Source organism: Propionibacterium acidifaciens DSM 21887 (assembly GCF_000426605.1).
GTDB lineage: Bacteria > Actinomycetota > Actinomycetes > Propionibacteriales > Propionibacteriaceae > Propionibacterium > Propionibacterium acidifaciens.
The window spans coordinates 1-40,568 of sequence record NZ_AUFR01000028.1 but is presented as its reverse complement, the minus strand read 5'-3'; the positions used below and the strand labels follow the sequence as shown (position 1 = coordinate 40,568).

The following is a 40,568-nucleotide window of genomic DNA, read 5'->3' as shown; positions in this document are numbered from 1 at the left end:
GAATTTCAGGGTCGGAGAGGATGACTGGGGAGCTTGACTGCGCCCTGACAGTCGGTGGTGGCCGTGTCGCGAACGTGGGTCCGGGAACAAGGGAAGGGAGTGGTGGTCCTGTGCTTTTCGGTGGTCGGCTCGCGCCGTTGACGTTTTCGATTGGTTTCCTCGGTGCGCCGCCGGAGGAGGTGGCGGCTGTTCTGGTCGAGTTCTTCACGAGGGTTCATGACGGCGGGCGGGCCACGGAGCTCGGGGGCTCGTTGGAGGAGAATCTCCTCGAGCTGCAGCCGCTCACCATCGCTTCGCGTCCTCGCATTCTTCTGACCTCGACGGCCCTGGACGGGTGGACGGCGATGTTCGAGGGCGATGCCCTCGGTCAGGGCGTCGCTCAACTGACAGGACTCCTGGCCAGTCAACTGTTGAAGGTGCGCGGGTATTTCGTTTCGTCTGTCCCGCCTGCCGGCAACAGTGGGGGGCCGTTGGGGGCGCGGCAGTTCCGGGTGTTGGGTCCGGAGACGAAACTCGGTACGGTTCGGACGGTTGATCTGATCGAGAACAATCCTGGACGCTGGTATTTCGAGGCGGGCGGCGAGGTCCAGTCGTTCGAGGATGTGGAGGCGTACGGGAGCCGGCGTCGTCGGGACCGGTTCACGGAGGAGATGCTGGCGGGGTACGCGGCCGCGGTGGGTCTGCGGCCGTGGGACGAGTCGTTCTACCGGAACCCGTCGTACCTGGTCACCAATGCCGCCACGATCCGTTACCCGTTCACCCTTGGGCAGGCCCGTGCCAGGCTGGGGCTGGACGGCTGATCCGTGGCCATCGACGTGGCAGTGCCTCGTCGGTCGCGACGCGGGCCGATGGCTCACCCGGCTTCGAGCCCCTCGCGCCAGCCGCCGGGGAAGGCGCCCGGCGTGATGTCGAGCGTGACGAGCACCCGCGTGGGGCGGGTCAGCGCCACGTAGAGCACGCGCGGGCCGCCCGGGGCCTCGTCGACGATCTCGTCGGGCGCGACGACCAGCGCCGCGTCGTACTCGAGGCCCTTCGCCTCCAGGGCCGTCACGACGAAGATCCGCTCGGCGTCCCCGAGGCCGAGCGCGACGACCTCGTCGTAGCGGGACGGCGGGACGATGACGCCGACGGTGCCCTCGACCCGGTCGGCCAGCGCCGACACCTGGGCGCGGATCTCCTCGTCGGCGTGCTCCGGGGTGCAGCTGAGCAGCCGGGGTCGCTCACCGGTGCTGCGCACCGCGTTCGGCAGGTCGGCGTCGTCGACGAGCCGGCGGATGTAGGCGCCCGCCAGGGCCATGACCTCGGCGGGGGAGCGGTAGTTCGTCGCCAGCCGGAAGGTGCGGTGCGGGGCCCGTCCGACGAGCTCGCGCATGGCGCGCTCGGTCTGGCCCGCGTCGGGGTAGGAGCTCTGCGCCGGGTCGCCGACGATCGTCCAGCTCGCCTGGGGGCCGCGGCGGCGGATCATGCGCCACTGCATCGGCGTGATGTCCTGGGCCTCGTCGACGAGCACGTGCGAGTAGTTCTCGAGCGGGTCCTCGTCCTCGCGGCGGTCGGTGAGCAGATCCGCGACCGTCACGAGCTCGGCGACGTCCGAGTCCTCCTCGACGAGCAGTCCGGGCTCCTCGTCGACGGCCGCCGGGGCGGGACCGAGGACGGTGTACAGCTCGTCGAGCAGCGGGACGTCCGAGACGGTCCAGGCCGGCCGCGGCTGGCCGGCCTCGGGCAGGTAGCCGCGCGCGTGGGCCAGCGACTGCGACAGGACGGCCTGCTCGTCGGGGTCGAGCAGCCCGTTGGCCACCTTGGCGAGCACCGACGGCTCGGCCAGACGGGCGAGCGTCTGCTCGGGCCCGACCAGCGGCCACCATGCGTTCAGGAACATCCGCCAGGACGCCTGCCCGGTGACGCGCTCGTCGAACTCCTCGCGCCCCATGTCGGCGAGCTCGGCCGGGCGGCGCTCGTGGAGGGCGTCCAGCAGCATCTCCTCGGCGGCCGGACGGGCCTGGTTCATCGTGCGCTGGCCGAGCACCCGGGTGCGGATGCCCGCGAGGGTGCGCGCGTCCAGCCGCAGGAACTCGCCCTTGACGGCGACCTTGAGACCGCGCGCGGGCTCGGCCGTCAACGGTTCGTGGGCGATGCGGCGCATCAGCCGGGTCATGACCGGCGAGCCCTTGAGGACGGCCGTCTCGGCGTCGTCCTGCCGGTCGGTGCCCACTCCGAGCACGTCCTGGGCCACGCGCCCGACGCTGCGCAGCGCCACGGCGTCCTCGCCGAGGCCGGGCAGGACGCGCTCGATGTAGCGCATGAAGACGTCCGAGGGGCCGACGACGAGCACCCCGCCGCGCTCGAGACGCCTGCGGTGCGTGTAGAGCAGGTAGGCGGCCCGGTGGAGGGCGACGACCGTCTTGCCGGTGCCGGGCCCGCCCGCGATCATCGTGACCCCCTGGTAGGGGGCGCGGATCGCCTCGTCCTGCTCGGCCTGGATCGTCGCCACGATGCTGCGCATGTGCGCGCCGCGGGCCCGCGACAGGGCCGCCATGAGCGCGCCCTCGCCGATGATCACCAGATCCGTCGGCGCCTGCGTGTCGAGCAGGTCGTCCTCGATGCCGATGACCCTGTCGTCGCGGCAGCGCAGGACGCGGCGCCGTACGACGCCCATCGGGTTCGTGGGGGTCGCGCGGTAGAACGCGGACGCCGCCGGCGCGCGCCAGTCGATGACGAGGGGCTCGTACTCGGCGTCGCGCACGCCGATGCGGCCGATGTAGCGGCACTCCTCGTCCTCGCGCAGGTCGAGGCGGCCGAAGACCAGGCCCTCGTGCTCCTCGTCGAGGATCGCCAACCGCTTGGCCGCCTGGTAGGCGAAGGCGTCGCGCTCGAACAGGGCGGTGCTGTTCTCCTCGCGCAGCCAGTCGGCCCGGTCCGAGGTGAAGCGGGCGCGGGACTCGGCCTCGACGCCGCGGGCCTCGGCCTCGGCCTGTCGGAGGGCCTCGTAGACGCGGTCGACGTGCCGCTGCTCGGCGGCCAGTTCGGAGGCGAGGGGCTCTGCTGGATCCAGGTGCTCGGATTCGCTCAACTGCATTCTTCCTCATGGCGGGACCGACCAGGTCCGGTGGCGGGATCGATCAATTCTACTCCGTGCCCCGGGGCGTTTCCCCCAGGGCGGGGCGAGTCATAGACTGGGATCACCGTCGACCCGGTGGTGGATCGACGGACCGAACGCCTGACCAAGGAGGCGTGTGATGCCCCTCTCGAACGAAGAGCAAAGGATGCTCGACGAACTCGAAGCATCGCTCATGGCCGAGGATCCCCGGCTCGCCCGCACGATGGGCACGCCGTCGGAGCGCCGTCCCGTCACCCGTTCGCGGCGCCGGGCCGGTCTCGCCGGGCTCGGCTTCGTCGCCGGCCTGGCCCTCCTGCTCGTCGGCATGCAGACCGTCTGGGTCATCAGCGTCATCGGATTCATCCTCATGCTCTGCTCCGCGATCCTCGCGCTCAACGCCTGGGGCGGCACCGGGGGCTCCAGGAACGTCCCCCGCGCGAAGCCGCCGTCCTCGGGCAGGCAGACCCCCTCCGACCCCTTCATGACGAAGATGGAGGACCGCTGGCGTCGTCGCCAGGACGAGGGCCGCTTCTGAATCACCGCCGGCGGTGCCGTTCAACGAGGAGCGGAGCGGCCGCCTGACACGAACCCCCGCACGGGCGCAGCAGGACCCCCGGGTCTTCCGGACCCGGGGGTCCTGCTGCGCCCGCACTCGGCCGGCCGGGCCGCCGGGAAGGGGTCCCGCGTGTCGAGCGCTCGCTGCGCTCCCCGACCTCGTCATCGCCCCCGGGCCGTCGGCTTCCCGGTCCTGCTGCGCCCGCGCCCGTCGGCGGCCGCCGTTCCCGCTCCTCGTCCGCACCGCCTCCCGACCGTGGTGGGGGCGCTCCCCGCCGCCCCTCGGCCACCGCCGTCCCCGCCCGAGGCCGGCGAGCGACTGCGCATCCGGCATGTACTGCCGGGAACTCCGTCCCTCCGCCCGGGAAGACCGGCATCTGCGGCGGTCACGGGCTCCGACGACGGGACCGTCCCGGCCGGGAGAGGGCAGGAGGGACCCGAATGGCCGAGGGGAGCGTTGAATGCGTTAAATGGAGTGAAATGGAGTATCGTGGAGCATAGTGGAGCAAACGTCCTCGGTCGGCGAGTGAAGGGGGAGGCCCATGTTCCTGGGTACCCACACCCCGAAGCTCGACGACAAGGGCCGGTTCTTCCTCCCGGCGAAGTTCCGCGACGAACTGGCCGGCGGCCTCGTCATCACGCGGTCCCAGGACCGCTGCCTGGCGATCTACCCGATGGCCACCTTCGTCGCCATGACCCGGTCGGTGGGCACCGCCCCGGCGACGCTCAAGCAGGTCCGCGACTTCCAGCGCATGCTGGCGGCCGGGGCGAGCGACGAGGTGCCGGACAAGCAGGGGCGAGTGACGATCCCGGCGACCCTGCGCTCCTACGCGGGGCTCGACAAGGAGATCGTCGTCGTCGGCGCCATCAACAGGGTCGAGGTCTGGGACTGCACCGCCTGGGAGAACTACTCCGCCGCCCAGGAGGACGTCTTCGCCGACATGAACGGAGAGATCCTCGCGGGTGATGCTGATCGCTGACTGCGGCATGCGGCTTCGACCCGGGCTGATCCCCTGGCGCACCTTCCCCGGCGCCAGGTGACCCCGGCTCGGGTTGGAACCGGATGCCGCAGTTCCACTTCGGGGGAGGACGTCATGACCGAGCCGGGCACCGGCGTCGACCCCGCCGCGGTCCACGTCCCGGTGATGGCCGAGGCCGTCGCCGCCCACCTCGCCCCCGCCCTCGGGCGTCCCGGCGCCGTCTACGTCGACGGCACCCTCGGCATGGCGGGGCACGCGAGCCTCGTCCTCGACCGGAACCCGGGCGCCGTCCTGGTCGGCATCGACCGCGACGCCGATGCGCTGGAGCTCGCCGGACGACGCCTGGCCCGGTTCGGCGGCCGCGTCCACCTGGTACGGGCCCGCTTCGACGAGCTCGACCGGGTCCTGGCGGGGGTCGGCGTCGAGCGCATCGACGCCATGCTCCTCGACCTGGGCCTGTCGAGCCTGCAGGCCGACCGCGTCGACCGAGGCTTCGCCTACCGCGTCGACGCCCCGCTCGACATGCGCATGGACACCCGGGGCTCCGTGACGGCGGCCGACGTCCTCAACGGCTACGCCCCCGACGAGCTCGTCCGCGTCCTGCGCGACTACGGCGAGGAGCGCCAGGCCCGGCGCATCGTGCGGGCGGTCGTCGCCGAGCGCGAGCGCGAGCCCTTCACCACCTCCGCCCGCCTCGTCCGGACCATCACCGGCGCCCTGCCGGCGGCGGTGCGGGCACGCCAGGGCGGGCATCCGGCCCGCCGCGTCTTCCAGGCGCTGCGCATCGAGGTCAACGGCGAGCTGGACGCGCTGTCGGGCGTCCTGCCTGTCATGCTGGACCGCATGGATGTGCATGCGCGCGCGGCCGTCCTGGCCTACCACTCGCTGGAGGACCGCATCGTCAAACGGGCCTTCGCCGCGGCCGCCGAGGACGCGGCGCCGCCCGGCCTGCCCGTCGTCCCCGAGCACCTGCGCGCGCGCTTCGCGCTCGTCACCCGCGGCGCCGCCCGGCCCGCCGCCGAGGAGATCGCGCGGAACCCCCGCGCCGCATCGGCCCGGCTGCGCGTCCTCGAGCGCATCCGGCCGGTCGACGGGGGGCGGTGCTGATGTCCGCGCGCAGACCCCGCCGCGCCCGTCCGCGCGTCCTCGTCCCCGACGGCCACGGCGGACGGCGTCTGTCCAACGGCGCCTTCGTCCTGGTGCTCATCGGCATGCTCGGCATCGGCCTGGGCGGCGTGGTCGTCCTGAGCACCCAGATCCAGGACCAGCAGACCCAGCTCGAGCAGCTGCAGAACCAGGCCGAGCAGGCCTCCCACCACGAGGCGGCGCTGCAGGGCGAGGTGGAGAGGCTCAGCACCACGAACTCCCTCGCCTCGATGGCCGCGGCCCTCGGCATGGTGCCGAACACGAACCCCCTCATCGTCCAGATGCCCGACGGTGCGAGTCACGGCACGCCCGTCCCGATGGAGGGCACCGAGATGCCCGGGGTCGCCGTCCCGACGGCCGGCGCCCCGTCCGGCGGACCGTCGGCCGGCTCCTCCGCGTCGGCGTCGTCCAGCGCCCCGGCGTCGTCCCCGACGGGCTCCGGGCCCGCTCCGAGCCCCCAGGCGAGTGGCTGATGGGCTCCTCCCGTCCCCGCTCCCACTCGTCCCGCCCGTCGGCCGCGCGCGGGGGCGGCCGACGTCCCCCGTCGGGGCGTCCGGCCGGCTCGTCGGCCCACGGTCCGCGCCGGGGCTCGACCACCCTCCGGGTGCGCATCGCCATGGGCCTCATCGTCGTGCTCACCCTCGCCCTGGCGGCCCGGGCCTTCCAGCTGCAGGGGCTCGACTCGGCGGCCAACGCCCAGGCCGCGGCCGAGAAGATGACCCACACCCGCACGATCAAGGCCACCCGCGGTGCGATCCTCGACCGCAACGGCGAGGTGCTGGCCAGCACCCAGCCGGCGGTGAAGGTCATCGCCGACCCCACCGCGATCAGCGCCAACGGGTACAACACCGGCGGCCTGACCGACGAGCAGGCGGCCGACCTGGCCGAGCGCACCCCCCACCAGATCGCCGAGGTCCTCGTCAACTTCCTCGGCGGCGCGACCACCGACTACCTCCCGGCCCTGACCCGCACGACCAACGACGACGGCTCGGCCGACCAGTACGAGGTGCTCGAGGAGAGGGTGAGCGCCGACACCTACGAGCAGCTCCACCAGGCCCTCGACGAGGCCACCGACGTGCTGGGCAACAAGGGCCTCTACGGCATCACGAGCGAGGACGACCCGATCCGGGTGTACCCCTCGGGCACGCTCGCCTCGAATGTCGTCGGCTTCGTCAACTCCGAGGGGGCCGGCGCGGGGGGCTTCGAGTACTACGCCGACGCGCAGCTCGCCGGCGCCGACGGCTTCGAGCAGTACGAGTCGGGCCAGTACGGCCGCATCCCGCTCGCCGACAACACCCTCAAGGACGCGACCGACGGCACCACCTACACGCTGACGATCGACTCCGGGCTCCAGTACACGGCCCAGCAGCTGCTCGCCTCCCAGGCCGCCGAGTACAACGCGCTGAGCGCCTCGACGGTCGTCATGAACGCCAAGACGGGCGAGATCCTCGCCCTGGCCACCACGCCCGGCTACGACTCGAACGCCCCGGGCGCGGCCGACGCCGACGACCTGGGCAACCGGGCCATCACCGAGGCCTACGAGCCCGGCTCGGTCGCCAAGGTCTTCACCAACGCGGCGCTCTTCGACCAGGGCCTGGCCGACCCCGACACGAAGGTCGAGGTCCCCGCCTCGCTCGCCTCGGGGGACGGCGAGATCAAGGACGCCGACAGGCACGCCGACACGAAGCACTACACGGCCCGCGGGGTCTTCTACCACTCCTCGAACATCGGCTCGGCGCTCCTGCTGCGCCAGATGGACGCCGCCGCCTACCGGCAGTACATGGCCGGCTTCGGCTTCGGCGCCGCCAGCGGCATCGAACTGCCCGGCGAGACCGACGGCTACCTGCCGGACGCGTCGATGCCCGACTACACGCGCGACAACATGGCGTTCGGCCAGGGCTTCTCGGCCAACGCCGTCCAGATGGCCGCCGCGCTCGCCGCCGCGACCAACGGCGGCGTCTACCACCGCCCGACGATCATCGCCGGGGCCACCGGCGCCGACGGAGCCGCGGTGCCCCTGCCGGAGCGGAGCTCCCGGAGGGTCATCTCGGAGCGGGCCAGCGGCCAGGTGCGGGACCTCATGGAGGCGGTCACCGCCGGAGGAACGGGCCAGCAGGGACGGATGATCTCCGGCTACCGGATGGGCGGCAAGTCGGGCACGGCCCAGGTGATCGACCAGACGACCGGCCAGTACGACGCGCACCGCTACATGTCGTCCTATGTGACCGTCGCCCCGATCGAGGACCCGCAGATCCTCGTCTACACCGTCGTCGAGGTGCGGGACCAGTACGGCGGCACGGTTGCCATGCCGACCTCCCGCATGCTCATGTCGGCGGCGCTGCCGCGCTACGGTGTTCTCCCGAGTGCTGAGGTCCCGATCGACACCGAACCCCTGGAGTACGAGCCGTGATGAGTGCACCTGCGCCCGAGAGCAGCGAACGCGCCCTGCGTCCGTCCGCCGTCCGACCCCGACGGCTGGACGAGCTCGCGACCGGGCTCGGCCTGCGCGTGCCGGCCGACGCCGGCGGCACGGTCCTCGTCGACCTCACCCTCGACTCCCGGCAGGTCGGGCCCGGCTGCCTGTACGTCGCCCTGCCCGGCACTCGCACCCACGGTGCGCGCTTCACCGCCCAGGCCGCCGGGGCCGGGGCGGCGGCCGTCCTCACCGACGACGAGGGCGCCGCGCTCGCGGCCGGCTCCGGCGTCCCCGTCGTCGTCGCCGACTCCCCGCGGGTGGCGATGGCCCATCTCGCCGCCCGCCTGTTCGGCGATCCCTCGCGCGGGCTGCTCATGGTCGGGGTCACCGGCACCAACGGCAAGACGACGACCGCCTTCCTGCTCGAGGCCGCCCTGCGCGCGGCCGGGCACCGGGTCGGCACGATCGGCACCATCGGCTTCCGCCTGGACGGGCGCGCCCTGTCCAGCCCCCGCGGCACCGTGACGACGCCCGAGTCCTGCGACCTGCAGGGGCTGCTGGCCGCCATGGCCGAGCGGGGCGCCGACGCGGTGGCGATGGAGGTCAGCTCGCACGCCCTCGCGTTCGACCGGGTCACCGGGGTGCGCTTCGACGCCGCCGCCTTCACGAACCTCGGGCGGGACCATCTCGACTTCCACCGGACGCAGGAGGCCTACTTCGAGGCGAAGGCCCGGCTCTTCGCCCCGGACATGACCCGCCGCGCCGTCGTCAACGCCGACGACGAGTGGGGCCGCGTCCTCGCCGAACGGGTGCGGGCCGCCGGCGGCGTCGACCTGGCCACCTTCGGCTTCGGCGCCGGCGCCGACTACCGGGTGCTGGGCTTCGAGGGCACCGCGTCCGGCGGGGAGCACGTCGAACTCGACGCGGCGGACCGCCGCCTGGACTTCGACATCGCCCTGCCCGGGCGCTACAACGTCGCCAACGCCGCCACCTGCGCGGCCATGCTGGACCTGTGCGGCGTCGACCTCGACGCCGCCCTGCCTGGTCTCGCGGCGGCCCAGGTCCCCGGGCGCATGCAGCGGGTCCCGCTGCCCGCCCCGGCCCCGCGCATCTACGTCGACTTCGCCCACACGCCCCAGGCGGTGGCCTCCGCGCTGGCCGCGGTGCGCGGCCGCACGATCGCCGTCGTGGGCGCCGGGGGCGACCGCGACCGGGCCAAGCGCGAGCCGATGGGCCGGATCGCGGCCCAGCACGCGGACGTCGTCGTCGTCACCGACGACAATCCCCGCACCGAGGAGCCGGCGAGCATCCGGGCCGCCGTGCTGGCGGGCGCGCGCAGCATCGGCCGGGCCGAGGTCATCGACGGCGGCGACCGCCGCAGCGCGATCGCCCGGGCCCTGGCCCTGGCCGGCCCCGACGACGCCGTGGCCGTGCTGGGCAAGGGCCACGAGACGACGCAGGAGGTCGACGGGGTGCGCCACCCCTTCGACGACACGGCGGTGATCGCCCAGGAGTGGGCGCGGCTGCGCGCGGGCGCCGCCGAGGACGACGGGGTGCGCCCCGGCGGCGTGCCGGAGGGGAACTGACGTGCGGGTCACCAGCGCACAGCGCCTCGCGCGGCTCCTGGCGGCCGCGGGCATCGAGCCGTCCGTCGTCGGCGACGGGCAGGTCCCGGTCGGCCCCGACGTCGTCATCGACAACCGCGCCGCCACGGCCGGCTCCCTGTTCATCGGCCTGCCGGGGGAGCGCGTCGACGGCGCCGACTTCGCCGCGGCGGCGGCCGAGCGGGGCGCCGCCGCGGCCGTCGTCGGCCACGACGTCGGGGCGCCGCTGACGCGCCTCGTCGTCCCGGACCCCGCGGCGGCGCTGGCCGCTCTGGCCCGCGCGCTCGTCGACGTCGAGGACCGGCGCGGTATGACGACCCTCGCCATCACCGGCTCCAGCGGCAAGACCTCGACGAAGGACCTGCTGGCCCAGGTGCTCGAGCGCCTCGGCCCCACCGTCAGCCCGGACGGCAACCACAACAACGAGATCGGCGTCCCCCTCACCGCCTGCGGCGTCGACGAGCGCACCCGCTTCCTCGTCGCCGAGATGGGCGCCCGGGGGATCGGCCACATCAGGACGCTGTGCGCGATGGTCCCGCCGCGCATCGCCGCCGTGCTCAACATCGGCACCGCCCATCTCGGCGAGTTCGGCAGCCGGGAGGCGATCGCCCGGGCCAAGGTCGAGATCCTCGAGGCCCTGCCCGCTGACGGCTGGGCGGTCCTCAACGACGACGACCGGCTCGTCGCGGCCATGGCCGGGCGCACCGGTGCCCGCATCGCCCGCTGGTCGGTCGCCGGCCGGCCGGCCGGCGACGCCGAGCTGGCCGTCTGGGCCGAGGACATCGCCCTCGACGCGCTCCAGCGCGGCGCGTTCACCCTGCACGCCCTGCGCGAGGGCGTCCACGGCCGGGTCCCGGTGCGCCTCGGGCTCGTCGGCGCCCACCAGGTCCCCAACGCCGCCGCCGCCGCCGCCATGGCACTGGCCGCGGGGGCCCCGCTCGGCTCCGTCGGTGCGGCGCTCAGCGGAGCCCGCACCCGCTCGCCGCTGCGCATGGAGCTGGTCGAGACCGCCCGCGGCGCGGCGATCGTCAACGACTGCTACAACGCCAACCCCGATTCGACGGCCGCCGCGCTGCGCGCCGTCGCGGCCATGGGCGCGGCGCGCCGGGCCGAGCGGCCGGACGCCCGGGTCATCGCCGTGCTCGGCGACATGGCCGAGCTCGGCCCCGACGCCGACGCCCTGCACCGGGACATCGGCGCGCTCGCCGCCTCGCTCGGCTACGACGAGCTCGTCGCCGTCGGCGAGCACGCCGGCGCGCTCGTCGCCGGCGCGACCGCCGCCGGGCCCGGGACCAACGCCCGGGCGGCGGACAAGGCGGATGTCGCCGGGTCACTAGAGTTGGGCGCGGGCGATGTCGTGCTCGTCAAGGCCAGTCGCGTGCTGGCGCTCGAGGATGTCACCGCACAGCTCATCGACCGTGACGAGGAAGGTACTGCGCGATGATCACGATTCTCTCGGCGGCGATCATCGCCATGGCCGCCACACTCGTGGGCACCCGTTACTTCATCGTCCTGCTCGTGCACCGCGGCTACGGCCAGTTCATCCGCGACGACGGCCCCACGAGCCACCGCACCAAGCGGGGCACGCCCACCATGGGCGGCGCCGTCGTCATCCTCGCCGTCGTCCTCGCCTACTTCCTGGCGCACCTCATCTCCCGCTCCTCGGTCACGGTCTCCGGGCTGCTCGTGCTCGCCGTCTTCGTCGCGACGGGCCTCGTGGGCCTCCTGGACGACTGGACGAAGATCTCCAAGCAGAGATCCCTCGGCCTCACGCCGCGCGGGAAGATGATCGGGCAGGGCCTCATCGGCGTCCTGTTCGGCGTCGCCTCCCTGCTGTTCCCCGCCGCCGCCGACCCCCAGGTCGCCAAGAACGTCGGCGCCCGCCCCGCCACCGTCGCGATCTCGCTCGTCCACGACATCGACTGGCTCCGCCTGCCCGTCGTCGTGGCGATCATCTGGATGACCCTGCTCATCACCGCCGGCTCCAATGCCGTCAACCTCACCGACGGGCTCGACGGCCTGGCCACCGGCGCCTCGACGATGGTCTTCGCCGCCTACGCCCTCATCAGCATCTTCCAGGCGAACCAGTGGTGCGTCACCGGCGGCAACCACGGCCCGCGCTGCTTCACGGTGCGCGACCCGAACGACCTGGCGGTGGTGTCGATCGCTCTGGCGGGCGCCTGCTTCGGCTTCCTGTGGTGGAACGCCAAGCCGGCGAAGATCTTCCTGGGCGACACCGGCTCGCTGGCGCTCGGCGCCGCGATGGCCGCCCTGTCGATCTACACCCGCACCGAGCTGCTGCTCATCGTGCTCGGCATGCTCTTCGTCATCGAGACCGCCTCGGTGATGATCCAGGTGAGCTACTTCAAGCTCTCGCACGGCAGGCGCGTGTTCAAGATGGCCCCGCTCCACCACCACTTCGAGATGGTCGGCTGGGACGAGGTCACGGTGGTGATCCGCTTCTGGATCATCTGCGGGGTGTGCGTGGCCGTGGCCCTCGCACTGTTCTACGGCGGCTGGATATGGGGTTGGTGACATCGTGAAGGACTGGATGGCCGGTGCCGACAGGACCAGCCCGTGGGGGAGGGCCCATGCCGTCGTCGCGGGCCTGGGCACCTCCGGGTACGCCGCAGCCGACGCGCTGCTCGAGCTGGGCGCCTCCGTCACCGTCCTCGACGACGGCGACGACGAGTCGCTGCACGAGCACGCCCGGATCCTCGAGGCCCTCGGCGCGCGGGTGGGCCTCGGCCCCGGCTCGAGCGCGCGGTTGCCCGACGGCGCCGACGTCGTCATCACCTCGCCCGGCTGGCGCCCCGACTGGCCGCTGCTCGCCCAGGCCGCCGGGGCGGGCGTGCCGATCTGGGGCGAGCCCGAGCTCGCCTGGCGCCTCGTGCCCGCCGGCCGCTCGATCGCCTGGCTGGGGATCACCGGCACCAACGGCAAGACGACCACGACGCAGATGCTCGACTCGATGCTGCGGGCCGGAGGCTTCCGCTCCGCGGCCGTCGGCAACATCGGCCGTCCGATCATCGAGGCCATCAACGATCCGGCCGACTACGAGGTCCTCGCGGTCGAGCTGTCGAGCTTCCAGCTGCACTGGTCGCCCTCGCTGGCCCTCCACTCGGCCGCGGTCCTCAACCTCCACGCCGACCACCTCGAGTGGTACGACTACGCCGGCGACACCGCGGCGGCGATGGCCGCCTACGGCGCCGACAAGGCGCGCATCCTCCACGGCGTGCACCACGCATGCGTCTACAACGCCGCCGAGCCGGCCACCCGCGAGATGGTCGCCGACGCCGACGTCGTCGAGGGGGCCCGCGCCATCGGCTTCACCCTCGGCGTCCCGCAGGTCGCGCAGCTGGGCGTCGTGGACGACCAGCTCGTCGACCGCGCCTTCATCGCGCAGCGCCAGACCTCGGCCCTGCCGCTCGCATCGCTCGACGACGTCCGGCCCTACGCCCCGCACAACGTCGAGAACGCCCTCGCCGCGGCCGCCCTGGCCCGCAGCTTCGGCGTCGCGGCGCCGGCCGTCGGCCAAGGGCTGCGCGAGCTCGACCTCGGCGGACACCGCATCGAGACGGTCGCCGAGGCCGGCGGGGTGCGCTGGGTCGACGACTCCAAGGCCACCAACCCGCACGCGGCGAACTCCTCGATGCGCGCCTTCGAGCACATCGTGTGGATCGCCGGGGGCCAGGCCAAGGGCACCTCGTTCGGCGGGCTCATCGACGCCCACCGGGAGCGGCTGCGCGGCGTCGTCCTGCTGGGCGCCGACCGCCGGCTCATCGCCGACGCCCTCGCCGAGCACGCCCCCGAGGTCCCGGTCGTCGTCCTCGACGGAACCGACACCGCGCTCATGGCCGAGGCCGTGCGCCGCGCCGCCGCGATGGCCGTCCCCGGCGACACGGTCCTCATGGCCCCCGGCTGCGCCTCGAAGGACATGTGGCCCGGCTATGCGCAGCGCGGCGACGACTTCGCCGTCGCCGCCCGCGCCGTGACCGCTCGGGGCGCCTGACATGGCCGCCTCCCGCGGGCGCCGGAGGGGCCCGCGCACCGAGCCGAGCGGTCTGAGCGCCGAGCTGCTGGGCGAGGCGGTCGCCCGGCCCAGCGCCGACTACTACCTCGTGCTGTCGTGCGTCGGGCTGCTCCTCGGCCTCGGCGTGCTCATGGTGCTCAGCTCCTCGTCCGTCTACGCCGCCGAGAACCTGGGCGACTCGTACTACTTCCTCCGCCGCCACCTCCTCTACCTGGCCGTCGGCCTCGTGCTCGCCTGGCTCGTCTCGCGGCGCAGCGAGCGGGCACTGGGGGTGCTCGGTTGGCTGCTCGTGGGCGCCATGATCATCGCCGAGCTGCTCGTCGTGTTCACTCCGCTGGGCGACGCCGCCGACGGCGCCTCGAACAAGGGCAACCGCAACTGGCTCAGCCTGGGTCCGCTCAGTCTGCAGCCCTCCGAGTTCGCCAAGATCGGTCTCGTCCTGTGGGCGGCGAGCATCTTCGCGACCAAGCGCAGGAACCTGGGCCGGGCCAAGGATCTCCTCTTCCCGGTCGTCCTCGGCTTCGTCGTCATCATCGGCCTCGTCGTCGTCGGCGGCCACGACCTCGGTACGGGCGTCATCCTCCTGGCGATCATGCTGGCGGTGTACTGGTTCATCGGGGCCCCCTGGCAGCTGCTCGTCGCATTCCTCGCCGCGGCCGTCCTGCTCGTCGCCGCCCTCGTCGTCACGAGCCCGGGGCGGATGCAGCGCATCGGGGCCCTCCTGTCGGGCTCGGGCGCGGTCGGCGACTCCGAGCAGCCGCTCAACGCCGTCTACGCGCTGGCCACCGGCGGCTGGTGGGGCGTCGGGCTGGGCCGCAGCCGCGCCAAGTGGGGCGGACTCTACGACGGCGCCCTCAACGACTACGTCTTCGCGGTGCTCGGCGAGGAGATGGGCCTGCTCGGTACGATCGTCGTGATCGGCCTGTTCCTGAGCCTCGGCCTGGTCGGCATGCGCATCGCGAATCGCAGCACGCGCGTCTTCTGGCGCATGGCCGCCGCCTCGGTGACGGCCTGGCTGCTCATCCAGGCGGTGCTCAACGTGGCCGTGGCGATGAGGATGTTGCCGGTCATGGGCGTGCCGCTGCCGTTCATCAGCTACGGCGGCTCCTCGCTCATCGCCGATCTCGTGGCGGTGGGGGCCCTGCTGGCCGCCGCCCGCCACGAGCCGGAGGCGGCGGCCGCCCTGAAGCGCCGGGGCGCGCCCGCCCGGGGGAGGGCCGTGCGCGTCACCTCAGTGGTCGACGGAAAGGGACGATGATGGTCAACGTCGTGCTGGCGGGTGGCGGGACGGCCGGGCACACCTCGCCGCTCATCGCCACGGCCGAGCAGTTGAGGAGCCTCGACCCGGGCGGGACGGTGGTGTGCATCGGCACGCCCAAGGGCCTGGAGACCCGCGTCATTCCCGAGGCGGGCCTGGAGCTGCGCCTCATCCCGCCGGTGCCGATGCCGCGCCGGCTCACCGGCGAGCTGGTCAAGGTGCCGTTCCGGCTGCGACGGGCGGTCCGCCGGGCGGGACGGGTCCTCGACGACGTCGGCGCCGACGTCGTCGTCGGCTTCGGAGGCTACGTCTCGATGCCCGCCTACCTGGCCGCCCGCCGCCGGCGCGTCCCCGTGGTCATCCACGAGCAGAACGCACTGCCGGGCCTGGCCAACCGCGTGGCCGCCCGCTTCGCCGCGGCCGTGCTCACCTCCTTCCCCGGCACGCCGCTGCCCGGCGCCCGCCAGATGGGGCTGCCGGTGCGCGCCGCCATCACCGAGCTCGCCGAGCAGGGCAGGGCCTCGCGACGGGCCGCCGCCCGCGCCGAGTACGGCCTGCGCGGGGATCTTCCCGTGCTGCTCGTCTCGGGCGGCTCCTCGGGCGCCCGCTCCATCAACACCGCGGTCGTCGCGGCCCGCGACGACCTGCTGGGCGCAGGCATCCAGGTGCTCCACGTGCTCGGCATGAAGAACTTCCACGACGACGAGACCGTCGTCGACGGCTCCACCGGCGCCGGCTACCATCCGCTGGCCTACGTCGACGACATGGAGAACGCCTACGCGGCCGCCGACTTCATGCTGGCCCGCTCCGGCGCCGGCACCGTCGTCGAGACGGCCACGGTCGGCCTGCCGGCCCTCATGGTGCCGCTGCCGATCGGCAACGGCGAGCAGGCGCGCAATGCGAGGCCCCTCGTCGAGGCGGGCGCGGCCCTCGTCGTGCCCGATGACGAGCTCGACCGCGACCGCCTCGTCGGTGAGCTCCTCCCCGTCATGCTGGACGCCGGGCGTCTCGCACGGATGGGCGCCGCGGCCCAGAGGATCATGCCGCCCGGCGCCGCCCGGCGCGTCGCGGGGATCGTGCTCGAGGAGGCCGGCCGTGACGCTGCGTGAACCCGTCGAGCTCGTCGCCCCCGACCGCTTGGGCGCACTGCACCTCATCGCCATGGGCGGCACCGGCATGAGCGGCATCGCCCTCGGCTACCACGAGCTCGGCATCCCGGTCAGCGGCTGCGACCGGACCGACTCGCCGGCCCTGCGGCACCTCGCCGAGCTGGGCATCGAGACCCACGTCGGCCACGACCCCGCCCAGCTGGAGGGGGTGAGCACCGTCGTCGTGTCGAGCGCCATCCCCCCCGACAACGTCGAGCTCGTCGCGGCCCGCCGGGCCGGGCTGCGGGTGTGGCACCGCAGCACGGCGCTGGCCGCCCTCATGCTCGGGCACCGGGGCGTCTCGGTCGCCGGCACCCACGGCAAGACGACGACCAGCGCGATGGTCGCCACGATGGTGGCCGCCGCCGGGGCCGATCCCAGTTACGTCGTCGGCTCGCCGCTCGTCACGACGGGGGAGTCCGCCCGCATCGGCCGCGGCGCCCCCTTCATCGTCGAGGCCGACGAGTCGGACGGCTCCTTCTGGCAGTACCCGACGAGCATCGCCGTGATCACCAACATCGAGGCCGACCACCTCGACAACTGGGGCACCCCCGAGCGCTACGCGGACGGCTTCGCCCGCTTCGCCACGGCCGAGCGGGTCGAGCGGGTCGTCATCAACGGCGACGACCCGGGGGCGAGGGCGCTGGCCGAGCGGCTGCGCGCGGATCCGGCGGTGCGCGCCGGGGTCATCACCTACGGGGAGTCCGCCGGCGTCGACGCCCGGCTGACCGACGTCTCGTCCGCCGGCATGACGGCCCGGGCGCGCCTCGACCACGACGGCCGCGAGCACGGGCTCGAGCTCGCGGTGCCCGGTCGGCACAACCTGTGGAACGCCGCCGCCGCCTTCGTCGTCGGCGAGCTGCTGGGTCTGGACGCCGACGCGCTGCTGGCCGGCGCGCGCTCCTTCGCCGGCACCAGCCGCCGTTTCCAGCTCGTCGGGTCGGTCGCGCTCGACGGCGGCGATGTCACCGTCGTCGACGACTACGCCCACCACCCCACCGAGATCGCCAGGGCCCTGGAGGCCGGGCGCGGGGCGGCTGGCGGGGGGCGCCTCATCGCCTGCTTCCAGCCCCATCTGTTCAGTCGCACCCGCATCTTCGCCGAGGAGTTCGGCCGGGCGCTGGCCGCGGCCGACCTGGTCGTCCTCACCGACGTCTACCCGGCGAGGGAGGAGCCGGAGCCGGGCGTCACCGGCGAACTCGTCGTCGACGCGGCCCGGGCCGCCGGCGCCGACGTCCGGTACGTTCCCGACAAGACCGGGCTGCCCGCCGCCCTCGCCGACCTGGTGCGCGGCGGCGACCTCGTCATGACGCTCGGCGCAGGCGACATCACCCGCGTCGGACCGGCCCTGCTCGAGCGGTTGGGGGCGTCCCGGTCATGAGCGCCGAGCTCGACCAGGCGCTGCGGGTGCGTCAGCGCGCCCGGGCCCGCCGACGCACCCGGCGGTTCGCCGCCGTCGCCGTCGGGCTCCTCGTCGTCGCCGCGCTCGCCTGGCTCGTCGGCTTCTCGCCGGTGCTCGTCGTCCGCGACGTCGAGGTCACCGGCACCGTCCTCACCCCGGTCGACGACGTGCGGGCCGCAGCGGCCGTGCCCGCCGGCGCCCCGCTCGCCCGCCTCGACGGCGCCGCGGTCACCGGCCGCGTCGAGCAGCTGGCGACCGTCGCCGACGCGCGGCTCGTGCGCTCCTGGCCGAGCACCGTGCGGATCGAGGTCACCGAGCGCTCCGCCGTCTACCAGATCGACGCCGGCGGCGGCTACGGGCAGGTCGACTCCTCCGGCGTCGTCTTCACCACGAGCCCCGAGCGCTCAGCCGTCCCCGTCGCCGCGCTCGCCGACGCCGGTGACCAGGGGCTGCGGGCCGCCGTGGCCGCCGCGACGAGCGCCCTGCCCCAGGACGTGCGCGAGCGCCTCGGCTCGGTCAGCGCCGGCTCGGTGGACTCGATCAGCTTCCTCCTCGACGGCGGCACCACGATCTTCTGGGGCGGCGCCGAGCAGTCCGCCGAGAAGGCCTCGGTCATCGAGGTGCTGCTCGCCCGGGGCGGAGACTATACGACGTACGACGTCTCCGCGCCCTCCCGCCCGGCCGCCTCCTGAGCCGTCGTGCGGGTCCGGTCCGCGGCCGGGTGGGAGGGCCCGGAGCGCTCCGATTCAATGTCTCGACCACAGGTTCAGACTCTGGACGGAACACGCCGGGCCGTTGGACTAAGCCACCGGCCTTCCATAGCCTGAGCATGCACTTCCTGCAGGGCACTGTGCGGGTGCATTCGATCAAGCATGTCGGTACAGCGGGGCAGGCGCGGCCAGCTCCCCGAGAAATGAGGCGGACTCCCGTGGCAACTGCGTCCCAGAACTACTTGGCGGTCATCAAGGTTGTGGGCGTCGGCGGCGGTGGTGTCAATGCCGTCAACCGCATGATCGAGGACGGTCTCAAGGGCGTCGAGTTCATCGCCGTGAACACCGACGCGCAGGCGCTGCTCATGAGCGACGCCGACGTCAAGCTCGACATCGGCCGCGAGCTCACGAGGGGTCTCGGCGCGGGCGCGAACCCCGAGACCGGGCGCCAGGCGGCCGAGGACCACGCCGACGAGATCGAGGAGACCCTCAAGGGCGCCGACATGGTCTTCGTCACCGCCGGCGAGGGCGGCGGCACCGGCACCGGCGGCGCGCCCGTCGTCGCGAAGATCGCCCGCTCGCTGGGCGCCCTCACCATCGGCGTCGTCACCCGCCCGTTCCGCTTCGAGGGCAAGCGCCGCGCCCGCCAGGCCGACGAGGGCATCGGACGCCTGTCCGAGGAAGTCGACACGCTCATCGTCATCCCGAACGAGAAGCTGCTCGAGATGACCGACCGCCAGATGTCGATCCTGGACTCCTTCAAGCAGGCCGACCAGGTGCTCATGCAGGGCGTCTCCGGCATCACCGACCTCATCACCACGCCCGGCCTCATCAACCTCGACTTCGCCGACGTGAAGTCCGTCATGAAGGACGCCGGCTCCGCGCTCATGGGCATCGGCTCGGCCCGCGGCGAGGACCGCGCCCGCACCGCCGCCGAGCAGGCCATCAACAGTCCGCTGCTCGAGGCCACCATCGACGGCGCCAAGGGCGTTCTCCTCTCGATCGCCGGCGGCTCCGACCTGGGCCTGTTCGAGGTCTCCGAGGCCGCCGACCTCATCGAGGAGGCCGCCGCCGACGACGCCAACATCATCTTCGGTACCGTCATCGACGACGCCCTGGGCGACGAGGTGCGCGTCACCGTCATCGCCGCCGGCTTCGACAGCGACCAGGGACCCCAGTCCGTCCCGGTGCGCCGTCCCGCCGAGGCGGGCCGCCAGCCGTCCCGCCCCTCCGAGCAGCCGTCCCGCCCGGCGTCCGCCCAGCCCGAGCAGGCGCGCCGCCCGGCCGCCCGCACGCCCTTCTCGACGCCGGCCCCCGTCGAGAACGAGGAGCCCACGCGCCGCACCGGCGTCCAGTCCGAGCAGGCCGTCCTGCCGCCCGATGACGACGAGCTGGACATCCCCGACTTCATGAAGTGAGCCCCCGGTGTTCGCCTTCCTGAGCGAGCCCTCCTCCGACGATCGCGCCGGTGGCGTCGGCTTGGCCTTCACCGACCGTGAGGGCGGGTCCTCCGTCGGCGCGTTCGCGTCCCTCAACCTCGGGCGCACCGGCGAGGACGAGCCGGCCGCGCTGCGCGCCAACATGGCGGCCCTGCGCGCCCGGCTCTCGCTGGCGCCGATCAGCTTCGTCCACCAGGTGCACGGCGTGACCGTGCGGACGCTCACCCGCGCCGAGCTGCCGGGCCCCGACACCTGGCTGGGGGACAGGGTCCCCGGGCAGACCCCGCTGGCCAGCGCCGACGCCCTCGTCACGGACCTTCCGGGGGCGCCACTGGCCATCCGCGTGGCCGACTGCGTGCCCGTCCTGCTCGCCGACGTCGGCGCCGGCGTCATCGGCGCCGCCCACGCGGGGCGGCGGGGTCTGCTGGCCGGCGTCCTCGCCGCGACGACGGCCCGCATGCGCGAGCTCGGGGCCGTGCGCATCCGCGCCTGGATCGGGCCGCACATCTGCGGCGACTGCTACGAGGTCCCCGCCCGGATGCGGGACGAGGCGTGCGCGATCATCCCCGAACTGGCGGCGACGACGGGCTGGGGGACCCCCTCGCTCGACCTCGGCGCCGGGGCGCGGGCGGTGCTCGAGCGCGAGGGCGTCGCCGTCGAGCGCCACGACCCGTGCACGCGGACGAGCCCGGCCCTGTTCAGCCATCGGCGGGACAACGGCCTGACCGGCCGGCAGATCGGCCTGATCTGGCGCGCCGGGCGGGGCGGTCGTTCCGCTCGCACAGCCCGAGCAGGTACCCTAATCCCAGCCGTGTCATTCGCGGACGATCGCGACGTGGTCAGGGGGCGCGGCCGCTCAGAGGGGGAATCGGCATGCCGGGAGCGATGAAGAAGGCCGCCGTGTGGCTGGGCCTTGTCAGCGACGACCGTTTCGACGAGGAGCGCGCCGAGGCGACCGACTACACCGACTCGGTCTACGCCGACCCGGCGGACGAGGAGTCCGTCCAGGTCTCCACCGTCACGCGGCTGCCCGAACGCCGCACCAGGCCGGCCCAGGTCGGCGCGCGCGAGCATCGGCAGACGGCGGGCGCCCACGAGCACCGGCAGGCGTCCACCGGGGCGCGGGAGCACCAGCACCGCGACGACGACGAGGCGGAGGAGTCGCAGCCCGCGGACCTGGCGCGCATCATCTCGGTGCGTCCGCGCACCTACAACGAGGCGCGCACCATCGGCGAGAGCTTCCGCGAGGGCACCCCCGTCATCATGAACCTCACCGACATGGACGACGCCGACGCCAAGCGCCTCGTCGACTTCGCGGCGGGCCTCATCTTCGGGCTGCGCGGCTCCATCGAGCGCGTCACGAGCAAGGTCTTCCTGCTCAGCCCGCACAACGTCCACGTCACCGCCGAGGACAAGCAGCGGCTGGCCAGCCCCAACTTCTTCAACCAGAGCTGAGCGGCCCGTGCTCGTCCTCGCCCGTCTCCTCTCGTTGCTGTGCAGCCTGTACCTGTGGGTGCTCATCGCGCGCATGATCCTCAGCTGGATCCCCCTGCTCGCACCGGGTTTCCGGCCCCGGGGCGCGCTGGCGGCGGTCTTCGAGGCGATCTGCACGGTCACCGACCCCCCGATCGATTTCGTGCGGCGCTACGTCAAGCCGATCAGGCTCGGCACCGTCGGGCTCGACATCGCATTCATGGTTGTCTTCCTCGCCGTCCTGGTGCTCCAGAGGGCGGTGTGGTGGCTGCTGTGAGAGTCTCAACCAGAAGTTGAGTTTTGAGCCCCCGACTGCCCCTGTCGCGGCCGAGCAGGGTAGCCTCAAGGACTGTCCCCGCAGTTGCGGGCAGGAGTAGGAATCAACGCACCGAGGTTTGGAGCGCACAAATGACGCTGTCCCTTGACGAGGTTCGCAGTATCCGTTTCCCCATGGCCCGCAAGCCCAATGAGGACGGCTACCGCGCCAGCTCTGTCGACAAGTTCATGGACGAGCTCGAGATCAGTTACGCAGATCTGGTCAACGAGAACGAGAAGCTCAAGGCGAATGCCGGGGCCGGCGAGGAGAACGCCAGGCTCACCCAGCAGACCAACCAGCTGGGCGCCCAGGTCTCGAGCCTCGGCCAGGAGAACGAGCAGCTGCGCGCCCAGCTGAACGAGCTCCGTTCGGCCTCCGACCAGGGCTCGGCCGCCTCGGCCCAGCTGGCCGGCGAGAATGATCAGCTGCGCGCCCAGATCGCCGAGCTCCAGGCCCAGTTGCAGGCCGCCCAGAGCGCTCCCGCCTCGGCGGCGGCCGCCTCCGGCGAGCCGCAGCGCGTCGTCGTCACCGCGGCCCAGGAGGCCGGCCCGTGGGCCGCCCGCCTGCTCGAGATGAGCACCCATGAGGCCGATCAGCTCATCGAGGAGGCCAACCGTCAGGCCGACCAGGTGCGCGCCGATGCCGAGGCCGACGCCGATCGGACCCGCGCCGATGCCCGCGTCCAGGCCGAGCAGCTCGTCGAGGAGGCCACCCAGAAGGCCGCCCGTCTCGACTACGAGGCCCGCAACACCGCCGACCGCGTCACCGCCGAGGCCCATGAGAACGCCAGGCGTCTCATCGACGAGGCCCAGCAGCGCGCTGATGCCCTCGACGGGGAGGTCGCGAGCAAGCGCACCGAGCTGCTGAGCGCCCTCGAGTCCGAGCGCGACAACCTCACCGCCTCGGTGAGCCAGCTGCGCGGTTTCGAGTCGGAGTATCGCGCCAATCTGACCAGCCAGATCCAGAACCATCTCGAGAGCCTCCAGAACCTGTCCCTGGCCCCCCAGGCCAGTGGCCAGACCCCCCGCCTCGACGCCCTGATGAACAACCAGGGCTGAGCGGTCCTCCTGAGATGCGCCGGGCAGCCGACGACGGTGTACCGTCGTCGGCTGCTGGTGTATGGTCCCCCCTACGAGTCGGGTCACCATCTGGAGGAGTTGGAACGATGGGCACCAATGATTTGTCCCCGGCGGCGGCGAAGGAGCTCGCCGCCAGGCTGCCCGTCCTCGACGGTGAGGACGCGTGGACCGCGGAGGAAGTGATCGGCGTGCGCGAGGACCTCATCGCCGAGATCGAGCGCATGCGCAGGGCCGTCGAGGCCTCGGACGCCGAGCTCGAGCAGCTCATGGGCGAGGGCAGCGACACCTCCGGCAAGGACCCCGGCGATGTCGGCTCCACGAACTTCGAGCGCGACCAGGAGCTCAGCATGAACGCGAATGCGCGCACCCTGCTGGAGCAGAACGAGGCCGCCCTGCGCCGCCTCGAGGCCGGCGAGTTCGGCACCTGCGAGAACTGCGGGAACCCGATCGGCAAGGCGCGCATGGAGGTCTTCCCGAAGGCCACCATGTGCGTCCGGTGCAAGCAGCGCGCGGAGAGGCGCTGAACCGGTGACGTCCCGCCGCGCGCACCCGCGTCCGAGGACGGCGCGCGCGGTGATGATCGCCGTCGCGCTCGGCGGCCTGCTCCTCGACAGGGCGACGAAGGCGTGGGCCCTGCACGCGCTGTCGGCGCACGACCACCAGATCGTCCAGGGCTGGCTGAGCCTGCACCTCGTCTACAACTCCGGGGCCGCCTTCTCGATGGGCACCTCCTTCACCGTTGCGCTCAGCTGCATCTCGGTCGCGGCGCTCGTCCTCGTGCTCGTCTGGGTCCTCCCGCGGGCCCGGGGCTGGCTCGACAGCTTCGCCACGGGCCTCATCGCCGCGGGCATCGCCGGCAACCTGATCGACCGCCTGGTGCGCGAGCCCGGCCCGCTGCGCGGCACCGTCGTCGACTTCATCGCGGTGCGCTACTTCGCCGTGTTCAACGTCGCCGACGTGTGCATCACCTGCGCGGCCGTCCTGTTCATCTGCTGGGCGGTGCGCTCCGACCGGGCGGTCGAGCGCGCCGCCGACGCGGAGGGCGGCCCCGCCGCCGCGGACGCGCCCGGGGCCGAGGTCGACGGCGGCGCGGGGGAGCGGGCATGAGCGTCCTGTTCGTCCCCGACGGCCTGGCCGGCGAGCGCGTCGACGCCGCGGCGGCCCGGATGACCGGCTTGACGCGCTCGCGAGTGGCCGGGCTCATCGCCGAGGGCCTCGTACTGCTCGACGGGGCCGCCGTGGCGAGGCCCTCCCAGCGGGTGCGCACGGGCCAGCTGCTCGACATCGACCTGTCCGAGCCGGTGCGCCGCGCCCGCGTCGTGCCGGCCGTCGTCGAGGGCATGACGATCGTCCACGACGACCCGGACGTCGTCGTCGTCGACAAGCCCGCCGGCGTGGCGGCACACCCCTCCCTCGGCTGGGACGGGCCCGACGTCGTGAGCGGCCTCGCCGGCGCCGGCTTCCGCATCACGACCTCCGGGGCGGCCGAGCGGCAGGGCATCGTCCACCGCCTCGACGTCGGCACGAGCGGCCTCATGGTCGTCGCCAAGTCCGAGCGCGCCTACACGGCGCTCAAGCGGGCCTTCCGCGAGCGCACCGTCGACAAGGCCTACCTCGCGCTCGTCCAGGGCCACCTCGACCCGCTCGAGGGCACCATCGACGCCCCGATCGGACGCCACCCCGGCTCGGAGTGGAAGTTCGCGGTCACGGCCGGCGGCCGGGCCGCGGTCACCCACTACGAGGTGATCGAGATGATGCGCGCGACGTGCCTGGTGCGCGTCCGGCTCGAGACCGGGCGCACCCATCAGATCCGCGTGCACTTCGCGGCACTGCACCACCCCTGCGTCGGCGACCCGCTGTACGGCTCGGACCCGGGGCTGGCCGCCCGGCTCGGCCTCGACCGGCAGTGGCTGCACGCCGCCGAGCTCGGCTTCGTCCATCCCGGCACGGGGGGGTACGTGCGCTTCGCGTCGGAGCCGCCGGCCGACCTGGCGCGGGCCCTCGAGCTCGTGCGCGACTGAGCGGGCCGCGCCCGTCGGTGCGACACGCGGCCGACGCATCCGTCGCAGGCGGGCTGGCCGGGCGCTTCCGCTAGGCTTGGATCGTGCGTAGAGCGAAAATTGTGTGCACGCTCGGGCCGGCCACGTCGACCCAGGAGCGAATGGAAGAGATCATCCGCGCGGGCCTCGACGTCGCGCGTTTCAACATGAGTCACGGCGACCACGACGAGCACGCCCGTCGGCTGGCCGAGACCCGTGCCGCGGCGGAGGCCGTGGGCAAGACCGTCGGCCTGGTGGCCGATCTCCAGGGCCCCAAGATCCGACTCGGCGTCTTCGCCGAGGGCAAGGTCGAGCTGACCCACGGCCAGACCTTCACCATCACCACCGACGACGTCCTCGGCGACGCCAATCGCGCCTCCACGACCTACAAGGGCCTGCCCGGCGACGTGCAGCCCGGCGACCGCATCCTCATCGACGACGGCAACATCGGCCTCGAGGCCGTCGAGGTGCGGGGCAACGACGTCGTCACGACGGTGACCGTCGCCGGCCCCGTCTCGAACCACAAGGGCATCAACCTGCCCGGCGTCGCCGTCAACGTGCCGGCCCTGTCCGACAAGGACGAGGAGGACCTGCGCTGGGCGCTGCGCAACGACTTCGACATGATCGCCCTGTCCTTCGTGCGCCGCGCCTCCGACATCAACCGCGTCCACGAGATCATGGACGAGGAGGGCGTGCACCTGCCCGTCATCGCCAAACTCGAGAAGCCGCAGGCCATCGAGAACCTCGACGAGATCATCGACGCCTTCGACGGCTTCATGGTCGCCCGCGGCGACCTCGGCGTCGAGATGCCGCTCGAGGAGGTGCCGCTGGTCCAGAAGACCATCGTCCGGAAGGCCCGCATGTGGGCCAAGCCGGTCATCGTCGCCACCCAGATGCTCGATTCGATGATCGCCAATCCGCGCCCGACCCGCGCCGAGGCCTCCGACGTCGCGAACGCCATCCTCGACGGGGCCGACGCCGTCATGCTCTCCGGCGAGACCTCGGTCGGCGCCTTCCCGATCGTCACCGTCCAGACGATGGCCAACATCGTGGAGAACACCGAGAAGCAGGGCCTCGGGAACATCGCGAAGATCGAGTGGGACCCCCACACGACCGGCGGCGTCATCGCCCTGGCGGCCACCACCTCCGGCCAGCAGCTGGGCGCCAAGTTCCTCATCGCCTTCACCCAGTCCGGCGACACGGCCCGCCGCATGTCGCGGCTGCGCCCCGACATCCCGCTGCTCGCCTTCACCCCCGACGAGAAGACGGCCCACTGGCTGACCCTCTGCTGGGGCGCCAGCGTCATCAAGACCCCCAACTACGGCTCCAACGAGGAGATGGTCACCGCCGTGAACCGTCAGCTCCAGGAGATGGAGCTGGCCGAGCAGAACGACGTCGTCATCATCGTCTTCGGCTCGCCGATGGGCGTCGTGGGCAAGACGAACACGATGCGCGTCCACCGTCTCAAGGGCCTCGACTGGGTCGAGCCCGTCGAGCTGCCGCCGTACATGCGCGAGGACGCCGAGTGACCCGGCGGATCCCCGTCCGCTGACGGATCGTTCCCCGGTGGGGGGCGGAGGACCCGGTCCTCCGCCCCCCACCGCCGTTCGGGGCCGGTGCCGGCCCGCTCGTGCCCGAGAGGGGATTCGAACCCCTACGCCCTCGCGGACAGCGCATTTTGAGTGCGCCGCGTCTGCCGTTCCGCCACTCGGGCAGGCGCCGCTCATTGTGTCACACGCCCGCCGCCCGGGCACGTTCCCGGCTGGGAACTATCCCGCATCCTGCCCGGAGAAGGCTGGACAGCGCTATGCTCGGGCGACGCGGGCAGTGCCGTCCTGACAGATCTGTCCGTTTCGATCGACAGGAATCGACAGGACAGGAATCGAGAGATGGTGGTCAAGAAGACCGACAGCGCCGCATCGTCCGACAAGCGGCCCCGTGTTCTCGTCGCCGAGGACGAGGCGCTCATCCGGCTCGACCTCGTCGAGCTCCTCACCGAGCAGGGCTACGAGGTCGTCGGCCAGGTGGGCGACGGGAAGGCCGCGGTCGAGCAGGCCCGCGAGCTCGAGCCCGATGTCGTCGTGCTCGATGTGAACATGCCCGTCATGGACGGGATCGCCGCGGCCGAGCAGATCGCCGGGGACCGCATCGCCGCATGCGTCATGCTCACCGCGTTCAGCCAGCGGGAGCTGGTCGAGAAGGCCCGCGAGGCCGGGGCGATGGCCTACGTCGTGAAGCCCTTCGACGCCTCCGACGTCGTCCCCGCCATCGAGATCGCCCTCGCCCGCTTCGCCGAGATCGTCGCGCTCGACGACGAGGTCGCCACGCTCGAGGAGCGCCTCGCCTCCCGCAAGGCCGTCGACCAGGCGAAGGGCATCCTCCAGGAGACCCTCGGCATGACCGAGCCCGAGGCCTTCCGCTGGATCCAGAAGACCGCCATGGACCTGCGCAAGCCGATGCGCGAGGTCGCCGAGGGGGTCGTCGACCACAAGAAGGCCAGGAAGTCCTGAGCCCCCGGGCGTGATCGGGTCCGGCTAGGCTCTGGGATGTGAACGATCGTCCGCGCCTGCTGCTCATCGACGGCCACTCCATGGCGTTCCGCGCCTTCTACGCCCTGCCCGCCGAGAACTTCTCGACGTCCACCGGCCAGCACACGAACGCCGTCTACGGCTTCACGTCGATGCTCATCAATCTGCTGCGCGACGAGGGGCCCACGCACGTGGGCGTGACCTTCGACCTGCCCGGCGGCACCTTCCGATCCGAGGACTACGCCGGCTACAAGGCCACCCGTTCGGCCCCGCCGCCCGAATTCGCCGGCCAGATCGAGCTCATCGGGCAGGTGCTCGACGCCATGGGCATCGTCCACGCCAGTCTCGCCGGCTACGAGGGCGACGACATCCTCGCCACGTGGAGCAACCAGGGCGACGCGCTCGGCTGGGAGTCGCTGGTCGTCTCGGGCGACCGCGACGCCTTCCAGCTCATCGACGCGAACACCACCGTCCTCTACCCGCACCGCGGCGTCTCCGAGCTCGTGCGCATGGACCCGGCCGCCGTCGAGGCGAAGTACGGGGTGCCGCCCCGGCGCTACCCGGAGCTGGCGGCCCTCGTCGGCGAGACGAGCGACAACCTGCTCGGCGTGCCGGGCGTCGGCCCGAAGACCGCCGCGAAGTGGCTCGCCGCCTACGACGGGCTCGCCAACCTCATCGAGCGGGCCGACCAGGTCAAGGGCAGGGCCGGCCAGAGCCTGCGCGAGCACCTCGACGACGTGCGCCGCAACCGCCGGCTCAACGCCCTCGTGGACGACCTGCCCCTCGAGATCGGGGTGCGGGGCCTGGCCAGGGGGCCGGTCGACCGCAAGGCCGTCAACAGGCTGTTCGACGCCCTCGAGTTCCGGACGCTGCGCGAGCGCATGTTCACCGTGCTCGGCGCCGACGAGGGGGCCGGGGCCGGCGTGCCGGACGCCGTCGGGGTCGACCCGGTCGAGCCGGCGGCCGGCGCCCTGGGCGCCTGGCTCGACGGGCACGCCCGCTCCGGCGTCGTCGGCGTCGACGCGACGGGCCACTGGGGCGCCGGCGCAGGCGACGTCGACGCCCTGGCGCTCGCCGCCCCGGACGGGCGGGCCGTCCGCCTCGAGCCCGGCTCCCTGGACGCCGCCGACGACGCCGCGCTCGCCTCGTGGCTGGCCGATCCGGGGGCGCCCAAGGCCGTGCACGACGCGAAGGGCCCGATGATCGCCCTGGCCGCGCGCGGCCTCGGGCTCGACGGACTCGTCAGCGACACCCAGCTCGCCGCCTACCTCATGCGCCCCGACCAGCGCCGCTACGAGCTCGCAGAGCTCGTCGAACGCCATCTGGGCCTCGCCCTCGAGACGGACGGGCAGGAGGGGGCCCAGGCCGCCCTCGACCTCGACGACGGCACGGGGGGAACGGCCGGCCATGCGGCCATGGTGCGCGCCCGCGCCGTGGGCCTGCTCGCCCCCGCCCTCGACGCCGAGCTCGAGAGGACCGGCCAGCTCGGCCTGCTGCGCGAGCTCGAACTGCCGCTGCAGAGGGTGCTGGCCACCATGGAGGAGCGCGGCGTCGCCGTCGACGAGGACGTCCTCGCCGATCTGCACGACGGCTTCGACGCCCGGGTGCGCGGCGCGCAGTCCGCGGCCTACGCCGAGATCGGCCGCGAGATCAACCTGAGCTCGCCGAAGCAGCTCCAGAGCGTCCTGTTCGAGCAGCTCGACATGCCCCGCACCAAGCGCACCAAGAGCGGCTGGACCACCGACGCCGCCGCGCTCGAGGGCCTGTACGCGAGGACGAACCACCCCTTCCTCGCGCACCTGCTCGCCCACCGCGACGCCATCAAGCTGCGTCAGATCGTCGACTCCCTCGCCAAGGCGGTCGGCGACGACGGGCGCATCCACACCACCTATCTGCAGACCGTCGCGGGCACCGGCCGGCTGTCGAGCACCGAGCCGAACCTCCAGAACATCCCGATCCGCACCCCCGAGGGCCGCCGCATCCGCGACGGCTTCGTCGCCGGCAGGGGCTACGAGGCGCTCATGAGCGCCGACTACTCCCAGATCGAGATGCGCGTCATGGCCGACGTCTCCGGCGACGAGGCGCTCATCGAGGCCTTCGCCTCGGGCGTCGACTTCCACACCGTCACCGCCTCGCACGTCTTCGGCGTGCCGGTCGAGGAGGTCACCGCGGCCCAGCGCGCCAGCGTCAAGCAGATGAACTACGGCCTGGCCTACGGGCTGTCGGCCTACGGTCTGTCGAGCAGGCTCGGCGTCCCGGTGTCCGAGGCGAGGGCCCTCATGGACGACTACTTCACGACCTTCGGCTCGGTGCGCGACTACCTGTCCGAGGTCGTCGAACGGGCCCGCTCCCAGGGCTACACGCAGACGATCATGGGCCGGCGCCGCTACCTTCCCGACCTCAACTCGTCCAGCCGGCAGCGCCGCGAGATGGCCGAGCGCATGGCGCTCAACGCGCCCATCCAGGGCACCGCCGCCGACATCATCAAGGTGGCCATGCTCGCGGTCGAGAGGGCCCTCGCCGAGTCCGGGCTGGCCAGCCGCATGCTGCTGCAGATCCACGACGAGCTCCTCCTCGAGATCGCCCCCGGCGAGCACGAACGGGTCGAGGCGATCGTCTCCGACGCGATGGAGCACGCCGTCGAGCTGAAGGTGCCGCTGTCGGTCTCGTTCGGCTACGGCCGCAGCTGGAACGACGCGGCCCACTGAGCGGTGCCGGGGATGGACGAGGAACTGCTCGTCGAGCGCGTGCTCCGCGCGGTCGAGTGCATCCCGCCCGGCTCGGTCGCGACCTACGGCGACATCGCGGCCCTCGTGGGCGCCGGGCCGCGCCGGGTGGGCCGGATCATGTCCGTCGCCGGCGCGGCGGTGCCCTGGTGGCGGGTCGTCGACGCCCGCGGCACGCTCGGGCCGTGGCGCCGGGCGCTGGAGCACTGGGCCGACGAGGGCATCGCCCTCAACGGCCGCGGCGACGGCTGCGCGCTCGCCGCCCACCGCGTCGACCCCGGGGCGCTGCGGGCCGCCTACGACGGGGCCGTCGCGGACCTGCCTGCGGACTGAGTCGTCAGGCCGCCCGCACCAGGTCGGCGTAGTAGAGGACGCGGGCCTGGGGGTCTCCGCCGTCGGAGGGGTAGTCCGAGCAGACGACGATGACGATCTTCGGGTCGCCGCCGTTGTCGTAGAGGACGTCCGAGTCGGGGTCGTAGGTGTCGACGTAGATCTTGAGCGCGTTGGTGAAGCGGTAGCAGACCGTGTCGCCCGCGTCGTCGCTGATCCGGATGACGTCGCCGGTCTTCAGCATGCCGTCGTTGAGGTCGTTGCCGAGCGCGCCGCCGTAGCGGAAGGTGTGCGAGGTGAGGACGGCCTTGCCCTGAGCGGAGCCGACGGCCGGGCCGCCGTTCCACCAGGCGACGGTGTAGCCCTCGTTGCCCGGTGGGGTGCCGGGCAGGCCCTCGGCGTCGAGGCCGAGCGAGAGCAGGCTCAGGGACTCGGTGTGCCCGTCGAACGTGATGTGGGTGCCCACGATCGGCGACGGGTCGGAGGCGCAGCCCTCGGGCACGTCACCGGCCGGGCTGGGCTCCGCGCTGGAGGAGGCCGGGTAGACCGGGATCCTCTGCTCGTAGTCGGAGGGCCGCATCCGGTACCAGCGCCAGCCGAGGTAGGCGGCGACGAGGACGACGATGAGCAGCGGGATGCCCACGCCGAGTCGGCGCTTCGTAGTCTTCTTCACGAGAACCCTCCGTTCAGCCGCCCGGGGTGAGGCGGCGCCGCGGCCAAGCCTAACAGCGCAGGCGCCGGTCCCCGCCCGCGTGCACCGGGCCACCGTGGAGCCATGGCTCCGCCCGATCCCGGGGCTCCGCGTTCGATCCCCGCGGACACCCCTCGTGCACTGATCATCGACGGCCGCCCGGTCGCCGGCGCGGCCGGCCCCTTCGAGGTGACGAACCCCGCCGACGACTCCGTCCTGGCCTCCGTGGCCGAGGCCGATCCCGCCCAGGGCCTGGCCGCCCTCGACGCCGCCGTCCGGGCCCAGGACGCCTGGCGGCGCACCGCCGCCCGGGAGCGCGCCGAGCTGCTGCGCGCCGCCTTTGAGGAGGTCACCCCGCCGCGGCGAGGACTTCGCCCGGCTCATGACCCTGGAGACGGGCAAGCCGCTGGCCGAGAGCCGCGGCGCTGACCCCCGGTCCCCGGCCCCGACCGGGACGGGCGCAGGTTGCCCGCCGCAGCGTCCGGCGCCTAGACTTGGCGGAGCGCCGTGTGCGCCGCGCCGGACAGAGGGCGCGGCGTCGTCACCGGCGGGCCGGACCGCTGCGGCGGCCCGGCGTCCGCGGTGGGCGCCTCGGTGGCGACCGCGGGTCCTCCTCCGGCGGGTTCCGTCGCCATCGCGGGCACCAGCAGGCACGGGGCGGCAATTCGATCAATCCACCATCGGAGCCCTAACTACATGACCTCCTCCATTGAGGCCGTCGCAATCGACGACATCGGCACCGCTGAGGCCTTCGAGGCAGCAGTCGACGCCACCATCAAGTACTTCAACGACGGCGACATCGTCACCGGAACCGTCGTCAAGGTCGATCGCGACGAGGTTCTCCTCGACATCGGCTACAAGACCGAAGGCGTCATCCCGTCCAAGGAACTCTCCATCAAGCACGATGTCGACCCCTTCGATGTCGTGAGCGTCGGCGACGAGATCGAGGCCCTCGTCCAGCAGAAGGAGGACAAGGACGGTCGTCTCATCCTCTCCAAGAAGCGCGCCCAGTACGAGCGCGCCTGGGGCGCGATCGAGAAGATCAAGGACGAGGACGGCGTCGTCACCGGCACCGTCATCGAGGTCGTCAAGGGCGGTCTCATCGTCGACATCGGCCTGCGCGGCTTCCTGCCCGCCTCCCTCGTCGAGATGCGCCGCGTCCGCGACCTGCAGCCATACGTGGGCCAGGAGCTCGAGGCCAAGATCATCGAGCTCGACAAGAACCGCAACAACGTCGTCCTCTCGCGCCGCGCCTGGCTCGAGCAGACCCAGTCCGAGACCCGCCACAACTTCCTGCAGCAGCTGCAGAAGGGCCAGATCCGCAAGGGCGTCGTCTCCTCCATCGTCAACTTCGGCGCCTTCGTCGATCTCGGCGGCGTCGACGGCCTGGTCCACGTGTCCGAGCTGTCCTGGAAGCACATCGACCACCCGAGCGAGGTCGTCGAGGTCGGCCGGCCCGTCACCGTCGAGGTCCTCGACGTCGACATGGAGCGCGAGCGCGTCTCCCTGTCGCTCAAGGCCACGCAGGAGGATCCGTGGCAGGTCTTCGCCCGCACCCACCAGATCGGTGAAATCGTGCCGGGCAAGGTCACCAAGCTCGTCCCGTTCGGCGCCTTCGTCCGCGTCGAGGAGGGCATCGAGGGCCTGGTCCACGTGTCCGAGCTGGCCGAGCGCCACGTCGAGATCCCCGAGCAGGTCGTCTCGGTCAACGACGAGGTCATGGTCAAGATCATCGACATCGATCTCGAGCGCCGCCGCATCAGCCTCTCGCTGAAGCAGGCCAACGAGGGCATCGACATCGCCGCCGATGACTTCGATCCCTCGCTGTACGGCATGACCGCGAGCTACGACGAGAACGGCAACTACATCTACCCCGAGGGCTTCGATCCGGAGACCAACGAGTGGAAGCCGGGCTACGAGGAGCAGCAGGCGGCCTGGGAGGCCCAGTACGCCGAGGCCCAGGCCCGCTGGCTGGCCCTCAAGAAGCAGGCCGCCGAGGCCGAGGAGGCCGACCAGCAGGCAGCCGTCGAGGCCGGCACGAGCTACTCCGCCGCTCCCGTCGAGAACGCCGGCGAGGGCTCGCTGGCCTCCGACGAGGCCCTGCAGGCCCTGCGCGACAAGCTGTCGGGCGGCCGCTGAGCCGCACCGCCGGCGCCAGTCGTCACGGCGGAGGCCCCGGCCCGTTCCCGGGCCGGGGCCTCCGCCCTGCCGGGAGGTCCCCGCCGACCGCCCGGCGCCCCAGCCCCGCACACCACGAGGCCGCGCGTCGAGCCGGCCGGATCCAGGACATCATGCTGCACACCCACGAGCTGCCCGTCATCGAGCGCGACGACGACTCGAGCGATCTCATCGGCGAGGCCGAGTCCATCCCGGCCGATCTGTACCCGAGCCGCGCCGTCCTCGCCTTCCTCGGCGAGGTCGTCGACCAGTACGCCGCCGCCGAGCGCCTCCCGGTCATCGAGACGCTCCAGCAGATCGGCAACCACTACCCGGTCTACCGCGGCCACGACGCCCGCGGCGACTTCGCGATCCTCATGATGCCGCTGGGCGCCCCGGCCGCCGTCATGAACACCGACGTGCTCTTCCGGCACGGCGTCCGCAGCGCCATCGCCGTCGGCTCGTGCGGGGCGCTCGAACCGCTGGAGGTCGGCGAGTTCGTCGTCCCGGCCAGAGCGCTGCGCGGCGAGGGCACGAGCTTCCAGTACCTGCCGGCGAGCCGGTGGATCGACATCGACGCGGACCTGCGCGCCGTCATCGGGCGGGCCGTCGAGGCCGCCGGATACCGGGTCAGCGATGCGGCCGTGTGGACCAACGACGCCTTCTACCGCGAGACCAGGGCCATGCTGAACCGTCGCCGGTCCGAGGGCTGCGCCGTCGTCGACATGGAGTGCTCGGCGATGGCGGCCTCCGCCGCGCTGCGCGGGGCGCGCTTCGCCCAGCTCTTCTACACCGCCGACACGCTCGCCGACCCCGAGAACGGCCACGACGAGCGCGACTGGGGGCGCGGCTCGAGGGGCACCGCCCTGACGATAGCCCTCGACGCCCTGGGCCGCCTCGAGGCCTGACGGCCGTGCCGACCGCCGATCCCGGGGCCCCCGGCCCTCCGGTGGGCCGGGTCTTCACGCTCGGCCTCACCGGCGGCATCGCCTCGGGCAAGAGCGCCGTCGCCGCCATGCTCGTCGAGCACGGGGCGGTGCACATCGACTACGACCTGCTCGCCCGGCGGGTCGTCGAGCCGGGGACGCCCGGACTGCGGGCCCTCGTCGGGGCCTTCGGGGCATCCGTCCTGGCCCCCGACGGCTCGCTCGACCGGGCGGCGCTCGCGGCCGTCGTCTTCGCCGACAGGGCCGCGCGCACCCGGCTGGACGCGATCACGCACCCGCTCGTCACCGCGGCGGCCGACGCCGTGCAGGACGCCGCGCCCGACGGGGCGGTGGTGATGCACGACATCCCGCTGCTCGTCGAGACGGGCCGCGCCCACGACTTCGACCATCTCGTCGTCGTCGATGCGCCGGTCGAGACGCAGCTCGCCAGACTCATGGCCCGCGACGGCATGAGCCGCGAGCAGGCCCTGGCGCGCATCGGCGCGCAGGCCTCGCGCGCCGAGCGCCTGGCCGTGGCCGGGACCGTCATCGACAACTCCGGCACCCCGGCGGCCATGCGCGCCCAGGTCGACCTGATGTGGGACGAGGTCGTCGTCCCCGGCGCGGCGCGCTGCCGTCCGGGGCGGTAGCCGGGCATCCCCGGGCAGACAAAGGCTGTACACTTTACTTGATCTGATCAAGCTCATGGGCTTGAATGTGGTCATGGGTGAGGAGGGGACCGGCCGCTGGGCCGTGGTGACCGCCGACCAGCGCGCGAGCCGCAGCGGGCCGGACCGGGTGCCGGCGGCCCTCGCCGCGCTGGAGCCGCTGGCCGACGGATTCCGGCTCGGCTTCGAACGCACCGCCGGCGACGAGATCCAGGGGCTCAGCGCCGATCCGGGCGCGATCATCGACGCCGTGCTCGTGCTGCTGCGTCTGGGGGACTGGCACATCGGCGTCGGCGTCGGCGCGGTCGAGACGCCCCTGCCGGACTTCACGCGAGCCGCCCGCGGCCCCGCCTACCTGGCCGCCCGACGGGCCGTCGGCCGGGCCGGGCCGGACTCCCCGCGGCTCGTCGCGGCCGGGGCCGGCGTCGATCGGCCGGTCGACGAGGCACAGACGGTGCTCGCCCTCGTCGCCGCCCTGGTGCGCCGTCGCAGCCGGGCGGGTTGGCAGGTGGTCGACCTCGTGGACTCCGGGCTCACCCAGTCGCAGGCGGCCGCCGGGCTCGGCATCAGCCCGCAGGCGGTCGGCCAGCGACTGCGCGCCGCGCACCACCGGGAGGTCGCGGCCGGCCTGGCCCTCGCGACCGATCGGCTCGCCGAGGCCATGGGAGTGTCGGCGGGCCCCCCTACGGTGGAGGCATGAACCCGGTGCTGATGGATCTCCTGCGCCTCCTCGTGGCCTGCGCGCTCGGAGCGGTCGCGGTGTTCGGCGGCTGCCCGCTCGTCGAGGGGCTGCTGCGGCGCGTCGACGGGCCGCGGAGCGGCCCCGAGGGGGACGACCGCCCGCGGCCCGAAGCCGACGGGGTACTGCGCGGGGGCCGGTGGATCGGCATGCTCGAGCGCGCCACCGTGTTCGGGGCGCTCCTGGCCGGCCAGCCCTCGCTGGTGGCCGTCACCGTGGCGGTGAAGGCCTTCGCCCGCTTCCCCGAGATCCGCGGGGCCCGCAGCGGCGAGGTGGCCGAGCACTTCATCATCGGCACCCTGGCCAGCCTCCTCGTCGCGGACGCCCTGGCAGCCCTGGCCGGCTGGGCGGTGCGGCTGTGGTGAGCCTGGCGCGGCGCTGGGCCGAGGACTGGCCGACCCGGCCCGAGGTGGGGGTCCGCCTGCTGGGGCTGTGGGAGGAGCCGCGGAGGCGCTACCACGGTCCGCAGCACCTGGCGGAGGTCCTCGCCGCGGGCGAGCTGCTCGGGTGCACCCGCGCCGAACGGCTGGCCCTCTGGTTCCACGACGCCGTGCAGCACGGACGCCCGGGCGAGGACGAGCGGGCCTCGGCCGCCCTGGCCCTCCGCTGGCTGCCCGCCGCCGGATGGTCCGGGGCCGAGGCGGCGGAGGTCGCCCGGCTCGTGGCGCTCACCGAGCACCACCGGCCGGCCGCGGGCGACGGCCCGGGCGCCCGGGTCTGCGACGCCGACCTGGCCGTGCTCGGCGCCCCGCCGGAGCGCTACCGCGAGTCGGTGGCCCAGCTGCGCGCCGAGCAGCCCGCTCTCGACGACGCCCAGTGGCGGGCGGCCCGCCGCGCCGTCGTCGAGGACCTGCTCGGCGCCCACCGGTACGCGACCACGACCGGCCGGGAGCTGTGGGGCGCTCGGGCCCGCGCCAATCTGCGCGACGAACTGAGCTCGTTGCGCGGCTGAAGCGCCCGGGCGGGGCGGCGGAGAGCGGACCGGCCCCCCGCGGCCGCGGCCGATCGGTCCGCAGGCGCCGTGGAGCGTCGGTGGGCGCGCATAGGCTCGGAGCATGCGCCCCGTCTCCTCGATCACCCGCACCGTGGCCCCGTTCGCCGTGAAGGCCGACTTCGAGCCCTCGGGCGACCAGCCGGCAGCGATCGACGAGCTCGAGCGGCGGATCAGGGCGGGGGAGCAGGATGTCGTCCTGCTGGGCGCCACCGGCACGGGCAAGACCGCCACCATCGCCTGGCTCGCCGAGCGCCTCCAGCGGCCGATGCTCGTCATGCAGCCCAACAAGACGCTGGCCGCCCAGTACGCCACCGAGCTGCGCGGCTTCTTCCCCGACAACGCCGTCGAGTACTTCGTGAGCTACTACGACTACTACCAGCCCGAGGCCTACATCCCCCAGACGGACACCTACATCGAGAAGGACTCCAGCCTCGACGAGGAGGTCGAGCGGCTGCGCCATTCCGCGACGAACTCGCTGCTCACCAGGCGCGATGTCATCGTGGTCGCCACGGTGAGCGCCATCTACGGCCTGGGCACCCCGCAGGAGTACGTCGACCGCATGGTCACCCTCGCCGTGGGCGACGAGTGGGAGCGCACCGAGCTGCTGCGCCGGCTCGTCGAGATGCAGTACGTCCGCAACGACGTGTCCGCCGCCCGCGGCACCTTCCGGGTGCGCGGCGACACGCTCGAGATCTTCCCCATGTACGAGGAGAACGCCCTGCGCGTGGAGTTCTTCGGCGACGAGATCGACGCCCTCACGACGCTGCACCCCTTCACCGGCGAGGTCCTCACCGAGGACCGGCAGGTGCACGTCTTCCCGGCCTCCCACTACGTCGCCGGCCCGGAGCGCATGGAGCGCGCCATCGCCTCGATCGAGGCCGAGCTGTCCGAGCGCCTGTCCGAGCTCGAGGGCGACGGCAGGGGCCTCGAGGCCCAGCGGCTGCGCATGCGCACCACCTACGACATCGAGATGATGCGCCAGGTCGGCACCTGCGCCGGCATCGAGAACTACTCCCGGCACATCGACGGGCGCGGTCCGGGCAGCCCGCCGAACTGCCTGCTCGACTACTTCCCCGAGGACTTCGTGCTCGTCATCGACGAGTCGCACGTCACGGTGCCGCAGATCGGCGCGATGTTCGAGGGCGACATGAGCCGCAAGCGCACCCTCGTCGAGCACGGCTTCCGCCTGCCCAGCGCCATGGACAACCGGCCGCTGCGCTTCGAGGAGTTCGTCGAGCGCATCGGCCAGACCATCTACTCCTCGGCCACGCCGGGCCCCTACGAGCTGGCCCGCTCCCACGGCGTCGTCGAGCAGATCATCCGTCCCACCGGCCTCGTCGACCCCGAGGTCATCGTCAAGCCCACCCACGGCCAGATCGACGACCTGCTCGGCGAGATCCGCGAGCGCGCCGCCCGCGACGAGCGCGTGCTCGTCACCACGCTCACCAAGAAGATGGCCGAGGACCTCACCGACTACTTCCTGGAGCACGGCGTGCGCACCCGCTACCTGCACAGCGAGGTCGACACGCTCACGCGCGTCGAGCTGCTGCGCGAGCTGCGCGCCGGCGAGTACGACGTGCTCGTCGGCATCAACCTGCTGCGCGAGGGCCTCGACCTGCCCGAGGTCTCGCTCGTGGCGATCCTCGACGCCGACAAGGAGGGCTTCCTGCGCTCGGAGCGCTCGCTCATCCAGACGATCGGCCGGGCCGCGCGCAACGTCTCCGGCCAGGTGCACATGTACGCCGACGAGATCACCCCGTCGATGGAGTCCGCCATCAACGAGACGAACCGCCGCCGGGCGATCCAGCTGGCCTGGAACACCGAGCACGGCATCGACCCGCAGCCCCTGCGCAAGAGGATCGCCGACATCACCGACATGCTCGCCCGCGAGGGCGCCGACACCGACCGACTCATGGCGTCCACCCAGTCCAGGGGCCGGCGGCCCGCGCCGCTGCCGCCCGGCTCGGCGCGGGCCGCCGACGCCACGGCGATGCCGGCCACTGAACTGGCCGGGCTCATCGGCGAGCTCACCGAGCAGATGCGCACGGCCGCCGCCGACCTGCAGTTCGAGGTGGCCGCCAGGCTGCGCGACGAGATCGGCGAGCTCAAGCGCGAGCTGCGCGCCATGGTCGAGGCGAACCGCTGAGCACGGACCCTCACCGCGGCGAATCCGGACGGGCCCCGGGACGGTCCGCCGGACAGGTGACACAATTGGTCCCGTTGAGGGGAGTACTCCACTCGTGCAGTGGTCGTCAGTACGGTGCCAGGGCACCCGGCGCTGCACTCCGCGTTCCTGAGCGGAGGGAAGAGACCTCATCCCGTGGAACGTTCGTCGTCTTCGTGGAGGCCCCGACATGCACGTCTCCGTGCTCACCTGGATCATCACCATCGTCGTCATGCTGGCCGTGCTCGTCGTCGACGCCGTGCTCATGGCCCGGCACCCGCACGTGCCGAGCGTGCGCGAGTGCGTGGCCTGCATCGGCGTCTACGTGGGCCTGGCCGCCGTGTTCGGGCTGTGCCTGCACTTCTTCGCCGGCGGCACGCACTCGGGCGAGTTCTTCGCCGGCTGGCTCACCGAGTACAGCCTCTCGCTCGACAACCTGTTCATCTTCCTCATCATCATGCGCAGGATGAGGGTGCCGCGCGAGTGCCAGCAGTTCGGCCTGCTCGTCGGCATCATGCTGGCCCTGCTCCTCCGGGGCCTCTTCATCGCCCTGGGCGCCACGCTCATCTCGCGTCTGGCGTGGGTGTTCTTCCTCTTCGGCGCCTGGCTCATCCACGCCGCCATCGACCTCGTGCGGGACTACCGCCACCACGACACGGACGACGACGCCGACGACGCCACCGAGGGGAGGCTCATGCGCTGGGTGAAGAGGGTCATCCCCTCGAGCAACGCATTCGACGAGGACAAGGTGTTCGTCCGCGTCGACGGCAGACTCCTCGCCACGAGCCTGTTCTTCGTCATCGTGGCCCTCGGCTCCACCGACGTGATGTTCGCCCTCGACTCCATCCCGGCGATCTTCGGCCTCACCCAGCAGCCGTACATCGTGTTCACCGCGAACGTCTTCGCCCTCATGGGGCTGCGCCAGCTGTACTTCCTGCTCGGCGACCTGCTCAACCGCCTCGTCTACCTGCCGATCGGCCTGTCGGTGCTGCTCGCCTTCATTGGCGTCAAGCTCGTGCTCCACGCGATGCACCACTACGGTCTGGACGCCCGGCTCGGTTTCGACGGCGAGATCCCCACCTCGGTGTCCCTGCTCGTCATCGTCGGGATCCTCGGGGTGACGGCCGTCGTGAGCGTCGCCCGGATCCGCCACGACCGCCGAGCCGTCGCGCGGGCCAAGGCCGAGCGGCTGGCCAAGGACCGGGCCCGCTTCGAGGCGACCCAGGACCAGTGGAGCTGACCGGGCGGTCGACGCCGAGTTGTTGCCCTGCCGATCATCGGGGTAACGAGGCCTGACGTGATGAATCCCCCGGTGGGATTCGTGCTCATGTCTCGCTTCAGATTTTGTGGCAGGGTTGTTATGGCCGTCATGAAACAGGATCGTTTCTGGTTTCGCGGAGTGGGAGGTGTTCGAAGTCGTAGTCGAAGGCGCGGCCGGTGACGTGTGAGGCGAACGCGCCGAGGGTTTCTTCGGGGGTCTCGTGCTGAATGTTCGCGGTGTTGTTCTTGGCCGCGTTCCAGACGTGCTCGGCCGGGTTGTGGTCGGGCGCGTACGGCGGCAGGAAGATCGTGGTGATGCGTTCCAGCAGCCGGCCGGGCTCGTGGAGGCCGGTCAGGGCTCTCGCATGGTGGGATCGGGCGTTGTCCAAGACGACCGCGATCTCGCCGGCCTCGGTTTCGCGTTGGAGTCATTCCAGCGCGCCGATTGTCTGCTCGGTGTTCTGGTTCCCCTCGATCGGGTACGGTTTGACTTTTTTGCTGGTCAGCGAGAGGGCGCCGAAGAAGGACTGGGACGTCCTCCGCCGGTCCACGGACCGGTCTGGTGCGCTGTCCTCTGGGGGGCTGCATGCGGCGGGTCCAGGCCTCGTGCTCGGGGCGGGCCTCAGTCTTGCGGTGTGGGCCTTCCGGCCCTGGTCCGACAAGCTTTTGACTCGGGTCGTCGTCCAGGCC

The 40,568-nt window shown here is 72.6% G+C and carries 38 protein-coding genes, 1 tRNA gene and 1 pseudogene; 35 read left to right on the top strand and 5 right to left on the bottom strand.

Annotated features, from left to right (window positions below):
- On the top strand, nucleotides 1-800 hold an 800-nt coding region (locus tag K336_RS0109880; RefSeq protein WP_211223486.1), incomplete at its 5' end, for a hypothetical protein.
- A gap of 53 nt (nucleotides 801-853) precedes the next feature.
- Here the strand turns inward: K336_RS0109880 and K336_RS15840 are convergent.
- The gene (locus K336_RS15840; protein WP_043150769.1) at nucleotides 854-3,076 is read right to left on the bottom strand and encodes a HelD family protein; all 2,223 of its coding nucleotides are present in this window, start codon (nucleotides 3,074-3,076) and stop codon (nucleotides 854-856) included.
- 160 nt (nucleotides 3,077-3,236) lie between these two features.
- On the opposite strand from K336_RS15840, the gene K336_RS0109870 reads away from it, so the two are divergent.
- The 22 genes from K336_RS0109870 to pyk all read left to right on the top strand — a co-directional run bounded on the left by K336_RS0109870 (nucleotide 3,237) and on the right by pyk (nucleotide 26,224).
- Nucleotides 3,237-3,632, top strand: a complete 396-nt coding sequence (locus K336_RS0109870) for a DUF3040 domain-containing protein (RefSeq protein WP_028706930.1) — start codon at nucleotides 3,237-3,239, stop codon at nucleotides 3,630-3,632.
- A 562-nt stretch (nucleotides 3,633-4,194) separates the two neighbouring features.
- Nucleotides 4,195-4,632 carry a division/cell wall cluster transcriptional repressor MraZ gene (gene mraZ / locus K336_RS0109865; protein ID WP_021796164.1) on the top strand — a complete coding sequence of 146 codons (438 nt, stop codon included), beginning with the start codon at nucleotides 4,195-4,197 and terminating at the stop codon, nucleotides 4,630-4,632.
- Nucleotides 4,633-4,746: 114 nt separating this feature from the next.
- Nucleotides 4,747-5,739, top strand: a complete 993-nt coding sequence (rsmH, locus tag K336_RS0109860) for a 16S rRNA (cytosine(1402)-N(4))-methyltransferase RsmH (protein WP_028706929.1) — start codon at nucleotides 4,747-4,749, stop codon at nucleotides 5,737-5,739.
- A complete protein-coding gene (locus K336_RS0109855; protein WP_123826245.1) occupies nucleotides 5,739-6,251 on the top strand; it encodes a hypothetical protein in 513 nt (170 codons plus the stop codon). Before rsmH ends, K336_RS0109855 begins: the two co-directional genes overlap by 1 nt.
- Nucleotides 6,252-6,382: 131 nt before the next feature.
- Entirely contained in the window at nucleotides 6,383-8,188 is a 1,806-nt protein-coding gene (locus K336_RS0109850) for a peptidoglycan D,D-transpeptidase FtsI family protein (RefSeq protein WP_028706928.1), read from the top strand.
- A complete protein-coding gene (locus tag K336_RS15835; protein ID WP_081660753.1) occupies nucleotides 8,188-9,780 on the top strand; it encodes a UDP-N-acetylmuramoyl-L-alanyl-D-glutamate--2,6-diaminopimelate ligase in 1,593 nt (530 codons plus the stop codon). Before K336_RS0109850 ends, K336_RS15835 begins: the two co-directional genes overlap by 1 nt.
- Before the next feature lies 1 nt (nucleotide 9,781).
- Nucleotides 9,782-11,242, top strand: coding sequence for a UDP-N-acetylmuramoyl-tripeptide--D-alanyl-D-alanine ligase (locus K336_RS0109840; RefSeq protein ID WP_081660752.1), 1,461 nt, complete (start codon nucleotides 9,782-9,784; stop codon nucleotides 11,240-11,242).
- A complete protein-coding gene (gene mraY, locus K336_RS0109835; protein ID WP_021796070.1) occupies nucleotides 11,239-12,333 on the top strand; it encodes a phospho-N-acetylmuramoyl-pentapeptide-transferase in 1,095 nt (364 codons plus the stop codon). The genes K336_RS0109840 and mraY overlap by 4 nt, the downstream gene beginning before the upstream one ends.
- Before the next feature lie 16 nt (nucleotides 12,334-12,349).
- On the top strand, nucleotides 12,350-13,810 hold the full coding sequence (gene murD, locus K336_RS0109830) for a UDP-N-acetylmuramoyl-L-alanine--D-glutamate ligase (RefSeq protein WP_021796071.1): 1,461 nt from the start codon (nucleotides 12,350-12,352) through the stop codon (nucleotides 13,808-13,810).
- A gap of 1 nt (nucleotide 13,811) precedes the next feature.
- The gene (locus K336_RS0109825) at nucleotides 13,812-15,089 is read left to right on the top strand and encodes a peptidoglycan glycosyltransferase FtsW (RefSeq protein ID WP_021796065.1); all 1,278 of its coding nucleotides are present in this window, start codon (nucleotides 13,812-13,814) and stop codon (nucleotides 15,087-15,089) included.
- A complete protein-coding gene (murG, locus tag K336_RS0109820) occupies nucleotides 15,089-16,198 on the top strand; it encodes an undecaprenyldiphospho-muramoylpentapeptide beta-N-acetylglucosaminyltransferase (protein WP_028706924.1) in 1,110 nt (369 codons plus the stop codon). The genes K336_RS0109825 and murG overlap by 1 nt, the downstream gene beginning before the upstream one ends.
- Nucleotides 16,185-17,618, top strand: coding sequence for a UDP-N-acetylmuramate--L-alanine ligase (murC, locus tag K336_RS0109815; RefSeq protein ID WP_028706923.1), 1,434 nt, complete (start codon nucleotides 16,185-16,187; stop codon nucleotides 17,616-17,618). Before murG ends, murC begins: the two co-directional genes overlap by 14 nt.
- A complete protein-coding gene (locus K336_RS0109810) occupies nucleotides 17,615-18,331 on the top strand; it encodes a cell division protein FtsQ/DivIB (RefSeq protein WP_028706922.1) in 717 nt (238 codons plus the stop codon). The genes murC and K336_RS0109810 overlap by 4 nt, the downstream gene beginning before the upstream one ends.
- A 236-nt stretch (nucleotides 18,332-18,567) precedes the next feature.
- Nucleotides 18,568-19,767 carry a cell division protein FtsZ gene (ftsZ, locus tag K336_RS0109805; RefSeq protein ID WP_028706921.1) on the top strand — a complete coding sequence of 400 codons (1,200 nt, stop codon included), beginning with the start codon at nucleotides 18,568-18,570 and terminating at the stop codon, nucleotides 19,765-19,767.
- Between the two features lie 7 nt (nucleotides 19,768-19,774).
- Nucleotides 19,775-20,677 (top strand): polyphenol oxidase family protein, encoded by a 903-nt coding sequence (locus K336_RS15830; RefSeq protein ID WP_021796625.1) that lies wholly within the window; start codon nucleotides 19,775-19,777, stop codon nucleotides 20,675-20,677.
- Nucleotides 20,662-21,243, top strand: coding sequence for a cell division protein SepF (locus K336_RS0109795; protein ID WP_021796626.1), 582 nt, complete (start codon nucleotides 20,662-20,664; stop codon nucleotides 21,241-21,243). The genes K336_RS15830 and K336_RS0109795 overlap by 16 nt, the downstream gene beginning before the upstream one ends.
- Nucleotides 21,244-21,250: 7 nt before the next feature.
- A complete protein-coding gene (locus K336_RS0109790) occupies nucleotides 21,251-21,538 on the top strand; it encodes a YggT family protein (protein ID WP_021796623.1) in 288 nt (95 codons plus the stop codon).
- Between the two features lie 131 nt (nucleotides 21,539-21,669).
- Nucleotides 21,670-22,635 (top strand): DivIVA domain-containing protein, encoded by a 966-nt coding sequence (locus K336_RS0109785; protein WP_021796627.1) that lies wholly within the window; start codon nucleotides 21,670-21,672, stop codon nucleotides 22,633-22,635.
- Between the two features lie 107 nt (nucleotides 22,636-22,742).
- Complete coding sequence (locus K336_RS0109780; RefSeq protein WP_021796624.1) at nucleotides 22,743-23,180, top strand: TraR/DksA family transcriptional regulator; 438 nt, start codon at nucleotides 22,743-22,745, stop codon at nucleotides 23,178-23,180.
- A gap of 52 nt (nucleotides 23,181-23,232) precedes the next feature.
- The gene (gene lspA / locus K336_RS15825) at nucleotides 23,233-23,763 is read left to right on the top strand and encodes a signal peptidase II (RefSeq protein WP_081660751.1); all 531 of its coding nucleotides are present in this window, start codon (nucleotides 23,233-23,235) and stop codon (nucleotides 23,761-23,763) included.
- On the top strand, nucleotides 23,760-24,677 hold the full coding sequence (locus K336_RS0109770; RefSeq protein ID WP_021798514.1) for an RluA family pseudouridine synthase: 918 nt from the start codon (nucleotides 23,760-23,762) through the stop codon (nucleotides 24,675-24,677). The genes lspA and K336_RS0109770 overlap by 4 nt, the downstream gene beginning before the upstream one ends.
- Nucleotides 24,678-24,760: 83 nt before the next feature.
- Nucleotides 24,761-26,224 carry a pyruvate kinase gene (gene pyk / locus K336_RS15820; RefSeq protein WP_021798512.1) on the top strand — a complete coding sequence of 488 codons (1,464 nt, stop codon included), beginning with the start codon at nucleotides 24,761-24,763 and terminating at the stop codon, nucleotides 26,222-26,224.
- A gap of 102 nt (nucleotides 26,225-26,326) precedes the next feature.
- On the opposite strand, the gene K336_RS0109760 is transcribed toward pyk, so the two are convergent.
- A tRNA-Leu gene (locus tag K336_RS0109760) sits at nucleotides 26,327-26,409 on the bottom strand.
- A gap of 175 nt (nucleotides 26,410-26,584) precedes the next feature.
- On the opposite strand from K336_RS0109760, the gene K336_RS0109755 reads away from it, so the two are divergent.
- From K336_RS0109755 to K336_RS0109745, 3 genes are read left to right on the top strand one after another with little or no spacing between them, the layout of a single operon-like run.
- Complete coding sequence (locus K336_RS0109755; RefSeq protein ID WP_021798513.1) at nucleotides 26,585-27,205, top strand: ANTAR domain-containing response regulator; 621 nt, start codon at nucleotides 26,585-26,587, stop codon at nucleotides 27,203-27,205.
- 38 nt (nucleotides 27,206-27,243) lie between these two features.
- On the top strand, nucleotides 27,244-29,931 hold the full coding sequence (gene polA, locus K336_RS0109750; RefSeq protein WP_028706918.1) for a DNA polymerase I: 2,688 nt from the start codon (nucleotides 27,244-27,246) through the stop codon (nucleotides 29,929-29,931).
- A gap of 12 nt (nucleotides 29,932-29,943) precedes the next feature.
- Nucleotides 29,944-30,282: an MGMT family protein gene (locus tag K336_RS0109745; protein ID WP_021797104.1), complete on the top strand. Its 339-nt coding sequence runs from the start codon at nucleotides 29,944-29,946 to the stop codon at nucleotides 30,280-30,282.
- Between the two features lie 4 nt (nucleotides 30,283-30,286).
- Here K336_RS0109745 and K336_RS15815 read toward each other — a convergent pair whose 3' ends face one another.
- Nucleotides 30,287-30,952 carry a class F sortase gene (locus K336_RS15815; RefSeq protein ID WP_021797101.1) on the bottom strand — a complete coding sequence of 222 codons (666 nt, stop codon included), beginning with the start codon at nucleotides 30,950-30,952 and terminating at the stop codon, nucleotides 30,287-30,289.
- A gap of 102 nt (nucleotides 30,953-31,054) precedes the next feature.
- Here K336_RS15815 and K336_RS0109735 point away from each other — a divergent pair, with 102 nt between their 5' ends.
- The 9 genes from K336_RS0109735 to K336_RS15805 all read left to right on the top strand — a co-directional run bounded on the left by K336_RS0109735 (nucleotide 31,055) and on the right by K336_RS15805 (nucleotide 39,858).
- Nucleotides 31,055-31,399 carry an aldehyde dehydrogenase family protein gene (locus tag K336_RS0109735; RefSeq protein WP_021797099.1) on the top strand — a complete coding sequence of 115 codons (345 nt, stop codon included), beginning with the start codon at nucleotides 31,055-31,057 and terminating at the stop codon, nucleotides 31,397-31,399.
- A 267-nt stretch (nucleotides 31,400-31,666) separates the two neighbouring features.
- The gene (gene rpsA, locus K336_RS0109730; protein WP_021797103.1) at nucleotides 31,667-33,109 is read left to right on the top strand and encodes a 30S ribosomal protein S1; all 1,443 of its coding nucleotides are present in this window, start codon (nucleotides 31,667-31,669) and stop codon (nucleotides 33,107-33,109) included.
- A 152-nt stretch (nucleotides 33,110-33,261) separates the two neighbouring features.
- Nucleotides 33,262-34,035 carry a nucleoside phosphorylase gene (locus K336_RS0109725; RefSeq protein ID WP_021796768.1) on the top strand — a complete coding sequence of 258 codons (774 nt, stop codon included), beginning with the start codon at nucleotides 33,262-33,264 and terminating at the stop codon, nucleotides 34,033-34,035.
- Nucleotides 34,036-34,040: 5 nt separating this feature from the next.
- The gene (gene coaE, locus K336_RS0109720; protein WP_021796766.1) at nucleotides 34,041-34,703 is read left to right on the top strand and encodes a dephospho-CoA kinase; all 663 of its coding nucleotides are present in this window, start codon (nucleotides 34,041-34,043) and stop codon (nucleotides 34,701-34,703) included.
- A gap of 73 nt (nucleotides 34,704-34,776) precedes the next feature.
- Nucleotides 34,777-35,421, top strand: coding sequence for a hypothetical protein (locus tag K336_RS0109715; RefSeq protein ID WP_028706916.1), 645 nt, complete (start codon nucleotides 34,777-34,779; stop codon nucleotides 35,419-35,421).
- Nucleotides 35,418-35,825: a hypothetical protein gene (locus tag K336_RS0109710; protein WP_051245634.1), complete on the top strand. Its 408-nt coding sequence runs from the start codon at nucleotides 35,418-35,420 to the stop codon at nucleotides 35,823-35,825. Before K336_RS0109715 ends, K336_RS0109710 begins: the two co-directional genes overlap by 4 nt.
- The gene (locus K336_RS15810; protein ID WP_123826251.1) at nucleotides 35,822-36,412 is read left to right on the top strand and encodes an HD domain-containing protein; all 591 of its coding nucleotides are present in this window, start codon (nucleotides 35,822-35,824) and stop codon (nucleotides 36,410-36,412) included. The genes K336_RS0109710 and K336_RS15810 overlap by 4 nt, the downstream gene beginning before the upstream one ends.
- 103 nt (nucleotides 36,413-36,515) lie before the next feature.
- On the top strand, nucleotides 36,516-38,600 hold the full coding sequence (uvrB, locus tag K336_RS0109700) for an excinuclease ABC subunit UvrB (RefSeq protein ID WP_028706914.1): 2,085 nt from the start codon (nucleotides 36,516-36,518) through the stop codon (nucleotides 38,598-38,600).
- 208 nt (nucleotides 38,601-38,808) lie between these two features.
- Complete coding sequence (locus K336_RS15805; protein WP_021796181.1) at nucleotides 38,809-39,858, top strand: TerC/Alx family metal homeostasis membrane protein; 1,050 nt, start codon at nucleotides 38,809-38,811, stop codon at nucleotides 39,856-39,858.
- A gap of 127 nt (nucleotides 39,859-39,985) precedes the next feature.
- On the opposite strand, the pseudogene K336_RS17815 reads toward K336_RS15805, so the two are convergent.
- Nucleotides 39,986-40,282 (bottom strand): annotated as a pseudogene (locus K336_RS17815) (transposase); the annotation flags it as partial.
- A gap of 24 nt (nucleotides 40,283-40,306) precedes the next feature.
- A partial coding sequence (locus K336_RS19385; protein WP_211223485.1) for a hypothetical protein occupies nucleotides 40,307-40,568 on the bottom strand: 262 nt, incomplete at its 5' end.

Bases quoted from the DNA above. Each gene is read 5' to 3' on its own strand.
- mraZ (WP_021796164.1), top strand. From the start codon at position 4,195: ATGTTCCTGGGTACCCACACCCCGAAGCTCGACGACAAGGGCCGGTTC.
- K336_RS0109745 (WP_021797104.1), top strand. From the start codon at position 29,944: ATGGACGAGGAACTGCTCGTCGAGCGCGTGCTCCGCGCGGTCGAGTGC.
- K336_RS0109795 (WP_021796626.1), top strand. From the start codon at position 20,662: ATGCCGGGAGCGATGAAGAAGGCCGCCGTGTGGCTGGGCCTTGTCAGC.
- mraY (WP_021796070.1), top strand. From the start codon at position 11,239: ATGATCACGATTCTCTCGGCGGCGATCATCGCCATGGCCGCCACACTC.
- K336_RS0109810 (WP_028706922.1), top strand. From the start codon at position 17,615: ATGAGCGCCGAGCTCGACCAGGCGCTGCGGGTGCGTCAGCGCGCCCGG.
- K336_RS0109770 (WP_021798514.1), top strand. From the start codon at position 23,760: ATGAGCGTCCTGTTCGTCCCCGACGGCCTGGCCGGCGAGCGCGTCGAC.
- K336_RS0109735 (WP_021797099.1), top strand. From the start codon at position 31,055: ATGGCTCCGCCCGATCCCGGGGCTCCGCGTTCGATCCCCGCGGACACC.
- lspA (WP_081660751.1), top strand. From the start codon at position 23,233: ATGATCGCCGTCGCGCTCGGCGGCCTGCTCCTCGACAGGGCGACGAAG.
- K336_RS0109725 (WP_021796768.1), top strand. From the start codon at position 33,262: ATGCTGCACACCCACGAGCTGCCCGTCATCGAGCGCGACGACGACTCG.
- K336_RS15835 (WP_081660753.1), top strand. From the start codon at position 8,188: ATGAGTGCACCTGCGCCCGAGAGCAGCGAACGCGCCCTGCGTCCGTCC.
- rpsA (WP_021797103.1), top strand. From the start codon at position 31,667: ATGACCTCCTCCATTGAGGCCGTCGCAATCGACGACATCGGCACCGCT.
- K336_RS0109780 (WP_021796624.1), top strand. From the start codon at position 22,743: ATGGGCACCAATGATTTGTCCCCGGCGGCGGCGAAGGAGCTCGCCGCC.
- murD (WP_021796071.1), top strand. From the start codon at position 12,350: ATGGCCGGTGCCGACAGGACCAGCCCGTGGGGGAGGGCCCATGCCGTC.
- K336_RS0109710 (WP_051245634.1), top strand. From the start codon at position 35,418: ATGAACCCGGTGCTGATGGATCTCCTGCGCCTCCTCGTGGCCTGCGCG.
- K336_RS0109825 (WP_021796065.1), top strand. From the start codon at position 13,812: ATGGCCGCCTCCCGCGGGCGCCGGAGGGGCCCGCGCACCGAGCCGAGC.
- K336_RS15840 (WP_043150769.1), bottom strand. From the start codon at position 3,076: ATGCAGTTGAGCGAATCCGAGCACCTGGATCCAGCAGAGCCCCTCGCC.
- murG (WP_028706924.1), top strand. From the start codon at position 15,089: ATGGTCAACGTCGTGCTGGCGGGTGGCGGGACGGCCGGGCACACCTCG.
- uvrB (WP_028706914.1), top strand. From the start codon at position 36,516: ATGCGCCCCGTCTCCTCGATCACCCGCACCGTGGCCCCGTTCGCCGTG.
- K336_RS0109855 (WP_123826245.1), top strand. From the start codon at position 5,739: ATGTCCGCGCGCAGACCCCGCCGCGCCCGTCCGCGCGTCCTCGTCCCC.
- rsmH (WP_028706929.1), top strand. From the start codon at position 4,747: ATGACCGAGCCGGGCACCGGCGTCGACCCCGCCGCGGTCCACGTCCCG.
- K336_RS0109785 (WP_021796627.1), top strand. From the start codon at position 21,670: ATGACGCTGTCCCTTGACGAGGTTCGCAGTATCCGTTTCCCCATGGCC.
- K336_RS15805 (WP_021796181.1), top strand. From the start codon at position 38,809: ATGCACGTCTCCGTGCTCACCTGGATCATCACCATCGTCGTCATGCTG.
- K336_RS0109755 (WP_021798513.1), top strand. From the start codon at position 26,585: ATGGTGGTCAAGAAGACCGACAGCGCCGCATCGTCCGACAAGCGGCCC.
- K336_RS0109870 (WP_028706930.1), top strand. From the start codon at position 3,237: ATGCCCCTCTCGAACGAAGAGCAAAGGATGCTCGACGAACTCGAAGCA.
- K336_RS0109715 (WP_028706916.1), top strand. From the start codon at position 34,777: ATGGGTGAGGAGGGGACCGGCCGCTGGGCCGTGGTGACCGCCGACCAG.